The organism is Sulfurovum lithotrophicum, from assembly GCF_000987835.1.
GTDB classification, from domain to species: Bacteria; Campylobacterota; Campylobacteria; order Campylobacterales; family Sulfurovaceae; genus Sulfurovum; species Sulfurovum lithotrophicum.
This window is the reverse complement of record NZ_CP011308.1, coordinates 1,903,162-1,960,832: the sequence shown is the minus strand read 5'-3', so window position 1 is coordinate 1,960,832 and position 57,671 is coordinate 1,903,162. Positions and strand designations below refer to the sequence as shown.

Genomic DNA, 57,671 nt, shown 5'->3' with positions numbered 1-57,671 from the left:
CGGGAGCGGAAGCGAGCACGGTTGAGTCGCAGGTAACGGACAAGATCGAAGAGGCCATCTCTCGCATCGGAGGCGTGGATGCCATCACTTCCACCTCTTCGGAGGGTGCTTCAGTCGTTATGGTCAAGTTCTTTTTGGAGCGTGACATCAATGAAGCGACCAATGACGTGCGTGACAAAGTCTCTGCTGTCGTGCTTCCCAAAGATGCCAAAACACCGCTGGTGAGTAAACTTGATATCGGCGGAGCACCGGTGATCAATGTCTTTTTGACCGCCAAAAAAGACACTATCAAGAATCTGATGCTCTTTGCAGATGAGAAGGTCAAGCCCTCCCTGCAGAAGATCAACGGTGTGGGAGCTATCAACATCATCGGGTACCGCGACAGAGAGATCAAGATCCTGCCGAATATCAGGATGCTGAACAAGTTCGGTATCACGATAAAAGAGCTCAACAGTATTGTCGAACATGAAAATGTTAAGATCGGTGGCGGAAAACTGATCACCAAAACCAAAGAGTTTATCCTCAAGACCAAGGCGGACGCCCTGAGCGTTGAGGAGCTCAGAAATATCATTATTAAAAATGACATTCGTCTCAAAGATGTCGCAAAGGTGGAAGATACGCTCAGTGACCCGGACAGTTACGCTTCGTACAACGGGGTCCCCGGTGTGATGCTCGAGGTGCAGAAAATTTCCGGGACCAATACGCTCGAGATCGTAAAGCGTGTCAAAGAGGCGCTCCCGGGGCTTCAGAAAATGGCAGGGGACAAGTATGGTGTAGAGATACTACAGGATACGACGCCGTTCATTATCCACTCCCTCAAAGATGTGGAGTTTGACCTGGTGTACGGTGCATTCCTTGCGGTTATCATCATCTTCGGCTTTTTGCGGAACTTCACTATTACGGTCGTTTCGGCCCTCTCCATTCCCATTTCGATCATGGGTACGATCGCGCTGATGAACTTCATGGGCTTCGACCTGAACAAAATGACGCTGATCGGGCTGACGCTTTCCATCGGTATCATCATCGATGACGCCATTGTCGTATTGGAGAATATTTACAAGAAAATGGAAGCGGGTATGGGCAAGTTCGAAGCAGCGGTCGAAGGGGTCAAGGAGATGGCCTTTGCCATTCTGGCGATCTCGGCAATGCTGCTTGCGGTGTTCATCCCTGTAGCGAACATGAGCGGTATTGTCGGGAAGTTCTTTGAGAGCTTTGCGATGACGGTCGGATTCGCCGTAATTATTTCCTATACCGTTGCTATGACTTTCATGCCGAGCCTGAGTGCCAGGGTGCTGCATAAGGGAGAGAGCCGGTTCTATAATATTACGGAGCCGTTCTTCAAAGCGATGGAAAAGATATATGATGCTACGCTGAGGTTTGTTTTGCGCTTCAAGGTGAGTACCCTGATAGTTATCATTGCGATTTTTGTGGGTTCTCTGAGCCTCTTTCCCAAGATCGGAATGGATTTCATCCCCAAAGAGGACAAGGCGGAATTCGAGATCAAACTGCGTGCGCAGCCGGGAATTTCTCTCGAAGAGATGATCAGAGAGTCCAAAGCCATAGAGAATCTGGTCAGAAAAGACAAAAATGTCCTTTTTACCACGTTGAGCGTCGGGTATAACTCGGTCAAAGAGAAGAACAAGGCACTCATCTATGTCAAACTGGTACCCAAAAGCAAGAGGAGCATCGGCCAGGAGCAGATCATCCAGAATTTCAGGGAGCAGTTCAAACCCTACCAGAAAAAGATGTACATCACTGCGGCGGCCATTCCCAATATCAAAGGGGCGGGGGTATCGGTACCCTACCAGATCGTCCTGACATCCGATTCGTTCAAAGCGCTCGGTGTGGCTAAAAACAAACTGATCGCCTATCTTGAAAAGAAAAAGGGATTTGTCGATGTCGATACGAACATGGATGAGGGGAAACCGCAGATCGATATCAATATTTTAAGAGAGAATGCCAACCGTCTGGGTATCTCCGCATCGCAGATTGCCCAGGCGATCTCCATTGCTTTCTCAAGTGACCTGGAAATTTCCTACTTTGAGGAAAAGGGAAAACAGTACAATATCACACTGCGTTTCCCGGACTCGGAAAGGGTCAGCCTTGAAGACCTCAAGAAGATACAGCTGAGAGCGGCCAACGGAGACCTGGTTTATCTTGATGGGCTGGTCAATTTCGTCAATACCAAGTCGATCGCGGCGATCTACCACTACGACAGGCAGCGGCAGGTAACGGTTTATTCCGATCTGTTCGGGCTTGATCTTGGAGGAGCGGTCAACTATACCAAAGAGGGTATCGACAAACTGCTGCCGCTGGGTGTAAGCTATAAATTCACCGGATTTGCCGAAGAGATGGTCAAGACCAACAAGGCATTCGGCGCGGCGTTGGGACTCTCCGTGATCCTGATGTTCATCATCCTGGCGATCCTGTACGAGTCGCTCATACAGCCGGTCATCATCATGGTGGCGCTGCCGCTGAGTATCATCGGGGTGATGATCGCACTCTTTTTGAGCGGACAGCACTTCTCTTTGTTCGTCATGATCGGTTTCATGCTGCTCATGGGAATGGTCGGCAAGAATGCCGTCCTGCTGGTGGACTTTGCCAACGAGGCTGTGGCCAGAGGAAAAGATGCCAATGCTGCATTGCTGGAAGCGGGTGAAAAGAGACTCCGACCCATCCTGATGACGACGATCGCGATGATCTTCGCCATGCTTCCTCTGGCATTGAGCCACTCTCTGGGAAGTGAAACGAAAGCACCTATGGCGATCGCGGTCATCGGAGGACTTTTGAGTTCGATGGTGCTGACACTTCTGGTCGTGCCGGTAATTTACAGAATGATAAATCCTGTGGATCAGTGGTTGAGGAAATGGTATGAAGGGAAGATAGAAGAGTGGAAAATATAGTATTTTCACCTGAACAAAAAGCACATCTTGTCCATAAGGTCAAAGCCTACTTCAATCGTGAGTTCGGAGAGGAGATAGGGCAGTTCGATGCGGAATTCCTTCTGGAATTCTTTGGTAGGGAGATCGGCCCCTATTATTACAACCAGGGCTTGCAGGATGCAGCTGGAGTCATCGAGGTACAGACCGATGCCATGAAAGAAACGCTCTATACGATGGAAGAGCCGACACACTAAAAAGGAAAAAAATGCAAATCATCAAAAAATACTGGATAGGTATCGTTGCAGCTATACTCATAGTGATTGCGGGGGTGATGATTTATGCAAAACTGCACCCTAAAGTGCTTCCGGAAAATCTTGTAGAGGGTACAGGTCGGATCGACGGTGATCTGACCAACCTCAACACCAAATATCCGGGACGTGTTGAAAAAATAACGGTGGATGACGGTACGGTCGTTAAAAAAGGAATGATCGTCGCCATTCTTGGAAGCAAAGAGTATGAATCGCAGAAAGCACAGATAGAGGCGCAGATCAGCGCGCAGAAAAAAACGCTCGAAGCCAAACAGATCGAACTGGAGATCTCCAGAACGACCATTCCTGCCGGACTGAAAAAGGCGCAGGAGCAGTTGAAGTCGACACAGACGAAGCTGAAAGTCCTTGAAGAGAATATCAAAGCCCAGCAAAAAGTATTGGAACAGGCAAAAAGGGACCATAAGCGCTCCGTGTTTCTCTATAAAAGCAAAGCGATCGATTCCCATGCATTTGAACTTTCAAAACTGAAAGTCGATACGGAACAGGACAAGTATGACGCACTGCTGCTGCAGCGTGATGAGATCGAAGCCGCTATCTCTGTGGCCCAAAGCGCGGTCAAGGAAGCGCAAGCTTCCCAAAAGCAGATACTTTCCATCGAATCTTCCATTGAAGCGTTCAAGGAAAATATCAAAGCATTGGACGCATCGAAGGCTCAGGTAGAATCGATCATTGCTGAATTAACGCTGAGATCCCCTATAGACGGCTATACGGTGGAAAAGATCGCCAATGTCGGTGAAGTGGTGGGTGCAGGAATGCCTGTAGCAACCCTGATAGATCCCCGTTCCCTGTATCTGAAGATCTTTGTGGACACCCTGCAGAACGGCAGGATCAAAATAGGGGACAAAGCGGTGATCTTTCTCGATGCCTACCCGAACAGGCCCATAGAAGCCAAAGTGGTCAATGTCGCACAGCAGGCAGAGTTCACACCCAAAGAAGTGAGCGTACGAAGCGACAGGATACAGCGTGTGTTTGCCGTTCATTTGAAACCATTGAAGGTCGACCCGCTTTTGAAACTGGGTATTCCCGCCATCGGAGTCATCTCCATAGACGGCAAAGGATTACCCAGATCACTCGATGAGATACCGGTGTTATGAAAAATATCGACAAAAATGTGGTAATGCTGGGGTGGGTAAGTTTCTTTACCGATATGGCGTCTGCGATGATCAATCCCATCCTGCCTATTTTTGTCGTGGTTGTACTGCATCAAGGAATGGACAAACTGGGGATCATCGTTGCCATCGCCACTTTTGTCTCCTATGCGCTTCGTCTGCTCTCGGGATACATTTCCGACTGGTACGGCATTGTCAAGCCTCTAGTCGTCGGAGGGTATGCACTTTCGGCACTGAGCAAGCCGCTGATAGGCTTCAGTCATGGCTATAAAAGCGTGGCGGCGCTCAAAGCGTTCGAGCGTTTGGGTAAAGGAATGCGTTCTGCCCCCAAGGATCTTATGATCTCAAGCTACAGCAAAGCCAATGCTTCGGGAAAAACATTTGGATTTCATAAAACAATGGACATTGCCGGAGAACTCAGCGGTACACTGATCCTTTTTGGGCTGCTATGGTATTTCGGCCAAAGTGAAACAGTGATACGGACTGTTTTTTATGCAACACTGATACCCGGAATCATAGGGTTGATCATCGTTGCCTTCTTTGTACGGGATATTCCCAAGTCGGTGATACCTTCGAAGCAGACATTTATGTTGACGAAGAGAGACAAGCAGACCATTGTCTCTCTGCTCTTCTATTTTCTTTTTCTCTTATTTGTTTTCAGCGATGCCTTTTTTACGATGCAGGCAAAAGAGGTGGGTATCGCCACTGCCCTTATTCCTCTCCTTTTTGTCGTTTCCACCGCCACCCAGACATTGACAAGCTATACGTTCGGTATATTCATCGACAGGATAGGCGCCAAACATGTTTTACTGTTCGCCTATGTCTGCGGTGTAGCTGCACAGGGCCTTTTGTACCTTCATGATCCGATCTTCACTTGGGTCGCTTATGCCTTTCTCGGCCTTTTTACAGTTGCTTCACTCAATGCCAACCGGGCTTTCATTTCAGAACATGCGGATAACAGAGGTTCAGTCTACGGTGTCTTTTATGCCGGGGTGGCACTGTTCGGTGCGGTCGGGGCCTATATCAGCGGTATGATATGGGAACATTTCGGTATGCAGAGTTCTTTGCTCTTTTCTCTGGCAGGAACGTCACTGCTTATGTTACTGTTTACGGTGAGATATTATGGCCGATCTTGAAGTCAGAAATGTAGAGGTCTCCTACAAAAAACAGGTCGGGATCAAATCAGCATCTCTTCAGGCCAATGCCGGAGAGATTATCGGATTTATCGGTGCGGACGGTGCAGGGAAGAGTTCATTGATGCATGCTGTTGCCGGTGTGCTCCGCTTTGAAGGGGAGATCAGCTATTTTGAACAGGTGTACCATTCACCCAAAGAGGCGGAGAAGATCAAACCGTATATAGGACTGATGCCGCAGGGGATTGGTCTGGTACTTTACGAGACACTTACGGTAGGAGAACATTTATCGTTCTTTGCGAATATTCGCAATCTCAGACAGGATGCTTCGTACAAAACCTATCGGCAGAAGCTTCTGCATATGGCGGGTCTTTCGGATTTTACCAATCGTCAGGCAGGCAAGCTCAGCGGCGGAATGATGCAGAAACTCTCGCTTATCTGTACCCTTCTGCACCGACCCAAACTGCTGATACTCGATGAACCCACCACCGGGGTCGATCCGCTCAGCCGTCTGGAACTGTGGGAGATCCTCGATAATATACGCAAAGAAGAAGGGACGATCGTACTGGTCAGTACGGCCTATATGCAGGAAGCAGCCAAAATGGACCGGGTACTGCTTTTTGACGAAGGTGAGATCATTGCCAGGGGAACGGTACCGGAGCTCATAGATTCTGTAAGGGAGTATACCTTTGAAGAGGGAGGCTGTCCTGAAAAAGAAAATGCCCAGAGTGACTGCTTTACCTTTGACAAACGTAGCTACAGTCTCGACGTTCTCTCCTCTTCCCATGCCGAACCGACACTCGAAGCGCTCTTTTTTGTCAATGCACTCAGGAAAAAACGTGCATTACCAAAGATAGAGATAGATGCACGTGAAGGTGAAACGAAGATACCCGAAACTGTGATGGAAGTGAAGGGACTGACAAAGCGTTTCGGTGACTTTACCGCGAACGATCATATCGATATGAGACTGGGAGGCGGAGAGATCGTGGGGCTTCTGGGAGCAAACGGTGCAGGCAAGACCACCTTTATGAAGATGCTGCTGGGGCTTTATCCTATTGATGAAGGTGAACTTACGCTACTGGGAAAAAGTATCCGAAGCAGTGATGACCGCCAGGTGCTCAAGGCGAAGATAGGCTATGTCAGCCAGCATTTTGCCCTCTATAAAGATATGACGGTACGGGAGAATCTGATCTATTTTGCCAATATGCACCGTATCCCTGTCTCTACAGCGATCAAACGTATCAACCGCTATGCGCGGGAGCTTGGTTTCGATGCGTATATGGAGCATTTGCCCGGTGAACTGCCGCTGGGGATCAATCAGAGATTTTCAGTAGCAGCGGCACTGCTTCATGAACCGGTCATTCTCTTTCTCGATGAACCGACCTCGGGAGTCGATACGATCGCCAGAGCGCAGTTTTGGGAGATGCTGCACCGGCTCAAGATATCATGGGGAATCTCCATCCTGATCACGACACACTATATGAGTGAGGCGGAGTATTGCGACCGGGTCGTTCTGATGCGCCAGGGCAGGAAGATCGCAGATGATACGGTCAAAGCACTCTACGCCAAACATCCCGAAGCCCGGAACTTTGAAGATATCTTTCTGAGCTACTACAGGAGCGAATCATGAAATTCTCCGTTGTCAAGGCCTATATGCTCAAAGAATTCACTGAACTGTTCCGATCGAAGCTGATCATCATGGTCTATCTGCTGCCCAGCATGATCATGCTGCTTTTTGGCTACGGGATCCGTATGGACGTGACACATGCAAGAACGCTTATCATCGACAACGACCACAGCCATTTTTCCAGAATGCTGACAGCGAAATTCGAGCATTCCAAATATTTCAACGCCAAGGTCACACAGATGAGCGAAGCCGAGGCCCTGCATCGCATCAAGCAGGCAAAGGCCGACATTATTGTCATTATCCCTGCTTCGTTCGAAAAACGTATTCTGTATGGACAGCACAGTGAGATAGGTGTGTTCGTCGACGGTGCCTTTCCCAACAGGGGTATGACGATGGAGAGTTATGTTCAGGGGGTCATCCTCGATACTGCTCAGAGCGTAGGCGGATCGCTTGGCAGGCAAAGCGGTATGATCAGCATCAACAGCCGGAATCTCTTCAATCAGGCAATGCGTGATGCAGATGCCATCGTCCCCGGACTGATGGGGCTGGTACTGCTTGTGGCTCCAGCCATACTCTCGGCACTGATGATCGTCAAGGAAAAAGAGAGGGGGACGATATTCAACTTTTATGCTTCCCCTTTGGGAAGGGGAGAGTTCCTTGCAGCGAAACTGATACCGGGCTTTCTGCTCCATTCACTCAATATCTTCATTCTCTTTCTCTGGGCGACGGAACTTTTCGATGTGCCGTTTCGGGGGAGTTTTATGCTCTACTGGTTTGCTGCCGAGATCTATATCCTTATCAGTCTCTCCATCGGGATGCTGATATCGGTTATCACCAGGCAGCAGATTGTTGCGGTGGTACTTACGATCATTATCACGATCATTCCGGGGTTTCTCTATTCGGGGATCCTGATGCCGATCTCTTCTATGGCCGGTGAGTCTTACATTGAAGCGCATCTTTTCCCGGTCATGTATTTCAACCATATTATCTATGACTGTTTTCTCTCCGGGACAGGACTCGCCTCCGCCAAGACAGTTGAATATCTCGGGATCCTCATCATCTATGCCACACTCCTGCTTGTTCTGGGTAGTACTCTTTTGAAGAAGGAGCTGAAATGAGCCGTGTATTCTGGGTGGTGTTCGGTAAAGAGATTCTGAGTTTCCTGCGCTCCATTGGGCTGGTTGCGGCGGTGCTCTATTCGTTTACGGCAGACATCTACATTGCCGGCGAGGGGATACAGATCACCCCGCGGAACGTAAAGATTGGGTATGTGGATGATACCGGAAGAGGTATCAGCCAGAAGATCCTCTCCCGCCTGCACAGACCGGAGTTCCTCCCCCCGCGACGCTTCAAATCACAGGAGGCGCTCAGCCGTGCCATTTTTGATAAGGAAATACTGGTAGGCATTCTCTTTGACCAGGATTTCGAAAAGGATTTCCGCCAGGGCAAAAAGGCACAGCTCAATCTTCTTCTTGATGCGACTGCTGCAAGCCAGAGTTTTACGACACTGGGTTATCTTCAGAATATCGTGATGGATTTTTCAAAGCCCAATTTCCCCGTCGTCATCAAGTCGCATAAACTCTTCAACCAGAATGCGGACAACCATTCCTTTATGGCATTGACAGAGATGCTTTCCGTCATCACCTTGCTGATAGTCATCCTCACAGCGGTGGTCTTCGTACGTGAAAAAGAGGAGGGGACCTGGGATATTATGCTGCTGATGCCGGTCGACCCCAAACTGATCATCCTGGCCAAATCACTTTCCCAGGTAATGATCGTGATGGTCGGTGTGCTTCTGGCCCTGGGCTTTGTCATCTTCGGTGCATTCGATACCCCGATGAACGGCTCGTTCTGGACGTTTATGCTGCTGACATTCTTCTACTCTTTTTCCAGCGCGGGTATCGGCCTTTTCGTTGCCGCCGTTTCCAAAAGTACGATGCAGGTAGCACAGCTATCCATCATCATTATGATGCCGCTGATCTTTCTCAGCGGTGCCTGGACCCCGATCTACGCCATGCATCCGGCACTCCAGTTTCTTTCACTTTTTTCGCCGCTGCGTTATTATATCGAGGGGAGTGAGAGCATCTTCTTCCGTGGCACGGAGTTTATCGATCTTTTACCCTATTTTGGAGGTGTTCTGCTTCTGGGAGTGCTGCTATACTGGTACGGGTTCAGGAAGATAGGAAAACTGTTCTGACATTTTGTCCTGCGGGGATGATTTGGATACAATATTCGGATAGGAGATGAACATGGCTGATAAGAAAACGATCTCGCTGGTACTCGGAAGCGGTGGGGCAAGAGGGTATGCGCATATCGGTGTCATAGAAGAACTATTGAAACATGGCTATGATATCAGGTCGGTCTCGGGTTCCTCCATGGGAGCGCTCATCGGCGGCCTGTATGCCTGTGGCAAACTGGATGCCTATAAAGAGTGGGTACTGGGACTGGACCTGATAGATGTGGCAAAGCTGGTCGATTTCTCTTTTACCGGGACAGGCATCATTCAGGGAGAGAAAGTATTTGACGTGATCGAAGAGATGGTAGGAGGTGTGCATATTGAAGAGCTTCCCATAGCATTTACCGCTGTGGCAACGGACCTGATCAGACAAAAAGAGGTCTGGCTGCAGAAAGGCAGGCTCATAGATGCCATCAGAGCTTCCATTGCTATACCGTCTATTTTTACCCCAAAACAGCTTGGGGAGCGTCATCTGGTAGATGGCGGGGTGCTTAATCCTTTGCCTATCGCTCCTACGATCGCGGATGATACACAGCTGACGATCGCTGTGAACCTCTCCGCAAATATCTCCAAAAAATACCAGATAGATGTTCCCAGGAAAGAGCAGGAGAAAGCAAGCGGTATGCAGGAGGTCTTTTTGCAAATGGCAAAAAAGACAGAAGAGCTATTTGCAAGAGAGAAAACCGACAGGTTTGATGAGATGGATATGTTCGACATAATGGGACGTACGATCGACATTATGCAAAATGCCATTATGGAGAGCAAAATGGCAGGGTATGCTCCCGATATGATCATCGGTGTGCCGAACAATGCCTGCGGTTTTTACGAATTCAACAAAGCATACGAGCTGATAGAGCTTGGCAGGCTGATCGCACGGGAACACCTGGAAGAGAATCGGGATGAAACAGTATAGAAGAGATATCTCCGGAGTATTTTCCTTTCTCTGACAGGGCTTGTGGTATTTTTGTTTATGCTCGTAAATGTCCTGACTGATAGACCGATGCTGAGAGTGGATGAATGTACACTGGTTTAGTGATGCGATAGAAGGATTGTTTTTGGGGTTTTTCTGGGTAATGCTGATCTATTTACTGTACCCTCCGTACAGCTGTGTACGGAAGTAGTATGACTATTCTATTTCAAATCTTTTCTTGGTCAGGATGATGAATTCTGTGGCATATGGGTCTTGAATACCCAGCTTTTTGGCCGCTTTTGGATTGGCAATGTAGTATCCGAACTTCACAACGACACTGTCACCTTTTTGCAAGGCAGTATCAAATGTCACCTTGCGTGTTTCATGCGCCTTGATGGTCGTGTCTTTCAGCACTTCCGTCGCAAGCCACGGCATGGAAGGTTTACCGTTTGTGCCTATGACCCTCATAAAGTTTACCGGTTTGAGCTCGATGGTCTTTCCGTCCCTTTCTATGTTGATTCTCAACTGATTCAGCCTGAGCGGCTGAGGGAAGAGGGTATGTGTAGCTTCATTCTTTACAGTGACACTGAATCCATTTGCTTCTTTGTTCAGAGAAAGTTTTATGTATTTTGAAAGCAGTTCCGGTGTAATTTTGTGGATGTTCACGCCATGGAATGCATGGGTCTTACTGTCTTTCAGATTGACAAAGGTCCCTTTGACCTTGGGCATATGGCAGGTGATGCAGGTCTCTTTGGAATCGTTCTGTTTCACTTCAAGGTCACAGACAGTAAAGCCTTTGCCGTTCTGTTTGTGCGAGTGACACCCCATGCAGACATTGCCGTTATAGAAATTCTCATTGCCGTAGTCTATTTTGTGGTAAGGGGAACCGACAGTTTTTGTCATCAGGCCGAAGAGAGAGCTTTCCTCTTTGAATTCTATCTCTTTGCCTTTTCTTTTTGGATCGGCTGAGAAGAAGTATTTTTCTTTTTTGCTCATGACATTTTTGTTCGCTTTGGCATGTTTTTCTATGCTTTGTATCCTGTGGCACTGTTGACAGGAGATCGGTTCGTTCTCCTGTACGGCATTGTCGGTCAGTTTGGTTTTGCCTGCCATCAGTGCATGATCGGAAGGAGTATGGCACTTGGCACATTTATAATGCCCTTTTGCTTTATCCGGATGTTTGTCCCATACAGCCTTGTGTACAGGGTCCTTGAAGATGGATGCCCTGCTGTGCATGGAGCTTTGGTACTCCTCGGTAATGATGGGATGGCATTTTTTGCAGGTGGTGTTCTCAAGTGAAGCCTGGGAGAAGAGTGTCAAAAAGAGCATTAAAAAAAGTATTTCTTTCGTTTTCATGAATAGCCTTGTATATATTGAGAAAAATAGTTTTGGATTATAGTTAAATAGGATAAAATTACTCTTGATTTATATCAATCTCTTTCTTTAGGGTACCACCAGCTTTCACCCATGCTGCGTTTCACTTTTTTGACATAGCTATGTGGCTATGCCTTTAAAAGCGTGCCCTGCCTGGACAAAAGCTGGAGATGTTATGGGTATGACCAATTACTGGAAGTTCCCTTTACAAAAAATATGTAGGAATAGCCACTCTCTTGTCCAAAATCAAGTCTCTTACATCAAAAAATTGTTATCATCCTCTATTACATTAAGGACAGACCATATGAAGAAGATTGTAGTAGCTTTTTTTATTATCTTGACATGTTGGATACCGTTATCGGCAGAGAGCGGGAAAAAGGTATTTGAAACCTATTGTTGGGGATGTCATCATCAGACAGCCGTAGCATTCGGACCGCCTTTTGCCGAGATCGCATCCAAAAGAACGGCAGAAGAGATACAGGGGATGATTGCCGATCCTGCTTCTGTTTCAAAACTTTTTGGTTATAAAAGAAATGCTATGCCTGCATTTACTCTGAAACCGGAAGAACTCAAAGCGATCACTTCGTATATATTGTCATTCAAACCCAAAAGCAAAGAGAGCAAATAAATGTTTAGACTATCGAACCTGCTAAAATCAGTTACGGCAGGCAAACCTGCAAGGGTACTGGACGGAAGCATTGCCATCTGGAACTTTACCAACCGATGCAACCTTTCCTGTTTGCACTGTTACTCCAAAGCGGACCTCGATGCCGTAGATACACTTACGACCGAGAACATTATGGAAACACTGCCCAAACTCAAAGCCAACGGGGTGAAGTTCCTCATTTTTTCGGGGGGTGAACCTCTGACGAGGAAAGACCTCTTCGACATTGCGGCGCGCTGCAAGGAACTCGGTATCGTGACCTACCTCTCTACGAACGGTCTGTATGTCAAACAGAGCAATGCCGAGAAGATCCTTGATACCTTTGACTATATCGGTATCAGCATTGACGGCAGTCCCGAAGTGCATGATGCTTTCAGGGGGCTCAAGGGCTCCTTCGTCGAGTCGATGAAAGCGGTCGACCTGCTCAACTCTTTCGGAAATACCAAAGTGGGTATCCGTTTTACGATCACCAAAGATACCTATGATGACCTGCAGTTCATTTTCGAACTGGCTGAAGAGCATAATATCCCCAAAGTCTACATCTCGCACCTGGTCTACAGCGGACGCGGGCTGGAGAACCTGGAGATGGACCTGAGCAAAGAGCAGCGTATCACAGCGGTCAACTACATTCTGGACAAAGCGTTCGAATATTATGAGAGCGGCAGAGATATAGAGATCGTTACGGGTAACATGGAAATGGATGCGATCCTCTTCTATGACAGATTTGAAAAAAAGTATCCTGAATATGCCGAAGAGATGAAGAGAAGGCTCATTGAATGGGGTGGAAACTCTGCGGGAAGAAAACTGCTTAACATTGATTCCGAAGGTTTTGTAAAGCCTGACCCATTCTTCCCTGTGAAGATAGGCAATATCCTGACACAGGATTTTTCGGATATCTGGACGAACGAGCCGACCGAACTGCTGCAGAAGTTGCGTGTGCACCCGAGAGAGCTTGGCGGAAAATGTGTAGAATGTCAATACCTGAATATCTGTAACGGCGGTTCAAGAAGCCGTGCCTATGCGATCTACGGTGATATGTGGGCGGAAGATCCATCATGCTATTTAACGGAAGAACAAATTAAAGGAAATAATTAATGGGTAAAGTTTATTTGACAGGGGCAGGGCCGGGAGATATCGATCTTTTGACGGTCAAAGCACTGCGTGCGGTAGAACAGGCTGATGTAATTATCTATGACAGACTGGCCAATCCCGATATTCTCTTGCAGACAAAAGAGGGGTGTGAGTTCATTTATGTAGGAAAAGAGGATTCGCATCATACGCTGCCGCAGGAAGAGATCAATGAAGTGATCTACCAGTCTGCACTGAAATACAAGAAGGTGGTCCGTCTCAAAGGGGGTGACCCCCTGGTCTTCGGACGCGGTGGTGAAGAGGCGATCTACCTGAGAGAACGCGGTATAGAGTTCGAGTTCATCCCCGGGATCACCTCGGCGATCGCGGTACCGGAATATGCCGGCATCCCTGTGACACATCGCGGTATCACGGTCTCTTTCAGGGTAGTAACAGGCCATGAGTCGAAGAACAAAGACCAGTCTCAGATCCCCTGGGAGAATTACAAGAGTGATGATACGATCATTTTTCTAATGGGGCTGCACCGTCTCAAATATATTTGCAAAAAACTCATTGAGATCGGAAAACCAGAAGACTATCCTGTAGCGGTCATCAGTAAGGGGACCACACCTGATGAGAAGACGGTGGTAGGAACCCTGGAAACGATCTATGCTAAAGCGAAGGATCTGCCGACGCCTGGTTTGATCGTCGTCGGTGAAGTGGTGAAGCTTAGAGAGCAGCTTTCCTGGTTCGAACAGGAGTAAAACACGAATTCCTCTGCTTATCCGCAGTTATATAGGAGAATATTTATCTTTTTTACAGTATAGTACCCTCTTTAGAGACATGAAAGAGGTATTAAGATGTATAAACTTGAAGAGATTCCTATGTTTTCGGCTCTGACAGGGACATATCTCAAAGAGCTTTACGATCAGACCCATATCAAACAGTATGCCAAAGACAGTATTGTTTTTTATGAGGGAGATGAAAGTAAATACCTGCATATTCTGCTTGATGGCAACATAAAACTCTACAAAACCACTCCCAAAGGTACGCAGATTCAGATCAATCGTCTTGCTGCACCGGCAATGATAGGCGAGTATGCCTGTTTTGAGAATCAGCCTTTCCCTGCTACATGCGAATTCCTTACAGATGGTGTGATGGGACTTCTGCCTTTTGATTTCGTCTACAAACATCTTGACAATCCAGGTTTTTCTCTGGAGATCATCAAGTCTCTTACCGGAAAAGTCGCGTTGCTTTCCGCTCTGGTACACAAAGAGACCGTCCTCTCTTCCGAAGCGAAAGTAGCTGACCTTATGACACAGAAACTTCCTCTTTTTCAGCGTCTCAAGAACAACGAGATCGCCTCGATGCTCAATCTGACGCCGGAGACATTTTCGCGTATTCTGACCAAGTTCAAGAAGGAGGGGATCATCACGGTGAAGAACCAGAAGATCACCATTTTGAATGAAGAGGCGCTCTACAACATCGTCGAGACCAATACGATCAAGGACTGTACAAATTGTATCGCGCATTTTAAAGAGCAGATAGGGTATAAGGATTAAATGTACGTCATTCCGGGCTTGATCCGGAATCTATCTTTATAGATCTATTTCGTTTGTCCAATTTCCCTGTTATGGTAATTGAGGTGTTGTTCTTCTCTTCATTTTTTTTAGAAAAAAACGAAGCAAAAAAATCGTCGTATCTCTCGAATCGCTTCGCTTTTCTGGCACTAAATGCCGATACCCCTGTCGCTAAAGTGTAAGTGGGGTGCAAGGTCGTTCGATGCGACAGGCACACTTCGTGTGATTGATGGGGGATTTTTTTCAAAAATATTGACAAGTATAGGACAAATGTGTCAAAATTTTGTGTATAAACGCTAAACGCTTTCCTCCCATTCTTTGAAGGCATCATCAAAATAGACCAGACGCTGTTTTTTGAACTCTACGGTTGAGTAGAGTTTTCCGTATTCAGATAAACCGCTTTCTTTGGCCATCTCTTCTATAAGCGTGTCGCATTCTTCCTGGGTTTTGGCGTGGACCATGGCAAAGAGGTTGTAGGGCCAGTTGGGGTAGGAGGGGCGCAGGTAACAGTGGCTGACGGCTGAGAATTCTGCCATCTGTCGTCCTATCTCTTCGCCTTTTTCTTCCGGTACGGACCACACGGACATAGCATTGGCACCGAAACCGGCTTTTCTGTGGTTGAGGATAGTGGCGAAACGGCGCATGACACCGCTCTCTTTAAGTTCATTGGCGATCGTAAAGAATGCATCATAATCCATACCAAGTTTTTCAGTCGCTTCTTTATAGGGTTCCGATGTAACAGTAATGTCTTTTTGCAGCTCTTTGATGACGGCGATGTGCTGAGGTGTCAGTTCTATCTCTTTATGGGCTGCTTTTTTGACCTTCTCTTTCTTGGCGCGTTTTCCTGTGGTGTCCATTTTGACAGAGATCTTGAACATCTTCAGTGTCGGCAGAATGATGGCATCGTCTGCGCCTGTCTGTTCTTTGAGTATCTCGATGGTCTTCTCAAGCCCCAGTTTACTGTCGGGTGCAACAGCCATTGTGAACCAGATGTTGTAGTCATGGTTTCTGAGGTAATTGTGGCTGACACCCGGATGGGCATTGATGGTCTGTGCGGCTTCGTCTATGTTGTCTTCAGTTACCTTGAAAGCGACCAGTGATGACTTGTAGCCCAGACGTTTGGTATCGAAAATGGCGGAAGTCTGTCGGATGATCTTCTCATCTTTAAGTTTCTGTACCGTAGAGAGTACTTCCTCTTCGGTCGTACTCAAAGCATCTGCGATCTCTTTGAAAGGCCGCTGTGTCATGGGAAAAGCGTTTTGCATCTGGTATAATAGTTCGTCTTGCATAGAATTAAATCTCTCCAGGTATTAAAATTAACAGAACCGATGGCTTTACTTTTGTCATAGCCACTTCGGGATTATCTGCAGGGTATATGCCGATAAAGTCTCCGATTCCAATGGTGTTCACAGGAAGGTTATTATAGTTTGTGTTAGTGTAGCAAAGATTGATATATATTAACGAAATATTCGATTGTTTTTGTGTTTTTTGACACTTTTTTGACACATTTATAGCTATAATAACAAAATATGTATACAAAAAGGAGAAAAGATGTACATCAAAAAATTCAAAACAGTCACATTGGTATCGGTAGTTGCAGCTATGCTTGGAGGGTGCGCTTCCACAGGAACGAGCAATACCACAGACGGACTGATAGGCGGAGCAGCACTTGGTGCGCTGGCAGGACAGGCGATAGGTCACGATACAAAATCTACCATGATCGGTGCGGCAATTGGTACCGCAGCCGGTGGATTGATCGGTTACAGCCTCGATCAGCAGGCCAATGACATTGCAAGGTCACTCGGTACAGGGGTCAATAATGATCCGCTCGCCTATCTTGACCCCAATCAGGACCTTATTGTTTCCAATAACGGCAGATATGTGAAAATCATGTTCCGTGACCGTATGATGTTCCCCACAGGGTCATCGAGGCTGACCTCAAGTGCATCCTATAAAGTAGGGAAGGTGGGCAGGATTCTTCGTGAGTACCCACAGACGATCGTACAGGTGGCAGGTTTTACGGATGACAGGGGAGGATACGACTACAACTACAGACTTTCCCGAAGCAGAGCCAAGACTGTGTCGGACAGACTCTATCGAGAGGGGATCAATAATCCAAGTTATGTGACAGGATGTTCTTACAATAAGCCGCTGGTACCGAACAATTCGGAACGCAATATGGCACTCAACAGAAGGGTTGAGATCTATCTCTATCCAAACAACAATGTGCGGGTAGATCCTTGTCGTTAAGGTAAGCCTGTGACCTCCTCTCCGTATGGTGGAGAGAGGAAAGAGTTTCTGCCTTCTCTTGTTTTCATACGATAGGCACTATGGCATATATTTGTAAAAATGGAAAAAATACGGGAATGTCAGATATAGTATTATTGCAGATATGCTAATAAGTGCAGAAATATATTGATACATATCAAAGTAAATGTAATTAACTTCTGTTAAATTATGATACACAATTGACATAAAGGAACACAATGTCGTATTTCCCCATGTTCATGGATATGCAGAACCTCAAAGTGCTGGTGGTCGGCGGTGGTGCCATTGCTACTGAAAAACTTGAAAAACTGGTGGATTTCACCAAAGAGATCACAGTGATCGCCTCCGAGGTCAGTGTAGAGGCGGACAGCCTGATCAAAAACCACTGTCTGACACTTTATCAGCGGGCATACAGAAAGGGGGATATTCAGGGTTTCGACATTGTCATTGTGGCAACCGATACAGTGGATCTGCATAAAGCGATCCATGAAGAGTCAAGGGGCAGCAGGATACTGGTGAATTCCGTGGACAATACGGACTATTGTGATTTCATCTTTCCCTCCTATGTCAAAAAGGATGATCTGACCATCGCTTTTTCGACAGGAGGAGCTTCTCCGGCTTTCGCCAAACATATCCGCCGCCATTTCGAGAAGATCATTCCCAACTCGGTTGGGGATTTTCTTAAAAAAATGAAAGCCTTGCGCTCGACAATGCCCAAGGGCAAAGAACGAATGAAATATTTTGACGAACTGGTGGAAGAATATTTCAGGAAGAATTTCAAATGATTTTGACATTATTTGACATAATCTTGATATAAATCAAGCTTATTTTAAATATAAGTCATTAAAATGATAAAAACTAAATAGGAGTAATTATGTCTGAATTAAACAAACAAGCTATAGAAGTACCTGGAGCAACCGTGCCTTTCTTTACCTATACGATGGGCGAAACACAGTATTTTGAATTCGATACATCCAAATGCGGACCGCCTGAACCGATGGTCAATGCAATGGCGGGACTCAAAATGATAGACGGACCCAATAAGAAAGTGGTTATGATCAACCACAAGAAACCAATGGGACTGCTTGACAAGATCGGTGAGAATTACGATATTGAAACAGAAAAAATGGATGACGGCCGTGTCAAACTGATCTTCTCCTATAAATCGGGAGAGAGTGAAAATGCAAACCTCAATGATGCCGCTTGTCACGGATAGGTTAGATGAAAGCTATCTCCAGTGATTTTGCGCCGCCGCTGAAACTGATCTCGCCCTTTTTCAGTTATGGCGTGGTCTTTTATCTGCTCTCCATGCTGGCACTGCTCTTTTTTGAGCCGATATTCAGTTATGCGCAGATGAATGTGGCCGGGTGGATACATCTTTTTCTGCTTGGCTTTGTGATGATGATCATCTTCGGTGCCATGGCACAGCTTATACCGGTGGTCCTTGAAGCAGGGCATGCAGTGGTAGATGTCTATTATGTCATTTTTCCTCTGCTTTTGGTCGGTGCTTCCCTGATGGTGTTCGGTTTCTGGCTTATGCCGGCGATGCTCCCCTATGGAGGGCTCCTGGTACTCGTTGCCATGATCATCTTCGCTGTAGAGAACATTGCCACGCTCAAAAAGACAACCATACGGACTTTGACGGTTGAAACGGTCGCATGGAGCAACGGCTATCTGCTGCTGGGAATTTTGACAGGTTTTGCCATCGCACTGGGACTGAGCGGAGATCTTGGCATTGATGTGACACTGATGCTCAAAGCCCATGTCTATGCCGTACTGGGCGGGTATGTTGTGTTGACCATCATTGGTCTCTCTTTGATCCTCATACCGATGTTCTCACTGGCGCACGGTTTTGAAGAGACAGCGATCAACAGAGCGTTCAAACTGGTCATTACCGGTGTAGCCATTGTTTTTGCCGGGGCACTTTTTGCCCAGGAGTGGCTGATGTACATAGGCTATGCCGTCAATACAATAGGAATATTTTTCTATATCTGGCAGATCTATATCATTGCGAAACTGACGGTACGTAAAGAGATGGATATCTGGGCAAAGTCCATGATATTTGCTTTTGGTGCACTCATACTTTCTATTGTACTGGGCCTGGTCTATTTTATGAGCGGCAGGGAAAGCATCTTGCATGCATCGGTCTGGTTTCTGCTGCTGGGGTTCATCTCCTCTATGATCACAGGCCATCTTTACAAGATCGTTCCATTTCTGGTCTGGTTCGAACGTTTTGCACCTTTGGTAGGTAAAGAGAAAGTACCGATGCTCCATGAAATGTACTCCAAAGAGGGAGCATCGATGATGTTCTGGTTCACGGCGTCCGGCGTTGTGCTTGGAGGCCTTGGACTGCTCTTTGAGAATGATATTCTCTTTAAAGGTGGTGCCAGTTTCCTCTTTGCAGGGGCGATCTTTCTCTTCGTTACGATGCGGAAGATGCTGGCGTACGGGAAATAATAGGGGTAATCTCTGTGATAACCCAAAACAGACACGACTAGTCGTGTGGGCAATCTGCCTAAGACAACGTGTGAAGCAGAGCTTTGCTCTGTAAACAATACAATAAAAAAGGAAAAAGATATGTGCAGTATTACAAAAGAAGCGGTCTTCGATGCCATCTCTACGGTTATTGATCCGGAAGTAGGGTTCAACCTGGTTGAAATGGGTCTGATCTACGATGCGATCATCGATGAGAATTGCAATGTTCATGTCGTCATGACACTCTCTACACAGGGATGCCCTTTGCATCAGATGATCACCACCTGGGTCAAAGAGGCGGTAGAACGCATCGAAGATGTGGGTGAAGTAGAAGTGGAAGTTGTTTGGGAGCCGGCATGGAATATCTCTATGGCAGACGATAATGTCAAACAGGCATTGGGTGGTATGTAGACCGTAAGCATGCTTTCAGGCACTTGCCTGAGCAAATAGGAGTCCTTTACTCTTTATTTCATCAATATATTTTAATCTTAATTCGAATATCATTTTTATAATTTATCTAAGATAATTTTACTCTAAATTAAAGCGTTACCTATTTGTCACATTTATGACATTATTTACTTCTCTTGATATAAATCATCTTTTTTTTTGACACTGCTGTGATAAACTATATACGTAGTTGTACGTGGAGGCTCTCTTAATAATTCTGAATAGCAGGAATATTGAGAGGGTTTTTGACGTATAACCAAAAATCAATTTACGGAGGAAGTAATATGGCTTTAAATAGAAGAGAATTTCTAAAAAGTGCAGCGGCAGCATCTGCGGCCAGCGCTGTGGGAATTGCTGTTCCATCCAGTCTGAACGCGGCAGCGAATGACGCACAGAAAGATTGGAGATGGGATAAAGCAGCATGTCGTTTCTGTGGTACGGGTTGTGGTATCATGCTTGCGACCAAAGGTGGTAGGATCGTAGCGGTTAAGGGTGACCCTGCGGCACCGGTGAACAGAGGTCTTAACTGTATTAAGGGTTACTTTAATGCAAAGATCATGTATGGTGCGGACAGACTGAAAACACCGCTTCTCAGAATGAACGACAAGGGTGAATTTGACAAACATGGTAAATTCAGACCTGTCTCTTGGAAAAGAGCATTCGATGAGATGGAAAAGTATGCGAAAAAAGCATTGAAGGAAAAAGGGCCTGAAGGTTTAGCGGTATTTGCATCCGGTCAGTATACTATTATGGAGGGGTATGCGGCACAGAAAATGATGAAAGCCGGTTTCAGATCGAATGCGATCGACCCGAATGCACGTCACTGTATGGCATCTGCGGTTGTCGGTTTCTATCAGACATTCGGTATCGATGAGCCGTCAGGTTGTTATGACGATATCGAAATTACAGATACCATCGTTACCTGGGGATCCAACATGGCAGAGATGCACCCGATCCTCTGGTCAAGAGTTACGGACAGAAAACTTTCCAATCCTGACAAAGTAAAAGTCGTTAACATCCAGACTTATACACACAGAACCTGTGACCTTGGTGACTTTAACATTATCTTCTCACCAAACACAGACCTTGCGTTGTGGAACTATATTGCGCATGAGATCGTTTATAACCATCCTGAAGCAATCGACTGGGATTTTGTCAAGCAGAATATCGTCTTTACAGCCGGACCACTCAACATCGGTTACGGTATGAGAAGAGCAGGCGAAAAATCCATTACACCAGTCAGGAAAGATGGTAGTGCAGGAAAATACACTGCTCTTGAGATGCAGACCATCAACAAAGAGATGGAGAAAAAGATCTCAGCCAAAGAGGCACCGGCATTGGCACCATATGGTATCAAAGAAGGTGATACAATGAAGAACACAGCCGGTACACTCAAGCACTGGAAGATCTCATTTGAAGAGTACAAGAAGTCACTTGAACCGTTCACGCTCGACTATGTAGCGAAGATCGCAAAAGGTGATCCGAACGAATCTCTTGAATCATTCAAGAAAAAACTTAAAGATCTTGCAGCACTCTATATTGAAAAAGACAGAAAAGTCGTTTCATTCTGGACAATGGGTATGAACCAGCACACCAGAGGTACCTGGGTCAATACACTTTCCTACAATGTTCACTTCCTGCTGAACAAGCAGGCATTGCCGGGTAACGGTGCATTCTCGTTGACAGGTCAGCCTTCAGCATGTGGTACGGCAAGAGAGGTTGGTACATTCTGTCACAGACTTCCTGCCGATATGATGGTGAAAAACCCTAAACACAGAGCACATGCTGAAAAAACATGGGGAATCCCTGCGGGTACATTGAACCCTGTAGGTAACCAGCACATCATGAAGATCCACAGAGATATCGAAGATGGTGTTGTAAAATTTGCATGGGTCAATGTATGTAACGCATACCAGGATTCAGCTTCTGCAAAACACTGGATCAAAGCGGCAAGAGAGATGGATAACTTCATCGTAACTTCCGATGGATACCCAGGTATCTCAGCAATGGTTTCCGACCTTGTACTCCCGTCAGCAATGATCTATGAAAAATGGGGAGCTTACGGAAATGCGGAAAGAAGATCACAGCACTGGAGACAGCAGGTACTTCCTGTAGGTGACGCGATGTCAGATACATGGCAGTGGGTTGAATTCTCCAAGAGATTCACCGTGAAAGACCTTTGGGGCGGTTATACACTTAGAAATAAGAAAAAACTTCCAAACGTCATCGCTGATGCTAAGAAAATGGGATACAGTGAAGATACAACGATGTATGAGATCCTTTATGCGAACAAAAAAGCAAAATCGTACAAAATCGATACTTCCAAGTTCCCTCAGAAAGGATATGACAACTCTGAAGCACTTGGTGACAGCCGAAATGTAATAGGTTCTGATGGCAAGGTATTCAAAGGTTACGGATTCATGATCCAGGAATATCTCTGGGAAGAGTATGCAAGCTTTGGTAGAGGACACGGACATGACCTTGCTCCATTTGTTGTTTACCATAAAGTAAGAGGACTTAAGTGGCCGGTTGTCGACGGTAAAGAGACACAGTGGAGATTTAACGTCAAGTACGATCCGTATGCGGCAAAAGCGGTTAAAAAATCAGGCAGCAAGTCAACACACGCATTCTATGGTCCATTGGCGAAAAAGATCCTTCAGGGTGACTTGAAAGGGCCAAACAAAAAACTTGGCAAATATGCACTTCCTAACAAAGCGAAGATATTTGCAAGACCATATATGGATCCACCGGAAATGCCGGATGAAACTTACGATACATGGTTATGTACAGGTCGTGTTCTCGAGCACTGGCACTCAGGTACGATGACCATGAGAGTCCCTGAACTCTTCCGTGCGGTTCCTGAAGCACTCTGCTATATGCATCCTGGTGATGCCAAAGCAAAAGGTCTCAAGAGAGGCGAACTTGCATGGGTTGAAAGTAGACGTGGTAAAGTAAAAGCAAGAATTGAGACGAGAGGCCGTAACAGACCACCTCAGGGCTTGGTATTCGTTCCTTGGTTCGATGAGAAAGTCTTCATCAACAAAGTATGTCTTGATGCGACATGTCCAATGTCCAAGCAGACAGACTACAAAAAATGTGCAGTTAAGATCACAAAGGCATAAGTAAATGGCAAACTCCGACAACAACAGACGAAAGTTCATGGCAACGACCCTTCAAAGCGTTGGCTTAACGGCTCTTGGTGGATTGTTGTGGAGTGGCTATTGTGATGAAGCAAAAGCATCACCGCTGGTACTCAGACCGCCGGGGGCATTGAAAGAAGAAGCGTTTCTTGATGCGTGCATTAAGTGTGGAATGTGTGCGGAAGCGTGCTATAATCGTGACAGTAATATAGACAAAGAGACAGGAAAGCAAAGACCTGGAACCCTGCAAATGGCAAAAGGGGGCGACCACCGGCTGGTAGGTACGCCGTTCTTTACACCAAGGGATGTTCCCTGTTATATGTGTGATGATATTCCCTGTGTTCCGGTCTGTCCCTCAGGTGCTTTGGATATGCCAAGCCTTCTTGACAAAAAAGGAGAACTGGATATCAATAAAGCCCAAATGGGATTGGCCATTGTACATAAAGAGAGCTGTATTGCCTTTTGGGGCTTGCAGTGCGATGCCTGTTACCGGGCATGTCCTTTGCTGGATGAAGCGATATCGCTGGAGTATATGAAGAATGAACGAACGGGAAAACATGCATTTTTGCTGCCTGTCGTCCATTCGGATGTCTGTACAGGATGCGGCTTGTGTGAAAAAGCCTGTGTGACTGAAAAACCGGCTATCTTTGTACTGCCGCGTGAACACGCAACAGGAAAAGCAGGAGCTCATTATGTAAAAGGTTGGGACAAAAAAGACCAGGAAAGAGTAGGAAACAGAAAAGCAGAAGAGATAGAAACGCATACAAAACGAAGCGAAAAAGCGCCGGTGGATTATTTGAATAAGGAGATAGAGTATTAATGAAAAATTTAAAATATCTACTTCTTAGAAGGGTAACACAGATCGGGCTTTTGGTACTGTACTTTGGTGCCAATGCTTATGGTTGGACTATTTTGAAAGGTACATTTGGATCCTCACTGCTTTTCGGTGTGATCCCGTTGGCTGATCCCTACACGACACTGCAGGTTTTAGCTACAGGTTTTGTGTTGGGAGCAGATGTACTTTTGGGAGCGTTGATCATCACACTTTTCTATATGATCGTAGGCGGCAGGGCTTTTTGCAGCTGGGTATGTCCCATCAATATGGTGACGGACCTGGCCAACTGGCTCAGACGCAAACTTAATTTAGACAAAGAAGAAGTGAATTATCGTTTTCTTAAAAGACGTGCACGTTACTGGATCATGGTACTTGGCTTGATCGTCTCAGCTATTGTCGGTATTGCCGCATTTGAAGCGCTGAGCCCCATTACCATCATGCAAAGAGGTATTATCTTTGGATTTGGTGCAGGGATCTCGGTGGTCATAGCAATATTCCTTTTTGATCTCTTCGGGGTCAAAAACGGCTGGTGCGGACATCTGTGTCCCCTGGGGGCAACCTATTCACTTATAGGCAAAGCAAGCCTTGTCAGGGTCAAGCATGACCATGGAGCCTGTACAGCCTGTATGAAGTGCAAGGTGGTATGTCCTGAAAACCAGGTCTTGCATATGATAAACAAAGAGAGTATTTCAGTTACAGACGGTGAGTGCACCAATTGTGGTCGATGTATCGACGTCTGTGATGATGATGCTTTGGGATTTGGAATTAGAAGTTTTACAAATAAAGTAAATGATTAAAGGAGAAGAAATGACAAAAGTAATCAAGGTAATGGCATTGGGTTCACTGCTTGCTGCTTCAGCACTGTATGGTGCAAGTACGGCAGCATGTGCAGGATGTCACGGACAGCATTTTGAGAAAAAAGCAATGGGTAAGTCCAAGATCGTAAAAGATATGAGTGAAGCAGATATTCTTGTCGCGCTCAAGGGCTATAAGAACGGTACCTACGGCGGAGCGATGAAAGGTCTTATGAAAGGCCAGGTCGCTTCACTCTCGGATGCTGACATGAAAGCGATCGCTGCTTCCATCAAGGGTGGTGCAGGTGTGCCAACAGACAAAGCGACGGAACATGCAGCAGCTGCAGCTGTGGCAGAGGCTAAGGTGATCGATATCAACAAAGATGTATGTGATCCCAAGAGAATTGACAAAGAAGATCTCGGAAACAAAAAAGTAGTTGATGAGACAGTATTGGGTCTGAGAAAAACATCACTTTTCGATGAAAAGGTTGCACCGGTAAAAGGAAAAGATGACAGACCTGCTCCTGGAACTGCTCCAAAGTTTGAAAGAGCGTATGTCAATGCACCACCAATGATCCCTCACTCAGTGGAAGGATTGCTGCCGATCACCAAAGACAACAACCAATGTCTTGGATGTCATATGCCTGATGTGGCAAAAGGCGTAGGTGCTACACCTATTCCGCCATCTCACTTTACCAACTACAGACCGACAACAGTCTATAAAAACGGTGAATTGGTCAAAGAAGGTAAAAAAGTCGGTATCCAAAAGGGTGACATGGGTAACGTAGGCGATATCAAGCTTGCCAAAGTTAAAAAACTCAATCACCTCTATCAGGGTAGATTCAACTGTTCTCAGTGTCATGCACCGCAGGCAAACGTGAAAACAGCTGTAGCCAATACATTTAAACCGGATGGATTGACAGATGAGTTTAAAACCAAGTCAAATCTTGTCAATATGATGGATGATGGTGTCAAATAGTGGCGAATCGAAGAGATTTTTTTAGATCCTTCACCAAACCACTGCGTCAAACCAAAGAGGAGTCTCCTCTTTTGGTGAGACCGCCTTACGGTAAAGACGAATCTCTTTTTCAGAGTGAGTGCCCCTCTTGCGAAAGCAAAAGTTGTGTCGCTTCCTGTGATGAGAAGATCATTTTTATAGCGGATGATGGTACGCCGACACTCACATTCAAAGAGAACGGCTGCACTTTTTGCGATGCCTGTGCCGAAGTCTGTGAAACAGGTGTGCTTTCGCTGGAGAATGAAGGTACAGCCGACTGGCTCAACGCTGTGTTCAAAATATCGCTTGAAGCTTGTGTGGCACATCAGGGCGTTATCTGCCATGCCTGTAAAGAACCTTGTATCGATGATGCCATTTTGTTCAACGGAATGTTCAATCCAGTCATCGATGATGAAAAGTGTACGGCATGCGGTTTTTGCATGTCGAGGTGCCCGACACAGGCAATCTCTTATGAGGTGTTTGAGTTGAAACAGGAAGTAGATCAGACAGAGGTATAGTTGAAATTGATTTGGCTCAATAGATTTGAGGTAAATCCTGCTACTATGTCATGAATGATCTAACTATTGATTGACTGGAGAAATGAATGATGAATTTGGAAGTGAAATATCCGAAACTTTTTGATAAACTTGAAGACAAAGAAGTAGAGTTACGCCACCTGCTCAATGTGGACGAGAACTACGAAGATTATGATTCCGAAGAGTATGAGTTTGATTTTGAAGAGTACAACTTTGTAATTTATATTGCAGAACCTGTTCAGAAAATTCTGGGAGAAGAGAAGATGTCAGCATTGGCAGACACACTTGGCGATCACAGTGCTTTTGAAAATTTTGTTATTTCTGAAGAAGATCTCTATGGTGTAAAATCGGCCTTGAGTGAGGAAGAGATTGTTACATTGGTACTGGAGCACATCGAGGAGATGGTATGAGAAGACTCCTGCTGCTTTGCCTCTTGAGCATGGCTGCCTGGGCAACACCGGTATTCTCACCCGTTGAGACAATAGAGGTCAACGGGACAGCAAAAGATATGGTCCTCTCAAACGGCCATTTGGTCATTGCAACCGATATGGGGCATATTGAAGTGTATGATACGGCCAATAGTAAAAAGATCAAAGAGGTCTCTATTCCGGATGTGAAAGATTTTATGGGTGACATTATGCCGACCAGGGTCATGAGTACGGATGTGACAGGAGAGAAATATCTTCTGCTGAGTGACAGCGGAAAAGGCGGCTACTCCAATCTTTACCTCTATGATAAAACATTGAAACAACTCTTGTCCGCTGATGATAAGGAGGCAATCATCAAAGCACGATTTGTGGATGATTCGCATATTTTGCTTGGTTATCTCAGTAACGAGGTGGCACTGCTTGATATCAACAGCGGAAAAGAGCGCTACCGGGTTCAGTTGAGTGAATCAAAATTTTCCGATTTTGCACTCAATGAAGACAAAAGCCAGGCGGTTTTCGCCTGTGAGAGCGGTGTACTGAATGTTGTGGATGTGAAAAGCGGGAAAGTGATCAGACAGTTGCAGGGACAAAATGTGGACAATGTCTACAAGGTCGACTATAAGCAGAAGACCGTCTCGGCAGCAGGACAGGACAGAAGAGGGGCTTTCTACGATGTAACGACCGGTACAGGAACGTACATTCAGGGTGATTTTCTCATTTATGCGACAGCACTGAGCCCCTCTGCAGAGAAAGTAGCGTTTACAATGGACGAACAGAACAATATTTCCATCTATCGTACTTCTGACAAGGCTAAAATAGCCTTGCTTAAGGGGCAAAAGAGTACACTAAATGTTATTATTTTCAAAGATGAGAACAGACTCTATTCATCCAGTGATGACAGCACTGTAATGGTGTGGGATTTAAAAAAATAAAGGAGAAACGATGAATGTATCAAGTATTGTAGTGCAGGCTTTGCCGAAAAATATCGATGAGCTGGTGGCGTTCTTTAAAGAAGCCGATTATGTAGATTATCATCTGCATGACAAGGAAAAAGGAAAGATCATTGTAACTGTCGAAGGAAAAGGTGTGGAAGAGGAGATCGAAAAACTCGTCAAGATACAGCGGCTTCCCAATGTGATCGCGGCAGATATGATGATGACGTATCAGGAAGATGAACTCGATGCGGAAGTCAAAAGACTTGAAGAAGAGAACCCGGTACCCGACGTACTTAACGAGGAAGACATCGATGTTAAGGATGTGGTATACCACGGTGACCTCAGACATAAAAAGTTAGGATTTTAATTATGGCAGGCGTAATTGAATCGGTGATCAAAACCTCTCCTCTGGGCCGTTGGTATATCGAACTGACAGATACGATGAAAGAGGATGCCGAACCGGTATTCTGTCTGGATGTCTATGAGTATGCAGAGAAGGTCGAAGAGATGGGCAAAGAATATGGCGATGAGATCGAAGTGATCTGGTCAAGTGATGACGGCGTGACCCCCGAGCAGATCAATGAAGTACGTATGCAGATGAATGCCTATGAAGCCGAACAGGAAGCGAAGCGTGAGAATATGGAGCATATGCCTGACGGAACTCCCAATTTCTCATCATAGGACGTCTTTTGAATAAAGTCCAAAAGACTACGCTGACGCTGTGTCACACCTGAAGGTATACACTACGATAACTTCAGCAGTTGGCTCATGCAACTAGTTGCATTTTAGGAAGACAATGATTCAAGTTCTTAAAGAAGTATACGGTGTAGGGATACTTTTCTTCTACTACATGAAGTATCTTATCCTCTTTGGATGGCCGCTGCTGCGTTACGGCCTGGACTATAAAGACAATATTATTATCGATGTGCTTTGGGTCTATTGTCTTATTTTGATGATCAAAGATCTCGTGTATAAATTCGTTCTTAAAAAAAGCTATTGCGACAGTACCTCCTGCAGTCATACGACAAAAAAGAAATAATCTTGCAAAAGGGTCAGTTTACTGACCGAAACTTTCCCCATATGTTTCTACTTAAATCATAACCGATAAATCGACCCTACATTTTTTTTTGCTATAATCATTACAATTCCCTACAAGAGGTACGAATATGTTTGATGAAGAAGATGTAGAAGCGAAGATTCTTTTTGGTTCCACTGAAGCAACCAAAGAAGAGAAGACAGAACGCTGCAGCCCTTATGACGGTATTGTTGTCAGCATAGCGCAGGCTTGTGATTCCGACGATACGGTACATGCACTGAAGATCGCCAAAGAGGCGGCCAAAGAGGCGGCAAAAACACCTCTTTCCCAGCGTATACTCTGGCTGGAAGATGTGGCAAAAAGACTTGAAGAAGAGAAAGAAGTTTTTGCTCTTATGCTGACAAAAGAGGTGGCAAAACCCATCGCATTCTCGCGTATTGAAGTGGATAGATGTATCGAGACGATCAAACTGACCGTTCTTGAACTTGCCAACCTTGCGGGAGAGACCATTCCGACGGACATCATGCCCAGCGGCAGGAAGACTATGGCGTACTACAGACGTGAACCTGCAGGAGTAATTGCCTGTATCACGCCTTTCAATTTCCCGTTGAACCTTGTAGCGCATAAGATCGCACCTGCACTGGGTGCAGGGAATGCCGTAGTACTCAAGCCCACACCAGAGGCACCCATGACAGCCTATATGCTGGCCAAGCTTTTTATCTCTTCCGAGTATGCCGTTAAAGATGCACTTTCGGTAGTCTATGGTGATGCAGAGGTAGGTTCCACTCTGGTCAAAAGTGACATTCCGAGGGTCATCAGTTTCACCGGTTCTGTTCCGGTAGGCAATATCATTATGTCTCAGGCGGGCATTAAAAAGGTGAGCCTTGAACTGGGCGGGAATGCCGCCACCTACATCGATGAAAGTGCCGACCTTGAACTTGCGGCTGCACGCTGTGCTTTCGGTGCTTTCTACAACTCCGGACAGGTCTGTATCTCGCTGCAGAGGATTTATGTCAATGCGGAAGTCTATGGAGAGTTCGCAACACTCATTGCCATGGAGACGGCCAAACTCAAAGTAGGGTCACCCTATGAGGACGATACCTTCATGGGGCCGCTTATCGACAGTGAGTCCAAAGAGAGAGCAAAGAACTGGATAGCGTCAGCCAAGGCTGAAGGTGCCAGAGTGATCGTAGGTGGAGAGGAGACCGTGGAAGGACTCTTCCCCCCAACCGTCATGGCGGATGTGACCGATGAGATGAAGATCATCTGTGAAGAGGTCTTCGCGCCTATCGTTTCACTGGTCTCAGTTTCAAATTATGATACAGCCGTGAAGAAGATGAACGATTCTCCCTACGGGTTGCAATTTTCCATCTTCACCAATGATCTGAAAATGACACAGAACTTTATAGACGATGCCGAGTGCGGCGGTGTGGTGATCAATGATATCCCGACACTGCGTTTCGACGTGCAGCCTTACGGGGGTGCCAAACTTTCAGGTGTGGGACGGGAAGGCCCGAAATGGGCGCTTGAAGAGTTCACAGAGATCAAATCTATCGTGATCTGTTAAAGGAAAAATATGGAATATATGTTTCAGCCCGGTTTTCTGGGAACCAGAGCACCTTTTTTTATGGATTTTGTTACGTTGATAGTCGCTTTCCTGCCACTGCTGGTAGGCATAGCGATCTCTTTTGCGCGTCATCAGAAATATACCTTGCACAGTACAGTTCAGATCACAATCTTTATCATTTCTGTCATTGTAGTGGGCTATTTTGAGTATGGTGTACGTTTGGGTGGAGGGTATGAAGCGTTTGTGAAGGGGACACATGTTTCCCATAATTATCTTTTGTTCGTTCTTGTTTTGCATATTGTTATTTCTGTTATTACGCTGGGCGTGTGGGCAGGTACGCTTGTACATGCCAGAAAAAGTTATGCAAGAGGTGGTCTGCTTCCCGGGCCGGATTCAACATCACATAAAAAAGCGGGTATCCGTTCCTTTATCGGTATCGGCCTAACGGCACTGACTGGGATATGGCTCTATCTGCTCCTGTTCGTGTTTTGATGTAAAAGGGGAATTCTTATGAAGAAAATTGCTATTTCCGCCTGCCTTCTGGGGGAGGCCTGCCGTTATGACGGTACGGACAACAGAGATGATCTGCTCTTGGAAAAACTGGAAGGATGTGAACTGATTCCTTTCTGTCCGGAGGACGATGCTTTCGGAACACCGCGCCCTACGATGGATCTGATAGAGATGCAAGAGGGGGTCAGGGCGATCTCCAATGAAACAGGTGAAGATCTCTCTGCGCCGGTCGAAGCCTATGCCAAAGATTTTTTCGAAAAATATAGTGATATCGATCTTTTTATCGGGAAAGACAGAAGTCCAAGCTGCGGGGTATGTTCCGCAAAGCTTTATGATGAACACAAAGTTCTGATCAGTGCCGGGGCGGCAGGCCTCATGGCAAAAGAGGCGATGCACAGAGGTATTGAAGCGATTGATGCCGAAGCATATATTGAAAAGATCGGTGATCCGACAGAGAAGGATAAACATTGAAACTATTGATCACACTATTATTGGGTACACTTTTTTTAACGGCCGGAACGACAGAAGAGGAGATCGCCAAGCAGGCGATTGTTAAAATATACACGACTTTCAAAGCGCCCAACTACCAGGAACCGTGGAACTCCTCCATGGCGAGTGCAACAGGTTCCGGGGCTATCATCGAAGGAAAGCGTATATTGACAAATGCCCACGTGGTGGCTAACCATACTTTTATCGAAGTCGAGCGCTACGGGGAGAGAAAACGTTACATTGCCAAGGTGAAATTTGTTTCTCACCAGGCTGACCTTGCACTGCTGGAAGTGGAAGATGAGACATTCTTCAACGGCGTGACTCCGCTTCAGTTTGACGGTTTGCCACAGATCGAGCAGAAAGTGGTCGTCTACGGCTATCCGATGGGCGGAAGCACGCTGTCGGCTACGATTGGTGTTGTATCGCGCATAGAGCATCACCGCTATTCACACAGCGGCGAGAAATTCCTTGCCATCCAGGTGGATGCCGCAGTCAATCCCGGCAACAGCGGAGGCCCCGCTCTCTCAAACGGAAAGATCGTCGGCGTGGTCATGCAGGTGATCAAAAGATCCCAGAATATCGGGTACCTTGTACCGGTGATGATGGTGAAACATTTCCTCAAAGATATCGAGGATGGGAAATGTGACGGATTTGCTGACCTTGGTCTGACAACACAGAAAATGGAAAATCCGGCGATCAGGCACTATTACCATATGGACGAGAACGAGACGGGGAAGCTTGTGGCGGAGATTGTTTACAACTCGTCACTCAAAGGGATTCTGAAAAAAGGGGATATCCTCACGGCAATAGACGGGCACAAGATAGAAAATGACGGAACGATTGCTTTTCGGCCGCATGAATTCACGGATTTCAACTATTATGTGGACCGCTACCAGATGCATCAGAGTGTCGAGCTGGAAGTGCTGCGCAATGGAGAAAAAATGAAGGTGGATGCCAATCTGACCAATACGGCAGACGATATTCTTCTGGTGAAAACGACCCGTTACGACAGGATGCCGACCTATTACATCTATGGCGGATATGTCTTTTCTCCTTTGACAAGGAACTTGCTACTCTCTACCAACCGGAACAGGTTGGCACTGAGCTATTTTGCTACACAATGGCCCACAAAAGAGAAAAAAGAGGTGGTCGTACTGCTCAAAGTGCTGGCATCGGATATCAGCCGGGGCAATAATGGTTTTGCCATGTGGCCCATAGAGAAGATAAACGGTGAAACTTTCGACAGCTTCAAGACCTTTTTCGAGAAGTTCAACAATGCTGAAGGGCAATATGTCGTCCTTGAAGACAAGGACGGTGTGCGTGTGGTCATTGATAGAAAAGAGGCAGAAACCAAACAGAAAAAAATACTTGACAAGTATAATATCGAGTATGACAGATCCATTGATCTAAGAAAGAAGCGGCCGGGAAGCAATGAAGCCCAATAAGATCGAACGCCTCAAATCAGAATACCACCCTTATGATTTCAGAGAGAAGATCTTCTACCTTGACCTTGAAGATCTTTCTGAAGAGGACCGTTTTTACCTGAAGAACTGGGGTATCTACAATATCAAGCTGATGCCCGAAAAATTTATGCTGCGTATCCGTATAGCAGGCGGACGTGCAGAGGCAGATATGCTTTCTTTTCTTTTTGGGATCGCCAGGGAATACCATCTTGAATTGCTTGTAACAGCGCGTGCGCAGATTGAGCTGCATGGCCTGAATGCCTACAATGTACTGGAAGTCTGGCAAAAGCTTCAAAATGCCGATATCACTACTCTTCAGACTCTTACGGATAATTTCCGGAATATCGTGACTGATCCGTATGATGGTGTGACAAAAGAGAACAGAGTAGAGGTCTATTCTCTTATTATGCAGATGCAGACGCTTTTTTTAAACAAAGAAGCATGGATGGGGATGCTGCCCAGAAAGTTCAATGTCGCTATTAGCGGAACACAAAAAAGTCATCTCCATTTCTTCGGGAACGACCTCTACTTCGCACTTGCCAAAAAGAAGGGAGAGTGGGGATTTAACCTTTATCTGGGGGGTAAGAATTCCGAAGTGGCGCGGAAGGCAGACATTTTCGTATTGCCACACAATGTACCGCCCATGTTTGAAGCGCTCTCTAAAGTTTACAATGCTTACGGACTTCGCGGAAGCCGGGCTAAGACCAGACTGTTCCACCTGCTCTCGGAGATCGGTATGACAGCTTTTGTAGAGAAAATAGCGGAGTTCTACCCGTATGCTATGGAAAAGGCAGGTGCCCTGCAGCATGAAAAATGCACTTTTACTTCGTTTGTTGAACTCAAGGACGGCACGTTTGGTTATTGTTACCAAACACATTTTGGCAAGATCGGCCTGAAAGAGCTGGAAATATTATTGAACTATGCAAGAAAGGAATCTTTGCAGATACGCCTGGGTGTGGACCAGAACATCTATCTTCTTGGACTGAAAGAGAAAAGTGTGCCCTTTGAAACAGATACGGGTTCCTCCCATATCGTTGCCTGTGCAGGGAGTGCCTATTGTGGGCTCTCACTGTGGGATGTCAAAGCGGAGACAACCTATCTGCCTCTGAAGAAGATAGAACAGCATAACATACAGGTCGGTTTCAGCGGCTGCCTCAAAGGATGCGGCAGACACCATCATGCGGACATCGGTCTTGTCGGGTTGCGTACCAATGTATTTGGAGATACCCAAAAAGCGGCGAGGGTCTTTCTTGGAGGAGAGTACAGTAGCGGAAAAGCTGCAGCAAGACTCATTTTCCATGCTGTACCACTGCAGCATCTCTCCAGCCTATTGGAAGTGATCATTGAAGAATTTGAGACGAGCGGTGTATCGGATTTTGAAAGATTCTGCGGGGTCTATATGAATCCTCACAGCAGCAATTTTGTTGCGTTGTGGTTCCTCGCAAAACTTTACCTGAAAGTGCCGATTCGGCTGGAGGTCCTGCCTGAAGCAAAACTCTATGAGAAACTGTTAGAGCACAGTGGTTTTCCGAAACCTGAAGAGGATGAGAATTATATTGAAAGTATCAAAATAATGATGCATGCCTTATGGGATGATGCACTTACTCGTACTTCTTGAACTGCTCCAGCCAGGCTTTGTCTTCTTCTGAGAGTGTTCCCACGCGTTCCAGAAGCTTCTTTTTGATGGAGATGAGGTCCTCGGTGGAGAGATAGGCGAGAAGATCGGGGTTGATGGTCGGGTCCTCTTTGCCGTAAGCGATCAGTTCTTCTATCTCCTGAAGCAGTTTTTCTTTGTCTGGTATATTTTTTTCATTCATTTTGCTATACTACCAAAAAAATGTATAAAGGATACAATATGCTGAATGTTGGAGATAAAGTACCGGATTTTTGCCTGCCGAACCAGGACGAAGAGGAGATCTGTTTTCGTGATATCAAGGGAAGATGGATCGTACTTTACTTTTACCCAAAAGACAATACACCGGGCTGTACGACCGAAGCATGTGATTTCACTGCGGCTCTGCCTGATTTTGAAGGTTTGAACGCCATCGTGCTGGGTGTCAGTCCTGACTCCCCGAAAAAACACAGGAATTTCATAGAAAAAAAAGATCTGGGTATCACGCTTCTGGCTGATGAAGAAAAAGAACTCTGTCAAATATTCGGTGTCTGGCAGCTTAAAAAGAACTATGGACGTGAATACATGGGTGTAGTACGTTCAACTTTTATCATAGACCCGGATGGTAAAGTAGCTGCCAAATGGGAGAAGGTGAGGGTCAAGGGACATGTGGATGCGGTAAAAGCCAAGCTTGAGGAGCTTCAGACCACGTAGGGTGCAATGTATTGTGCCTTGATGTATTTGACCTTTTGACATTGACTTGCCCTTTATCTTGTGGTGCGTGAGTACGCACCCTACAGCCATTCTCCCGCTTTTCAAACAATCTTAAAACTTTTTTGGGTATAATCGCGTTCCTTATTCTCTATGAGGGTAAGTAAAACACATGTAGTTATTCCTTGCACGGTTGTGTGATTCCAATACTATTTGGAATGAACATTGAGGACTACAGCGGATTAAACCTAGTGATGAAGCGATGCTTTTAACTGAGTATTTACAGTGTAAATATTCTATTAACGATATACCAAGGAGAAACTTATGGTAACAATGAAAGACCTATTGGAGTGTGGAGTACACTTCGGACACCAGACAAGAAGATGGAATCCAAAAATGAAGAAATTCATTTTCGGTGCAAGAAAGAACATTTACATTATTGACCTTCAAAAAACACTCAGATATTTCAAATATACATACAATGTTGTTAGAGATGCGGCTGCTGAAGGGCAGACTGTACTTTTCGTAGGTACAAAAAAGCAGGCCAGACAGGCAGTAAAAGAGCATGCCGAGAGAGCGGGTATGCCTTATGTTGCAACAAGATGGCTCGGTGGTATGCTGACAAACTATCCGACAATGAAAAAATCTATCAGAAAACTCGAGATCATCGAGCAAATGGAAGAGAATGGGCAGATCGACCTGTTAACCAAAAAAGAGAAATTGATGCTTTTGAGAAAGAAAGAGAAGCTGAACTCTTACCTCGAAGGTTTCAGATATATGAAAAAACTTCCTGATCTCATGTTCGTTATCGATGCGGTTAAAGAGAATATCGCAGTAAAAGAAGCAAGAAGACTTGGTATGAAAGTGATCGCACCGCTCGATACGAACTGTGATCCTGATGTGATCGACTATCCGATCCCGGGGAACGACGATGCTATCAGATCTATCAACCTTTTCTGTAAAGAAATGGCAGATGCTATCATTGAAGGTAAAGCAGCCTATGCTGAAGCGAACGGTGGAGAAGCTGAAGAAGTACCTGCCGGTGAGATGGAAGCGGTTATGGCTGAAGCAGCGGCAGAGGAAACTGCAGCACCTGCAACTGAAGCTGAAGTTGAAAAGCTTGTTGAAGAAAAAACAGCACCAAAAGCGGCAGCAGCTGAAAAGAAAGGTGATGACCTTACAAAGATTGCAGGTGTCGGTAAAGTCTATGCAGGCAAACTCAATGACGAAGGTTTCTACACATTCAGCGATGTAGCGAATATGACTGATGAGCAGATCGCAGTAATGGAAGAGAAGTACAGTTTCAAAGGAAACTTCAGAGATGCGGTAGCATCTGCAAAAGAATTGGCGGAGGCGTAATATGGCAAACTTTGGACCAAAAGATATCAAAAAACTCAGAGAGATGACCGATGCAGGGATGATGGACTGTAAAAAGGCATTGACCGAAGCTGACGGCGATATGGACAAAGCGGTTGAATGGCTCAGAGACCAGGGAATGGGTGCTGCAGCTAAAAAAGCCGGAAAAGTAGCAGCTGAAGGTGCTATCGGCATTAAAGTTGAAGGTCATAAAGCTGTGATCGTCGAGATCAACTCTCAGACTGACTTCGTTGCACAGAACGACAAGTTCAAAGCACTGATGGACACGGTAGTAAATCACGCATTCGAGAACAATCTTGCTGACGCGGAAGCGATCAACAACTCTACTATCAATGGTGAGCCGTTCGCTGACTTCCTTTCTCAGCAGATCGCCATTATCGGTGAAAAACTTGTTGTAAGAAGAGCAGCACTGATCGTTGGAGATGAAACGACTGCGGTAAACGGTTATGTTCACTCAAATGCACAGAATGGTGTTATTATCGAAGCGAAATGTGATTCAGCGAAAACAGCGGAAGCAATGACGCCGGTTCTTAAAGAAGTAGCAATGCATGCGGCTGCGATGGCACCATCTACACTCTCTTACAAAGATTTTGACCCTAAGTTCGTTGAAGACGAGACCAAAGGTAGAATCGTAGCGATCGAAACAGAGAATGAAGAGCTTAGACGTTTGGGGAAAACTGAAAAGAATGTTCCTCAGTACATCTCTATGAGCCAGTTGACGGATGAAGTAATGGCTGCTGCAGAAGAGGCTCTTAAAGCAGAACTTGCTGCAGAAGGCAAACCTGAAAAGATCTGGGACAAGATCCTTCCTGGAAAACTGGCAAGATTTATCTCTGACAACACAACACTTGATCAGGAACAGTGTCTTCTTGATCAAAAATTCGTTATGGATGACAGCAAGACGGTATTTGAATACGTACAGGAAAAAGCGAAAGCAGCCGGTGGTTCAGCTGAGATCGTACACTTTGTAAGACTTGAAGTAGGTGAGGGTATCGAAGTTGAGGAAGAAGACTTCGCCGCAGAAGTAGCCAAGCAAATGGCATAATAGTTCTTCTGCTTCATCGCATCTTTGAAGGAGTTTGTTTGGTCACATACTTATTGTATGTTCCCAAACAACAACCCTCAAATCTACAATAAATCAGAAGACTATCATATTTTCCAAAAATAGATATTTGTCATAATTCTATCTTTCTACTAACCAATCATCCATTTCCTCTTTTTATGTTAAAATACCCAAAATTATCCAAAGGTATGTAATGTCCCGACCATTATTGGAAGCTACCGGTATTTCCCACAGTTTTGACTATCCGCTTTTTTCAGACATTCATTTCAGTATCGCAGCAAAACAGAGTGCGGCGATTGTCGGGCGCAGCGGCAGCGGAAAGTCGACACTTCTGCATATTTTCTCGACTTTTTTAAAACCCAATACAGGGAGTGTCACCCTTTTTGAACATGAACTCTACACCTTGAAAGAGAGAGATATAGAAGCGTTCAGACGCTATGATATAGGGATCATTTTTCAGTTCCATTATCTTTTCAAGGGGATGAGTGCCATGGAGAACATCTCTGTAGCGACGATGCTTTCAGGCGAAAGTATAGACAGGAAAATACTGAAAAAGCTGGAGATAGACCATCTGATGGCGCATAAGACTTCCGAACTTTCAGGAGGAGAACAGCAGCGGGTTTCCATTGCCAGGGTTTTAAATAAAAAACCACGTATCATCTTTGCGGATGAGCCTACGGGAAATCTGGACAAAGAGACTGCCGAGTTGGTCATGGATGTACTTACAGCATATATCAAAGAGCATGATGCAGCATTGGTACTGGTCACCCATGACGAGAGTATGGCGGAACGCTGTGACGCTGTCTATAAACTTGAAGAGAGAAAACTGGAGAAACGTGTATGAAAGTGGATATTACAAATGTGATCTATACCGTTTCAATGATCGTTTTGGCATTCATATCAGCCATAGTGGTAACGAAAACACTCTCCAAATATATTGAAAAGAAGAAAGACAAAGAAGAACTGTAGGGTGCGCAACTGCGCACCGGAAAGGGAGAGTACAAAATCTATTTTGCCTGTGAGATCAGTACGCCTTCCAAAAGTTTGTCTATATCTCCGTCCAGAATAGAATCAACATTGGTGAATGCCTGTCCGCTTCTGGTATCTTTGACCTGCTGATAAGGCTGCATGACGTAGGAGCGTATCTGGTGTCCCCAGCCGATGTCCGATTTTTCCACTCCGTCTATCTCCGCCTGTTTTTTTGCCATTTCGTATTCGTAGAGGCGCGATTTGAGCATTTTCATTGCCGCTGACTTGTTTTTGTGCTGGCTTCGGTCGTTCTGGCACTGTACCACGATGCCTGTAGGCTCATGGGTGATACGGATGGCTGATTCGGTTTTGTTGACATGCTGTCCTCCTGCACCTGAGGCACGGTAGGTGTCTATGCGAAGGTCTTTATCCTCTATTTCTATATCGATGTCGTCGTCGATCTCGGGAGAGACCATGACAGAAGTGAAAGAAGTGTGGCGCTTGGCGTTGGAGTCAAAGGGGCTGATACGTACCAGTCTGTGAATGCCGTTCTCCACTTTGAGGTATCCGTAGGCATTCTCTCCCTTGATAATAAAGGAGACATCTTTAATGCCCGCTTCTTCTCCCGGCTGGTAGTCAAGCACTTCGACCTTGAAGCCGTGACGCTCCGCCCAGCGTAAATACATACGGTAGAGCATGCTCGCCCAGTCCTGACTCTCGGTACCGCCTGCACCGGGGTGGATGGAGACAATGGCATTGTTGCTGTCATGCTCACCGCTAAGCATCATCTGTACCTCAAGGGCATTGGTGCGCTCTTTGAGAGATTCAGCATCTTCATAGAGCATCTCAAGTGTCTCTTCATCCTTCTCGGCTTTGGCCATCTCGAAATACTCAATGGCATCATAGACCGCATCATTGGCATTATGATAGGTTTCCAGAATACGCTCAGTTCTTGTTTTCTCCTGGGAGATCTTTCCTGCATTTGCAGCATCATTCCAGAAGTTGGGGTCCTGCTGCATCTCTTCTATTTCACCGAGACGTTTTTTCAGCTCGTCAGGCTTGACTATATTGCTAATATTCTCCATTTTTTTGGAGAGGGTTTTCAAAAGTTCGCCGTATTCATATGCATCCACGTGAAAAAGTTCCTTTATTTTGTAGGGTGCTGTGCCCTCACAGCACCAATGAATGTTAGGGTTCCAATGTAAAAATGGTTTTTAGTGTTGTCAGGAGACAATACCCCACAGTAATATTTTGATATGATTTTACCAAAATATAACAAAATAGAGGGTTAGAGATGATCATTGCACGTACCATAGAAGAGTTACAGGAGGCCAGAAAGAGACTAAACGGAAGCATCGGATTCGTGCCGACGATGGGTGCGCTTCACCAGGGCCATCTCTCTCTCATTCAACAGGCGAAAAGAGAGAATGATTATCTCATTGTTTCGATCTTTGTCAATCCGACACAGTTCCTTGAAGGGGAAGACCTCGATGCCTATCCCAGAAAGGAAGAAGCTGACAGGAAGATCTGTGAAGTGGCAGGGGTGGATATTGTCTTTATGCCGACGATCGGACAGATGTACGAGAGGGATGAACTCTGCATAGGTGCACCGGCGGTACGTGGGTACATTCTGGAAGGGGAGAAGCGGCCGGGGCATTTTGACGGGATGCTTCAGGTGGTCATGAAACTGCTCAATCTTAGTGGTGCTACCCGAGCCTACTTCGGAAAAAAAGATGCACAGCAGCTTGTGCTCATTTCACAGATGGTCAGAAACTATTTTATGGATATACAGATTGTCCCCTGTGAGATCGTAAGGGATGAGAACGGCCTGGCATTGAGCAGCCGCAATGTCTACCTGAATAAAAAGGAGAAACAGCGAGCTTTGTCTCTCTCTCATTCTCTCAAACGTGCCACAAAGATGGTGATGCAGGGTGAAGTGAATGTGAATATCATTAAAAAAGAGATGTTGCAGGTACTTTCTGAAACGGACCGTGTGGAATACGTGGCTATTGTGGACCGTCAGCTCAGATCGCTTGAAAAGGTGGAGATAGGCAACACCATTATTCTGGTAGCCGCTTGGGTGGGGAAAACCAGACTCATCGACAATATCTGGATTTAATTCTAAAAGAGGTCTTCTGCAGAAAGCTCTTCTATCTTCTCTTTTGTGAGTGGTTTTCTGACCGGTGGTTTCGGTTTGGGTTTTGGTTTTGCCGCTGGTCTCTTTTTCCTTTTCGGCTTTGGTTTGGGCTTGGACTTCATTTCGAAGAGTTCATTGATCGAAGGATTTTTAACATTCGTACGCTCTGGCATGGTGCCGTTGTCCTCTTTGGGTTTGTCCAGTTTGATGGGAGAGAGTGTATCTATCTTGCCGCCCTCAGGTTTGAGGTAGTCAAGCTCTACAAGGATGTCAACGATGCGTCTGAATGTCGGGACCGCAGATTGTGAAGCGAAATATTTATGGTATTTTTTGGCACGTATCACCAAAACCCCAATGGTATATTTATGTCCCTCTTTGTCATTGGCAAAACCGTAGAAAGAGCTGTGGTACTCTCTAACGTAACGCCCGCCTTTGGCGATATGTGCCGTACCGGTCTTGCCTCCGATCTCCAGCCCAGGGTATTGCGCTTTGACTCCCGTCCCGCGTTTGACGACTTCAAGCAGAATGTCATGTATTTGTCCGGCTGCCTTCTTTTCTACTGCTTTGAGGTCACCCTCTTTTGGCTCCAGGGTGTAGCGGTTCCCCTTGTCATCTGAAAGATAATCCACCAGGCGGGGCGTAACTGCGACACCGTTATTGTTGAAGGCAGAATAGGCTTTGAAGAGCTGGGCAAAGGTGACAAGCATACCGTAACCGTAGGAGGAGTTGGCTCTATGCATGTTGTTATTCAGAAGATGAAGAGACTTGATCCTCCCGGGAACATCACGTGAAAGATCCAGGCCCGAAGGTTTTGAGAGGCCGAATTTAATGAGCCCGTCTCTGAATTGCTGTCCCGTCAGTCTCCATGATATTTGGGAGATCCCGACATTGGAGGAGTGCACGATGATATCGGTGGCGGTGAGAGCATCGAATTTTTCATCATCGGAGATAGTACGGCGTTTGCCGATCTTCAGTTTCCCGTTATAGGTATTGAACCAGGTATCGGGCGTGACTACTTTGTGGTTCAGGGCAATGGCGAGCGTAAGGGGTTTGATGACAGAACCGGCTTCATAGGCGTATTCGGAAAATTTTGGGTCGAGTGCAGAAATATCTTTGTTGTGAATATGACGCGGGTCATAGCGTTCTGTACTGGCAAGAGCAAGTACTTTCCCTGTACTGCTCTCCATGACCCCGGCAAGAATCTCGTCCGCATCGATACTGGCTTTCATCCGGTCGATCATCAGTTCGATCCTTCTCTGGAAAGCAAGAGGCACATTGAGGTGGAGGTCCATCCCGTCGACGCGGGGCATCTCTATGCTGTTCTTATTGTGGATGACCGAAGCAACAACATCTCTTTCTCCCTTGAAGTAGCCGTTCTTCTTGGAAGTGATGTGTTTTTCATACTTGCGCTCCAATCCTTTGATACCGTGTGGTCTACTGTAGCGCTCTTCATTTCTGTTCCTGACATAACCAAGGACTGGGCTAAGCACATCTTTGAGAGGGAATTCCCTTGTCTCTCCGTTTTCTACAATATCGAGTCCGTAGAGTACTTCGATACCGCTGCTGGTCTTGGTGGTCTTGAATGCTCCCAGTTTTCTTAGTTTGTAGGCCAACTCTTTGAGCTGCATGGCGGATTTGAAGTTGATATCTTTTGCAAGTACGATATTTCCACGGAAATCTTTGCCGTTTTTGTCTTTGAACTTTTTGAGTACATCCTCTTCGGGGATCCCACTGTAGATACTGAAAAGCCTGACGAATGCCTTGCGTTTTGCAGGGTCGATACTTGCACCATGAATAACTGCCTGGTAAGTCTTCTGGGATCGGCTGAGGGTATAGTTGTCCGCAGAGATGATATCGCCGCGCAGAGAACGGTCATGGACGATGGTATATTGACTGGGAATATCTCTTGGGGAGAGAATGGTTTTGAGTACGGAAAAGAGAAAAATAGCCATGGTAGCGACCAGCAGGATAAAAAGAAAGCTGATCTTGTTCTTTCTTTGGTGCAGTACCATATTTTTTATATTTTTGTTCATGAATTTCCCTGTTTAATATGCAATTTTAACAAAGTTATCTATTAAATGCGTTAAAATACTAATTAATATGGATTTAAAGAAGACAGCATGATAGACAAACCTCTTTTGGCAGCAGTCATAGCACTCCTGACACTTTCAATGGTTATGAGTTATTCGCTCTCTACCTATACGGTACTGCACTTTCATTATGATAATTTTCATTTTTTTCTCAGGCAGAGTATTTCGATCTTCATCGCCTTTACCTCCATGGTCATCTTGAGCAGATTGGACCCGGAAAAATGGTTCGTACCGGTGGGGTTGAGCCTCTTTTTGATATTTTTTATACTGATGGTCGCTATGCAGTTCATGCCCTCATCTTTGGTGAAGGCGGTCGGGGGTGCCAAACGGTGGATACACTTGGGACCCATTTCCCTGGCACCGGTAGAATTCTTCAAAGTTGGATTTGTCTTTTTTCTGGCCTGGAGCTTTTCACGTAAATTTGGGCAGCGCGGCCATACGGGTTTTATAGATGAAGTTAGGTCCTTCATGCCCTATATCATTGTATTCATGGCCGCGGTTGTGCTCATTGCTGTTTTTCAGAAAGACTTGGGGCAGGTCGTGGTTCTTGGAGGAACCCTGATGGTGATGTTCCTCTTTGTCGGCAGTTCATGGAAATTTTTTCTGACGGTGCTCTCGGGTATTTTTGTCGCATTCATCGGCTTGATCTTCTTTGCACCGCACCGCATGGCAAGAATAAAGAGTTGGTGGAGTACGGTACAGGACAGCATCCTTTCTGTCCTGCCTTTTGAACGGCTTGAGACGTTGCGGGTAACGACAACAGCCAAGGAGCCCTATCAGATATCCAACTCGCTCAACGCTATACACAACGGCAGCCTCTTTGGGAAGGGCCTGGGGAACGGACAGTTCAAGCTGGGCTATCTTTCGGAGGTGCATACGGACTTTATCCTGGCGGGAATCACTGAAGAGCTGGGGTATGCGGGGCTTGTCCTGGTGACACTGACCGTCCTTTTCATCGTGTTCCGCATCTTCAAAATCGCATCGAAAGTAAAGAACCCGATGTACTACCTTTTCAGTATCGGTGTGGGTCTGCTGATATCTTTTGCTTTTATACTCAACGCTTACGGTATCGCCGGTATTACGCCGATCAAGGGGATCGCCGTACCGTTCCTGAGTTACGGCGGATCACACATCATAGCCGCCTGTGTAGCCATAGGTATGGTGCTGATGGTTTCCAAAAAAGTCCCCCGGGACCGTAACGGGAAAATGCTGTAAGGGGTAGCGAGGAGCGTGTAGGGTGGGCAATAGCCCACCAGATGGAGAAATATCGCATACAGTCACACACAATGCCGAAAGGCTTAAAGGAGAAAAAATGAGCATTATCATGACAGGAGGCGGTACAGGCGGACATCTTGCCATCATCAAAGCAGTAAAAGAGCAGTTGAAAGGTGAAGAACTCATCTATATCGGCTCCACAATGGGGCAGGACAGACAGTGGTTTGAAAGTGATGGAGATTTTACAGAGACCTACTTCCTGGAGACACGCGGTGTGGTCAATCAAAGAGGTTTGGCCAAACTCAAGTCACTTTGGATGATGCTGCAGGCAATAATGAAAGCCCGTAAACTCCTAAAAAAATATGATGCCAAAGTGGTCTTCTCCGTAGGCGGATTCTCTTCTGGTGCTACAGCTTTTGCCGCCAAATCAGCCGGTGTGCCTCTGATCATACATGAGCAGAATGCCGCGCTGGGTTCTTTAAACAAACTTCTCAGACCCTATGCGGCAGCGTTTATCAGCTCCTATCTTGAAGAGAGTCCGATTAAAGCCTACCCGATCAAAGAGATTTTTTTTGAGAACGCACGTGTAAGAAAAAAGGTTGAGACTATCATCTTTCTCGGTGGTTCACAGGGAGCCAAAGCTATTAACAAACTGGCCCTTGAGATCGCACCGAAACTCAGGAGGAAAGGTATCAGGATTATCCATCAGGCTGGAGAGAAGAATATTGACGAAGTGCAAAAAGCCTATGATGATCTTGGGATTGAAGTGGATGTCTTCGGATTTACCACAAAATTGGCAGAGTACATGAAAGAAGCGGATTTTGCTATTGCAAGAGCCGGGGCTTCGACACTTTGGGAGCTTTCGGCAACTGCTATGCCAACACTTTTCATACCATATCCCTATGCGGCCAGTGACCACCAGTACTACAATGCACAGTTCCTGGTAGAAAAGGATCTGGCATGGATCATGAGAGAAGAGGAGATCGATACACAAAAGGTATTAGCATTGCTGAACGAAGATCTTGAGGCTAAAAGTAGAGGATTAATGGAGATAGTAGAAAAAGATGGAAGCAAACAGATCGCAAATCTTTTAAAAAACTATGAAAAAATCTGATATAATGATTTAAATAAATTGAATAAAAGGGAAAGACCATGAAAAAAACATTTGTAATATTTATGGTGTTAGGCATATTGGTGTCAGGTTTGTATGCTTACAGTCAGGACGACAGGATCAAAGATATGCGTACGATGGCAGATGCTCTCTCGGAAGTACAGAGAGGTATTTTATATAACAACAAGAAGCTGGTACATGATGGTGTGGAAAGCCTTAAAGCAGCATCCAAAAATATCGAGATTGCACCAAAAACAGATATGGATTATAGTACATCATTTGCCAGAGACCAGGCAAAAAATATTACAAGATATGCAAACAAACTCAATATAAATATGGATGAAGGCAAGAAGCACTCTGCGTTGACGAACTATACCAAGGTGCTGAATCAGTGTGTCTCCTGCCACAACAAGATCAGAAAGTGGAATCAGTAGCAAATAAGACACTCCTCACAAAAATGACACAATTTGCCGGTATGGTATTAAAAAGATATATGAGGAATTATGTATGAAAAAGAGAATAACAGGCTTGATACTTACTGGTGCTGCCGTGTTTGTGTTGAGCGGATGCGATACAGATGTGGTTCTAGTGGATCCTGGTCCTGAACTTGTTACATTGTTTTTAATGGATGATCTCACAGGCTCGGGTGCAGCATATGTTCCCTATACCTGCTATGCACCTGATGGTGCGATCTCTGCAGAGGATGTCACGACAAGAAGGGGTGCATTTACTTTTGTTCCCGGAGAACGCTGTGAGTTCGACCTTTATGGTTTCAACGGCACGGTAGCGGTGGATGAAGAACCTCTCTATATCGCAGATGATCTTGGAGAGGGGAAAGATGACATACCCTACAGTTGCAACAATGGTTCTGAAGCGACAGAGGGAACAACAGATATCTTCGGATATTTTGAATATCCCGCAGATGCTTTCTGCAAATTCTATCTTTAGGCAAACATGAACTAAAAAGAGGAAGGTGGGCATAAATGCGCCACCCTGCATTCAAACAGACCTATCCAAAACAGATATATAACCTCCCAATAACCACAAATTGGCTAAAATATCCCAATTTATAACGCAGGATATTTCTTCATGGATATTAGAAAATCATTTTTAGACTATTTTCAGAGCAAAGGCCATAAACTTATACCGAGTTCACCTCTGGTACCGGATGATCCGACGCTGATGTTCACCAATGCCGGGATGGTACAGTTCAAGAACATCTTTACAGGCGAAGCGCCTATTCCGAACCCGCCGAGAGCTACCTCTTCGCAGACCTGCCTGAGAGCGGGAGGAAAACACAACGACCTCGACAATGTAGGCTACACAGCGCGCCACCATACGCTTTTTGAAATGCTGGGTAATTTCTCTTTTGCAGATTATTTCAAAGAAGAAGCCATAGCCTATGCCTGGGAGTTCGTGACCGATGAAAAATATCTGGACCTGCCTGTGGAGAAGATCTGGGTGACCGTACATGACAGTGACGATGAAGCGTACGATATCTGGAAGAAATACATCTCCGAAGATCGCATCATGCGTTTTGGTGACAAAGACAACTTCTGGCAGATGGGTGATACCGGTCCGTGCGGTCCATGTTCGGAGATATTCTATGACCAGGGGGAAGAGCACTTTCATTCTGAAGAGGATATTATGGGCGGAGAGGGTGACCGTTTCCTTGAGATCTGGAACCTTGTTTTCATGCAGTACGAAAGAGACGAAAAGGGTACGCTCAATCCGCTGCCGAAACCAAGTATCGATACAGGTATGGGGCTTGAAAGGGTCGTTGCCATCAAAGAGGGCGTATTCAACAACTACCACTCCTCACTCTTCATGCCTTTCCTGGAGAAGATAGGCGAACTGGTAGGAAAGCCGTACGATTTTGATGCACCGAATTCCGCTTCCTACAGGGTCATTGCCGATCATCTCCGTTCTGTCTCTTTCCTTTTGGCACAGGGTGTTAACTTCGACAAAGAGGGACGAGGGTATGTACTTAGACGCATCATGCGTAGAGCCATCCGTCACGGATATCTTCTGGGACTGCGTGAACCGTTCATGTACAAACTCGTCGATACGCTGGTAGACCTTATGGGAAAACAGTACGACTATCTTGTCAGTAGAGCCGAAGCGATCAAAACATCGATGAAGATGGAAGAGGAGCGTTTCTTCGAGACCATTGAAGCGGGGATCAAACTCTTTAACGAAGAGCTTAAAAATACGCAGGATGTCTTTAACGGGGAAGTGGCGTTCAAACTTTATGATACTTTCGGTTTCCCTCTGGATCTGACCGAAGATATGCTTAGAGAGAAGAATATCAGACTGGACATCGATGCTTTCAACAAAAAGATGGAAGCACAGAAAGCCCAGTCCAAAGCGAACTGGAAAGGTACGGGTGATGCAGCGACGACAGGTGACTTCAAGCTGCTTAAAGAAGCGTTCAACACAAATGAATTTGTCGGTTATGAAACACAGGAAGTAACAACAAAAGTACTGGCACTGCTCGATGAGAATTTCAAAAAGACAGATGCCATAAATGGCAAAGGCTGGGTACTGCTTGAAAAGACACCGTTCTATGCCGAGTCCGGAGGACAGGTGGGCGATCGCGGAACGATCGAGGTAGCAGGTAGCAGTGAGCAGGTAACAGTGAAAGATACGAAAAAATTCCTTGACCTGAACCTTTCCGAAGTGGAGGGAAAACTCTCTGTGGGTGATGAGGTGAAAGCTGTGGTCGATCCAAGCCGTGCAGAGATCGAAAAGCACCATTCTGCGACACACCTGCTGCATGCAGGTTTGCGTGCGATCCTCGGGGACCACATTGCCCAGGCGGGTTCACTCAATGATGACAAAAGACTTCGTTTTGACTTCTCCCATCCTAAAGCGATGACAGCCGAAGAGATAGAAAAGGTGGAAGCATGGGTGAATGATAAGATCAGCCGTGCCATTCCGAGAAAGACGGAGATTATGAGTGTGGATGAGGCGAAGAAAGCAGGTGCCATGGCACTGTTTGGAGAAAAGTACGGCAATGAAGTACGTGTTGTCAGTATGGGTGACGCTTCCATCGAACTCTGCGGGGGTACCCATGTGGATAATACGGCACAGATAGGCCTCTTTATGATCACTAAAGAGAGCGGTGTGAGTGCAGGGGTGAGACGTATAGAGGCTATCTGCGGCAGGGCAGCCGTTGAAAAGGTTAAAGCGATCAGAGAGGAACTCTCGCAGATCAAGGAAGAGGTCAAGAACCAAAACCCGATTGCAGGGATCGCCAAACTCAAAGAGCAGATAAAAACACTTAAAAGTGAAGTAGCCTCAGCCATGAGCGCATCTCAAAAAGAGTTGAGCACAGTTGATGTCAATGGTGTCAATGTCATCGTCGAAGAGGTAGAAAACGGCGACATCAAATCGATGATCGATGATGTCAAGAACAAATATGATAATGTTGCCGTCATGCTTTTCCAGAAAAAGGGTGACAAGGTACTCTTGGCGGCCGGTTCGAAGAATACTCCGATCAAAGCAGGTGACTGGATCAAAGCGATCGCGCCTATCGTCGGTGGTGGCGGTGGCGGCCGTCCGGACTTCGCACAGGCCGGAGGAAAAGATGCTTCCAAGATCACGACGGCACTTGAAGAAGCGAAAGTCTACCTGAGCGAGATACTTGAGGGCGGAAATTAATATGAAGTCCGGAATGGTTGATCTTTTCGGCACTTATGCGCATGAGATCGTGTTTTTGCATGTATTTTCGGCCTTTGTCTGGGTAGGGGGAATGATCGCCATACGACTGGCAGTCCATCCGAACCTGCAGCTCATAGAAGACCCGAAAGTAAGACTGGGAAGAACGCTGGCGATCACCGGAAGATTCTTCAATATCGTTAAGCCTTTTATTTTGCTCATCATTCTGACGGCTGTCATTATGGCGGTCGGTCTTGGTTTCCGTGCGGCAGCAGTCAGTGCTTCCGGAAATATTCTCAGTGAAACAGCCTATGCGACCTATCAGATCGTTCATGTCAAAGAGGTGATATGGGTGGTCATGACACTGAACTTTACATGGATGTATGTCAAACGCAGAAAGGCACAGAAACTTTTTGATGCGGGTGAACTTCCTGCAGCCAAAGAGACGGTAGCCATCATCCCGAAACTTTTACTCCCGATCAATATCGTGCTTGGTATCGCTGCAATCTGGCTGGGTATTACGCTGAGAGGCTTGTAGAGTGCTGTGCACCACGGGCACTTCCTTTGGGCCCTCACAGCACCTTTGATATATATTAAATTATCGGTGTTGTCAGGAGACAGCACCCTACGGAGGTATCTATGATTTGTTTATGTTCGGCTTCTGAGTCAAGAGCGTATCTGTTAGAGAAGTTCGGTATTGAATTTGAGCAAAAATCTGTTGATTTCAATGAAGATCAGATCGTGACCGATGTTGCAAAAGATTTTGTCTATCTGGCAAGCAAAGGCAAACTGCAGGCTGCTGAAAAACGCTATGGATCGGATATCCCGTTACTGACTGCAGACAGCGTAATTGCTACGGCGGAGGGGGAGATACTCAGAAAGCCTAAAAACAGGGAGGATGCCAGACGTATCCTCTCTTTGCAGAGCGGTTCATGTATTTCCATCATCTCCTCTGTGCATTTTAAAACCAAAGCATTTCTTTTTACCAATACCTCTGCAACCCATTACCATTTTGCAAAGTTTGATGTAGATGACCTCGAGGCTTATCTTGAAAGTGAACTCTGGCAGGGGAAGGCAGGCGGATGCATGGTCGAAGGGTTTTGCAAAAAATACATCAAATCAGTGGATGGATATGAAAGTACCGCTATGGGACTGCAAGTGGAGGCACTGCTTCCCTGGATAGAGTGGGTGAAGCAATAGATGTATGAGAACGAACTCAAAGCCCTGAAAAAAGCAGGGCGTTTCAGAGAGCGAAAACTTTTCAATGAAGATCTGACCGATCTAGCTTCGAATGACTATCTCGGACTGGCGGAGGACAAAGGCCAGCTGAAAAAGCTCTGTACACTGATGGATGAGTATGATATCTTTGCCCCCAGGGCCAGTATGCTTGTTAACGGATACCATCCTGTACATCGGTATTTCGAAGAGACACTCAGTACATTGAACGGGTTTGAATCGGGACTGGTCGTGGGCTCCGGTTTTCTGGCGAATATGTCACTGGTGGAAGCACTGGTGCGCAAGCACGATATGCTTTTTATGGATGAAGAGTATCATGCTTCTGGGATGATGGCGACCGGACTGCTAAAGGATCGGGTCGTTTTTTTCAGGCATAACGATGCGGGGGACCTTAGAGAGAAAATGTCACACTATCCTGCCAAACGTCAGATCATTGCCGTTGAGGGTGTCTACTCCATGAGCGGTGAGGTATGTAGCAGGGAGGTATTTGATATAGCCGGGGAGAACAGTGCACTGCTTATCATCGATGAAGCACACAGTTCGGGAGTACTGGGTAAAAACCTATTGGGTGTATTTGAACATTACGGGATAGAGATATCACCGAACCATATCAAGATGGGGACACTGGGTAAAGCATACGGCAGTTACGGTGCCTATATACTTGCAGGCAGGGAGATCATCTCTTTTCTGGAGAACAGGGCCAAGCCGGTCATCTACTCCACGGCTCCATCGGTCCTTGATACGGCATTGGCGCTGATCAACATCAAAACGGTAAGCAAAAAGGCGGCCAGATACCGGGTGAAGATCGATGCAAGGCTCAGGATCGTAGAAGAGGTATTGGGGATAAAAAGCGAAAGCCTGATCATTCCCATCCCCGTGAAGAACAACAAAGAAGCACTTCGGCTGCAAAAAACACTGATGGATAAAGGCTTCCTCGTCGGTGCAATAAGACAGCCCACGGTAGCGTCTCCCATACTGCGTGTCATTCCCAGGCTTGGTGTCTCAAAAAAATGTTTGAAAAAGGCATTGCAGCTCATTAGCGATACTTCGCTACAATCATTTAATAATTAAAAAAAAGGTTTTATGTGTTCAGCAGTTTGATCAAAGGCTCCATCATTTTGATGATCATCTTCATTGTTGCGTTGACGGCGGCATTCATCTATGCCTATGAAGAGATCTCTCTGGATGCGGACAAACTGATCAATTATCAGCCCGAGATCTCTTCGGTCATCCTGGACAGGAACGGGAAGAAACTCGCGTATGTGTTCAACAAGCAACACCGTCTCTATGCAAGGTATGATGAGCTTCCAAGCCATCTGGTCGAAGGGCTTATCGCGATGGAAGATACGAAGTTCTTTGAACACAGCGGGGTGAATCCGGATGCGATTATCCGTGCCATTGTCAAAGATATCAAAGCCGGGAAGTTCGTGGAAGGTGGAAGTACCCTGACACAGCAGCTGATCAAGAACAAGATCCTTACCAACGAGAAAAAACTGGCGAGAAAGATCAAAGAGGCGATACTGGCACTCAAGATCGAGCATGAATTGACCAAAGAACAGATCATCGAGCGTTATCTCAACGAAATCTCCTACGGGAACAACTATTTTGGTATCAAAACGGCAGCCAACGGCTATTTTCACAAGGAACTTGATGAACTGACACTCAAAGAGATGGCGCTTCTAGTCGGTCTGCCCAATGCACCGAGTTACTATAACCCTATAAGACATTACAAGCGTGCACTCAACCGTGCCAACAATGTTCTCTACCGTATGAAAAGTCTGGGATGGCTGACGGAGAGTGAGTACCTCAAAGCGGTCAAAGAGTCTCCAAAAGTCTATAAAACCTCGCTGACACAGAACATCGCCCCCTATATCGTGGATGAGGTGATCAGGCGTTTCAAAGGGCGTGGGGATGATATCAAAACCGCCGGATACCAGATTTATACGACCATCGATATGAAACAGCAGAAGATCGCAAGAGAAGCAGTAAAATATGCCTATAAAAAAGTATTGGAAAAATACAGGGAAAAGCCGGAGACCTCAACCATCAATACAGCTTTTGTGGCTGTGGAAAGTAAAACAGGCGATATACTGGCTATGATAGGAGGAGTGAATTATAGGAAGTCGGCATTCAACCGTGCCACACAGACGCTCAGGCAGCCCGGTTCAGCCTTCAAGCCTTTCATTTACCAGACAGCACTCGATATGGGCTACAACCCTGCCAGTCCGCTGACGGACCTTGCCCGAACGTTCCAGTACTATGAGAACGGCAAACCCAAAGTATGGGCACCCAAGAACTACGAGAGGGATTTTAAAGGGTTCATCCCGCTCAGGGAAGCACTGGTGCATTCCAGAAACCTTGCAACGATCAACCTTGTCTCGGAGATCGGGGTGAGTACCATCCGAAAGCGTCTGGCGTTTCTCGATGTGCCCCATATCCCCAGAGATATGTCCATTGCACTGGGGAATCTCGGCCTCTCTCCTATGAAAATGGCACAGATCTTCTCGGTCTTTGCCAACGGCGGGCATATGATAGAGCCCAGACTGATCTCCAAGGTGGTCTCCAAAGAGGGAGCGGTCATTTACGAAACACGGCCCAAAGAGATCGCCAATTTCACCACACCCGAACAGGCATACCTGATGACGGACATACTGATGGATGTCGTCAAGCGGGGGACAGGTAAAAATGCACGTGTCCAGGGGATAGAGCTTGCCGGAAAGACTGGTACGACGAATAATGGCGTTGATGCCTGGTTCTGCGGATACTCTCCAACGATCGAAGTGATCTCCTGGTTCGGGCGCGACAACAACAGGCCCATTGGCAAGAAAGCGACAGGAGGTGCGCTGGCGGCACCGGCATTTGCCTACTACTTCAAAGAACTGATCAAGGCATATCCTGAGACAAAACGAACGTTCGATATTCCCGAAGGTGTCTACAGAGGAGAATACAAAGGCAAAAGCGAGCTCTATACCAAGACCTCCCCTCTGCCTGAAGAGAAGCATGAAACAGAAGAGACGACAGCTCCATCAGAGGATATCATGGATATCTGGGATTCAGATACCCCGGTACAGCATCCGGATGATGATACTGATATCAGCCCCGAGGAAGAGAGCCCTTTTGCAGAAACGATCAACATTGACGATGAGGTCATCAAGGAAGGACCCGTCAATAATGACGATCCTCTGCATCCGACAAGGAATGAACCTGTCGTACCCGCCTCCAGGGACAGTGGTACAATGTTTTAACTTGGATTATGCAAGAGGTTACTGATCGCTGTTGCAAATTCCGGGTTTAATATTTTAAAGGAGAATTATGCACAGTTTTGCCCCTGAAATAATGCTGATCACCATACTGAGTCTGGTGATCTTCTCAGATGCCCTGGCCAACAAGATAAAGATACCTTCCGTGTTTTTGCTTCTCATCGGCTCCTACCTTATCTATACCTATTTCAAAGCAGCAGTTCCCATAGACATGGCAGCACACTTCGATACGATCATCATTTTCTGTATTCCCCTTATTTTTATGGGTGATGCGCTGCATCTTGGATTTTCCGATATCAAAAAACATGGCTGGAGCATCTTCTATCTGGCTGTGATCGCGGTGGCACTCTCCATTACTGTGGGTGCCAGTCTCTATTATCTTGATGTCTTCGAAGGGTTGACGCTTGGTGCCTATGTTTCTCTCTTTGCGATCAATATGGCGACCGATGCAGTCTCTGTACAGTCCGTTCTTTCCCATTTCAAAGGGATAAGCCATGACATCAAAGTACTTATTGAGGGTGAATCACTGGGTAACGATGCTACAGCGGTCATAGCGTTCTTTTTCATAGGACTCCCCTGGATGATGAGCGGTCAGATCGATGCGTTGCATGCAACTACTGAAGCTCTGCGTGTGTTTGCCGTAAGTATCGGTATGGGGTTGGTGATCGGATACGTTTTCTATATGCTGATGAAGCTTTTCTCGGACAGGCGGGGTGAACTGTTTGCCTTTGTTATAGAAGGGTATGCGGCCTATGTTCTGGGTGAAGAGATGCATGTGAGCGGTATTTTGACGCTGATTACTGCGATCATCGCTACCAAAGCCTGGATCGATATGGACATTATGGTACTCGAAGAGACGGAAGAAAAAAAACGCAAGAGTTTTATGCGTACTTTGCGTATGAGTTCCGTTGTTGCAACGACCAGGGAGCGCCTGGAGTATATTTATGAAATGGCGAAAGAATTCGGTTATATCGCAGCGGTCATGATCTTCTTTGTGTTGGCGGAGATGGTGGACTTTAAGACATTGTGGCACTACAGAATGGAAATTTTGATTATGTTCGCTGTCACGACACTGATCCGTGCACTCTCTATGGCAAAGTTCGCTTTCTTTGGCAAGACGATCGATTCTATCAAGCCGGTAGGGTTTGAGGGATGGTTCATCCTTACTTTCTCTGGGATGAAAGGGGCACTCTCCATTATCCTGGTCCATATGATACCGGCAGATTACGAATACAAAGTACTCTTTGAAGCGGTGACGACCGGTGTGGTGATACTTTCTATCTTTGTGTACGGCACCACACTATGGGCATATTTTACCTTCTTCAAAAAAGAGGAGGAGACAAAGTTATTCGTCCATTGAAATATTAGATTTAGTATGGGAAAATGTAGGATATTGTCTTCTGACAGTACCGGGGGAAATTTCCCGGGAAAGATATCCCCGGGAAGAGGTGCTAGCAAGAGTAAGTTGTCTTGAACTCAAATGCTGTCGGGCGAGATTCGTCTGGCCATACTTGTCTCTCGAACATATAGTGCTGATATGCATCGAGGAACTCTGGTGTGAAGACAGGCTTAAGGAAATCGTTATCTTTGATAAGACCTTCAAGTGCTTCACGTAGTGTATGAGGCATTTGAGGGATACCTTTTTCACGGATCTCATCAAGAGAAAGTTCAAAGAGATCTTCATCCATCGGACCGACCGGTATAGTTTTGTTCTTGATACCGTCAAGACCTGCCATCATCATAACTGCAAATGCAAGATATGGACATGCTGTTGAGTCAGGGAAACGCATCTCTATACGTGTTGCTTTCTCACCTGCACCGTAAGGGATACGACAAGAAGCTGATCTGTTCTGGCTTGAGTAAGTCAGGATAGATGGTGCTTCAAATCCAGGGACAAGCCTCTTGTAAGAGTTAGTACTCGGGTTTGTAAATGCCGCAACAGCTGCTGCATGTTTAAAGATACCGCCTGTATAATTGATTGCCATTTCCGAAAGGTTACCGTAGTTACCTTCTTCGTAGAAAAGGTTGCTGCCGTCTTTCCAGAGAGACTGGTGTACGTGCATACCGTTACCATTGTCACCGAAGAGTGGTTTTGGCATGAATGTTGCAGATTTACCGTTGAGGTGTGCTACCATCTTGACGACATACTTGTACTTCTGGACGTTATCTGCTGCACCGATGATGTCAGAGAATACGATACCGATCTCACCTTGTGCCTGTGCCACTTCATGGTGACCAAGAACCACTTCAAGACCTACTTCTTCCAAAAGGAGCATCATTTCAGCTCTAAGATCCACCATGGAATCCGTCGGCTGAACCGGGAAGTAACCGCCTTTGGTTCTTGGTCTGTGACCCATGTTCCCTATATCATCGAATCTTGAAGGATCGTTCCATTCACCCTCTTCAGAGTCAACTCTGTATCCCGCTTCATTGATACTGTCCGTGAATTCTACATGGTCAAAAATGAAGAACTCGTTTTCCGGTCCAAAGTATGCTGCATCGGCAATACCGATCTCTTCAGCATGCTGCAATGCTTTCTTGGCGATAGACCTTGGACATCTTTCATAAAGCTGTCCTTTGTAGATATCATACACATCACAGAATACGATGATCGTGGAATCAGCTGTAAAAGGATCGAGGAATGCTGTCGGTACATCCGCTTTCAAGATCATATCTGATTCATTGATCGGCTGCCATGCTTCGATGGAAGAACCGTCAAACGGGAAACCGTTCTCAAGGTTTTCAGCGTTTACCGCACTCATTCTGTATGTCAAGTGATGCCATGCACCTTTGATGTCTGTGAAACGAAGATCAACAAACTCTACTTCATTCTCCTCACAGTATTTAAAAAACTCGTCTATGTTGTTAACGAACTTACCCATTAATTTCTCCTATAAATTTTAGTATCTACTATTATAGCCACTAATCATTAAGTTTTTTCAGATTTTTTGCCTAAAAAATAACCAATTCCCTATCACGGCCTTCAAAAGTAACAGCTTTGGTGTATCCGATCTCTTTTGCAAGTGCTACAGCCTTCTCATAAGCAAATCCCACCTGCTCCACACTGTGTGCATCCGAAGAAAAAGTAATGGGGATATCTAATGCATAGGCTTCCTGAAGCAGTGCTTTTGAGGGGTATATCTCGCCAATGGGTTTACGCAGTCCGGCGGTATTAAGCTCTATGACCATCTTGGACTTTTTAATGCTCTGAAGTGCCTCTTTTGCAAGAATTCGGGTATCGGTCTTTGGGAGATACTTGAAGACCTTAATGAGATCCAGGTGCCCGACAATGTCAAATTTTCCCGAATCGGCCATCGCCTTGGTCGCTTCGAAATAGGCTTGCCATATTTCGTCGATATCCCTGTTCTTCCAGCCGCCTATGAATTCCGGGTTGTCAAAACTCCACTTATCGATGAAGTGTACCGAACCGATGAGGTAATCCACATCGGCATTAAGTACATTCTTCTCCATATGTCCGGGAAGCCAGTCCACTTCATATCCGAGCAGTATCTTGATCTGGTCTTTGTACCTCTCTTTGGCAGAGAGTACATCATTGACATAGGCATCCATATCACACAAAGGCAGGCGGTATTTTTCATCAAAATCCATCGGGGCATGCTCAGAGAAACCGTAGATATCAATGCCGAGATCGATGGCTTTTTGGATGTATTCATCAATAGTGCCTTCAGCGTGGTTGCAGCGTGCTGTATGGTTGTGCAAATCTATTCGTGTTCTTTTATTCATGTGATGATTTTAGCATAAAAACTGTTCTTTACTACTAATAGGGTAAAATAAGAGCCATTTATCAGTGGGCAAACCCAGCCTGCGCACGATTGAACAGTTAGGATAGGAATGACAGCACATAACAAAGTAGAACTTTTAGCACCCGCAGGAAACCTTGAAAAGATGAAGATCGCACTCAACTACGGGGCAGATGCCGTCTATGGCGGTACCAGCACTTTCTCTCTGCGTATCCGTTCGGGAAAAGAGTTTGACATGGATTCTTTTGCCCAAGGGATAGCCTATGCCCATGAGAGAGGCAAGAAGGTCTACTGTACGGTCAACTCCTTTCCGTTCAATTCGCAGATAAGGCTTTATGAGAACCACATCGCCAAAATGGCAGAGCTGAAGCCTGATGCGCTTATCGTCTCAAGTCCCGGGGTAGTCAAGATCGCCAAAAGGATCGCACCGGATATTCCCATTCACCTCTCTACACAGGCCAACGTTATGAATGCAATGGATGCGGAGGTTTATTATGATCTGGGTGTGAAGCGTATCATCGTGGCACGTGAGATCAGCCTTAAAGACTGTGAAGCGATCAAATCGGTGATCCCCGATCTGGAACTCGAAGTCTTTGTGCACGGTTCGATGTGCTTCGCCTACTCGGGACGCTGTCTT

At 46.0% G+C, this 57,671-nt stretch carries 55 protein-coding genes and 1 pseudogene (2 of these 56 only partly in view); 49 read left to right on the top strand and 7 right to left on the bottom strand.

The features are described 5' to 3' along the window. The 8 genes in view from YH65_RS09660 to YH65_RS09625 are tightly spaced (at most 52 nt apart) and all read left to right on the top strand, a layout consistent with a single transcriptional unit that may run on beyond the window. Positions 1–2,903, top strand: partial view of an efflux RND transporter permease subunit gene (locus YH65_RS09660; RefSeq protein ID WP_046551683.1) — the 3' portion only. 148 nt of this gene lie to the left of the window's left edge; the window shows 2,903 of its 3,051 coding nt (coding positions 149–3,051); its start codon lies beyond the left edge, outside the window; it ends in the stop codon at positions 2,901–2,903. Further along, positions 2,891–3,136 (top strand): DUF2164 domain-containing protein, encoded by a 246-nt coding sequence (locus tag YH65_RS09655; protein ID WP_046551682.1) that lies wholly within the window; start codon positions 2,891–2,893, stop codon positions 3,134–3,136. Before YH65_RS09660 ends, YH65_RS09655 begins: the two co-directional genes overlap by 13 nt. A gap of 11 nt (positions 3,137–3,147) precedes the next feature. After that, on the top strand, positions 3,148–4,305 hold the full coding sequence (locus YH65_RS09650; protein ID WP_046551681.1) for an HlyD family secretion protein: 1,158 nt from the start codon (positions 3,148–3,150) through the stop codon (positions 4,303–4,305). Next, positions 4,302–5,456 carry an MFS transporter gene (locus YH65_RS09645; RefSeq protein ID WP_046551680.1) on the top strand — a complete coding sequence of 385 codons (1,155 nt, stop codon included), beginning with the start codon at positions 4,302–4,304 and terminating at the stop codon, positions 5,454–5,456. Before YH65_RS09650 ends, YH65_RS09645 begins: the two co-directional genes overlap by 4 nt. Then, positions 5,443–7,083 carry an ATP-binding cassette domain-containing protein gene (locus YH65_RS09640; protein WP_046551679.1) on the top strand — a complete coding sequence of 547 codons (1,641 nt, stop codon included), beginning with the start codon at positions 5,443–5,445 and terminating at the stop codon, positions 7,081–7,083. Before YH65_RS09645 ends, YH65_RS09640 begins: the two co-directional genes overlap by 14 nt. Next, positions 7,080–8,198 (top strand): ABC transporter permease, encoded by a 1,119-nt coding sequence (locus tag YH65_RS09635; protein WP_046551678.1) that lies wholly within the window; start codon positions 7,080–7,082, stop codon positions 8,196–8,198. Before YH65_RS09640 ends, YH65_RS09635 begins: the two co-directional genes overlap by 4 nt. Further along, entirely contained in the window at positions 8,195–9,277 is a 1,083-nt protein-coding gene (locus YH65_RS09630; protein WP_046551677.1) for an ABC transporter permease, read from the top strand. The genes YH65_RS09635 and YH65_RS09630 overlap by 4 nt, the downstream gene beginning before the upstream one ends. A 52-nt stretch (positions 9,278–9,329) precedes the next feature. Then, the gene (locus YH65_RS09625) at positions 9,330–10,229 is read left to right on the top strand and encodes a patatin-like phospholipase family protein (RefSeq protein ID WP_046551676.1); all 900 of its coding nucleotides are present in this window, start codon (positions 9,330–9,332) and stop codon (positions 10,227–10,229) included. A gap of 213 nt (positions 10,230–10,442) precedes the next feature. Here the strand turns inward: YH65_RS09625 and YH65_RS09620 are convergent, their stop codons facing one another. Further along, positions 10,443–11,582 carry a multiheme c-type cytochrome gene (locus YH65_RS09620; RefSeq protein ID WP_046551675.1) on the bottom strand — a complete coding sequence of 380 codons (1,140 nt, stop codon included), beginning with the start codon at positions 11,580–11,582 and terminating at the stop codon, positions 10,443–10,445. Positions 11,583–11,904: 322 nt separating this feature from the next. On the opposite strand from YH65_RS09620, the gene YH65_RS09615 reads away from it, so the two are divergent. The 4 genes from YH65_RS09615 to YH65_RS09600 all read left to right on the top strand — a co-directional run bounded on the left by YH65_RS09615 (position 11,905) and on the right by YH65_RS09600 (position 14,894). Continuing rightward, positions 11,905–12,228: a c-type cytochrome gene (locus tag YH65_RS09615; protein WP_011979983.1), complete on the top strand. Its 324-nt coding sequence runs from the start codon at positions 11,905–11,907 to the stop codon at positions 12,226–12,228. After that, positions 12,229–13,359 (top strand): radical SAM/SPASM domain-containing protein, encoded by a 1,131-nt coding sequence (locus YH65_RS09610; RefSeq protein WP_046551674.1) that lies wholly within the window; start codon positions 12,229–12,231, stop codon positions 13,357–13,359. Further along, positions 13,359–14,096 carry a uroporphyrinogen-III C-methyltransferase gene (gene cobA, locus YH65_RS09605; protein ID WP_011979985.1) on the top strand — a complete coding sequence of 246 codons (738 nt, stop codon included), beginning with the start codon at positions 13,359–13,361 and terminating at the stop codon, positions 14,094–14,096. Before YH65_RS09610 ends, cobA begins: the two co-directional genes overlap by 1 nt. A 96-nt stretch (positions 14,097–14,192) precedes the next feature. After that, positions 14,193–14,894, top strand: a complete 702-nt coding sequence (locus tag YH65_RS09600) for a Crp/Fnr family transcriptional regulator (protein WP_046551673.1) — start codon at positions 14,193–14,195, stop codon at positions 14,892–14,894. 314 nt (positions 14,895–15,208) lie between these two features. Here YH65_RS09600 and ahbA read toward each other — a convergent pair whose 3' ends face one another. After that, positions 15,209–16,201, bottom strand: coding sequence for a siroheme decarboxylase subunit alpha (gene ahbA / locus YH65_RS09595; RefSeq protein WP_046551672.1), 993 nt, complete (start codon positions 16,199–16,201; stop codon positions 15,209–15,211). 262 nt (positions 16,202–16,463) lie between these two features. Between ahbA and YH65_RS09590 the strand changes: the two genes are divergently transcribed. The 20 genes from YH65_RS09590 (at position 16,464) to YH65_RS09495 (ending at position 34,450) form a co-directional block, all read left to right on the top strand. Continuing rightward, positions 16,464–17,162, top strand: a complete 699-nt coding sequence (locus YH65_RS09590) for an OmpA family protein (protein ID WP_046551671.1) — start codon at positions 16,464–16,466, stop codon at positions 17,160–17,162. A gap of 236 nt (positions 17,163–17,398) precedes the next feature. Beyond that, a complete protein-coding gene (locus YH65_RS09585; protein ID WP_046551670.1) occupies positions 17,399–17,965 on the top strand; it encodes a precorrin-2 dehydrogenase/sirohydrochlorin ferrochelatase family protein in 567 nt (188 codons plus the stop codon). 89 nt (positions 17,966–18,054) lie between these two features. Continuing rightward, positions 18,055–18,396, top strand: a complete 342-nt coding sequence (locus tag YH65_RS09580) for a hypothetical protein (RefSeq protein WP_011979989.1) — start codon at positions 18,055–18,057, stop codon at positions 18,394–18,396. Positions 18,397–18,401: 5 nt separating this feature from the next. Further along, positions 18,402–19,637, top strand: a complete 1,236-nt coding sequence (locus YH65_RS09575) for a hypothetical protein (RefSeq protein WP_046551669.1) — start codon at positions 18,402–18,404, stop codon at positions 19,635–19,637. Positions 19,638–19,757: 120 nt separating this feature from the next. Beyond that, positions 19,758–20,066 carry a metal-sulfur cluster assembly factor gene (locus YH65_RS09570; RefSeq protein WP_046551668.1) on the top strand — a complete coding sequence of 103 codons (309 nt, stop codon included), beginning with the start codon at positions 19,758–19,760 and terminating at the stop codon, positions 20,064–20,066. A gap of 320 nt (positions 20,067–20,386) precedes the next feature. Beyond that, the gene (napA, locus tag YH65_RS09565; protein ID WP_046551667.1) at positions 20,387–23,224 is read left to right on the top strand and encodes a nitrate reductase catalytic subunit NapA; all 2,838 of its coding nucleotides are present in this window, start codon (positions 20,387–20,389) and stop codon (positions 23,222–23,224) included. A 4-nt stretch (positions 23,225–23,228) separates the two neighbouring features. Further along, a complete protein-coding gene (gene napG / locus YH65_RS09560) occupies positions 23,229–24,062 on the top strand; it encodes a ferredoxin-type protein NapG (RefSeq protein ID WP_046551666.1) in 834 nt (277 codons plus the stop codon). Further along, positions 24,062–24,874 carry a quinol dehydrogenase ferredoxin subunit NapH gene (gene napH / locus YH65_RS09555; protein ID WP_046551665.1) on the top strand — a complete coding sequence of 271 codons (813 nt, stop codon included), beginning with the start codon at positions 24,062–24,064 and terminating at the stop codon, positions 24,872–24,874. The genes napG and napH overlap by 1 nt, the downstream gene beginning before the upstream one ends. A gap of 10 nt (positions 24,875–24,884) precedes the next feature. After that, complete coding sequence (locus tag YH65_RS11345; protein WP_052746177.1) at positions 24,885–25,850, top strand: nitrate reductase cytochrome c-type subunit; 966 nt, start codon at positions 24,885–24,887, stop codon at positions 25,848–25,850. 74 nt (positions 25,851–25,924) lie between these two features. Continuing rightward, the gene (locus YH65_RS09545) at positions 25,925–26,386 is read left to right on the top strand and encodes a ferredoxin-type protein NapF (protein WP_245609193.1); all 462 of its coding nucleotides are present in this window, start codon (positions 25,925–25,927) and stop codon (positions 26,384–26,386) included. 86 nt (positions 26,387–26,472) lie between these two features. Next, entirely contained in the window at positions 26,473–26,814 is a 342-nt protein-coding gene (locus tag YH65_RS09540) for a hypothetical protein (RefSeq protein ID WP_046551663.1), read from the top strand. Then, a complete protein-coding gene (locus YH65_RS09535) occupies positions 26,811–27,764 on the top strand; it encodes a WD40 repeat domain-containing protein (RefSeq protein WP_046551662.1) in 954 nt (317 codons plus the stop codon). Before YH65_RS09540 ends, YH65_RS09535 begins: the two co-directional genes overlap by 4 nt. A 10-nt stretch (positions 27,765–27,774) precedes the next feature. Beyond that, complete coding sequence (locus YH65_RS09530; RefSeq protein WP_046551661.1) at positions 27,775–28,134, top strand: chaperone NapD; 360 nt, start codon at positions 27,775–27,777, stop codon at positions 28,132–28,134. Between the two features lie 2 nt (positions 28,135–28,136). Then, positions 28,137–28,448, top strand: a complete 312-nt coding sequence (locus YH65_RS09525; RefSeq protein WP_046551660.1) for a hypothetical protein — start codon at positions 28,137–28,139, stop codon at positions 28,446–28,448. A gap of 115 nt (positions 28,449–28,563) precedes the next feature. Next, a complete protein-coding gene (locus YH65_RS09520) occupies positions 28,564–28,806 on the top strand; it encodes a hypothetical protein (protein WP_046551659.1) in 243 nt (80 codons plus the stop codon). Positions 28,807–28,933: 127 nt separating this feature from the next. Continuing rightward, a complete protein-coding gene (locus YH65_RS09515; RefSeq protein WP_046551658.1) occupies positions 28,934–30,370 on the top strand; it encodes an aldehyde dehydrogenase family protein in 1,437 nt (478 codons plus the stop codon). A 9-nt stretch (positions 30,371–30,379) separates the two neighbouring features. Continuing rightward, entirely contained in the window at positions 30,380–30,862 is a 483-nt protein-coding gene (locus tag YH65_RS09510) for a DUF420 domain-containing protein (protein ID WP_046551657.1), read from the top strand. 18 nt (positions 30,863–30,880) lie between these two features. Next, positions 30,881–31,351: a 2-thiouracil desulfurase family protein gene (locus tag YH65_RS09505; protein ID WP_046551656.1), complete on the top strand. Its 471-nt coding sequence runs from the start codon at positions 30,881–30,883 to the stop codon at positions 31,349–31,351. After that, entirely contained in the window at positions 31,348–32,814 is a 1,467-nt protein-coding gene (locus YH65_RS09500) for a S1C family serine protease (protein WP_046551655.1), read from the top strand. Before YH65_RS09505 ends, YH65_RS09500 begins: the two co-directional genes overlap by 4 nt. Beyond that, on the top strand, positions 32,801–34,450 hold the full coding sequence (locus tag YH65_RS09495) for a nitrite/sulfite reductase (protein WP_046551654.1): 1,650 nt from the start codon (positions 32,801–32,803) through the stop codon (positions 34,448–34,450). Before YH65_RS09500 ends, YH65_RS09495 begins: the two co-directional genes overlap by 14 nt. Here the strand turns inward: YH65_RS09495 and YH65_RS09490 are convergent. Beyond that, positions 34,434–34,649 carry a hypothetical protein gene (locus YH65_RS09490; RefSeq protein WP_041672652.1) on the bottom strand — a complete coding sequence of 72 codons (216 nt, stop codon included), beginning with the start codon at positions 34,647–34,649 and terminating at the stop codon, positions 34,434–34,436. The two genes, YH65_RS09495 and YH65_RS09490, sit on opposite strands and share 17 nt — an antisense overlap. 38 nt (positions 34,650–34,687) lie before the next feature. Between YH65_RS09490 and bcp the strand changes: the two genes are divergently transcribed. The 5 genes and pseudogenes from bcp to YH65_RS11740 all read left to right on the top strand — a co-directional run bounded on the left by bcp (position 34,688) and on the right by YH65_RS11740 (position 38,564). Beyond that, entirely contained in the window at positions 34,688–35,158 is a 471-nt protein-coding gene (bcp, locus tag YH65_RS09485) for a thioredoxin-dependent thiol peroxidase (protein WP_046551653.1), read from the top strand. Between the two features lie 321 nt (positions 35,159–35,479). Further along, positions 35,480–36,235: pseudogene (rpsB, locus tag YH65_RS09480) on the top strand (30S ribosomal protein S2); the annotation flags it as partial. 280 nt (positions 36,236–36,515) lie between these two features. Continuing rightward, entirely contained in the window at positions 36,516–37,577 is a 1,062-nt protein-coding gene (gene tsf, locus YH65_RS09475; protein ID WP_046551651.1) for a translation elongation factor Ts, read from the top strand. A gap of 211 nt (positions 37,578–37,788) precedes the next feature. After that, positions 37,789–38,439 (top strand): ABC transporter ATP-binding protein, encoded by a 651-nt coding sequence (locus YH65_RS09470; RefSeq protein ID WP_084722066.1) that lies wholly within the window; start codon positions 37,789–37,791, stop codon positions 38,437–38,439. Continuing rightward, positions 38,436–38,564: a hypothetical protein gene (locus tag YH65_RS11740; RefSeq protein WP_281175037.1), complete on the top strand. Its 129-nt coding sequence runs from the start codon at positions 38,436–38,438 to the stop codon at positions 38,562–38,564. The genes YH65_RS09470 and YH65_RS11740 overlap by 4 nt, the downstream gene beginning before the upstream one ends. A 38-nt stretch (positions 38,565–38,602) precedes the next feature. Here the strand turns inward: YH65_RS11740 and prfB are convergent, their stop codons facing one another. Continuing rightward, positions 38,603–39,697: a peptide chain release factor 2 gene (prfB, locus tag YH65_RS09465; RefSeq protein WP_046551649.1), complete on the bottom strand. Its 1,095-nt coding sequence runs from the start codon at positions 39,695–39,697 to the stop codon at positions 38,603–38,605. 161 nt (positions 39,698–39,858) lie between these two features. On the opposite strand from prfB, the gene panC reads away from it, so the two are divergent. Then, complete coding sequence (panC, locus tag YH65_RS09460; protein ID WP_046551648.1) at positions 39,859–40,683, top strand: pantoate--beta-alanine ligase; 825 nt, start codon at positions 39,859–39,861, stop codon at positions 40,681–40,683. Positions 40,684–40,685: 2 nt separating this feature from the next. Here the strand turns inward: panC and YH65_RS09455 are convergent, their stop codons facing one another. After that, positions 40,686–42,734 carry a peptidoglycan D,D-transpeptidase FtsI family protein gene (locus YH65_RS09455; protein ID WP_052746176.1) on the bottom strand — a complete coding sequence of 683 codons (2,049 nt, stop codon included), beginning with the start codon at positions 42,732–42,734 and terminating at the stop codon, positions 40,686–40,688. Between the two features lie 87 nt (positions 42,735–42,821). On the opposite strand from YH65_RS09455, the gene YH65_RS09450 reads away from it, so the two are divergent. The 10 genes from YH65_RS09450 (at position 42,822) to YH65_RS09405 (ending at position 54,633) form a co-directional block, all read left to right on the top strand. After that, entirely contained in the window at positions 42,822–44,006 is a 1,185-nt protein-coding gene (locus tag YH65_RS09450; RefSeq protein ID WP_046551647.1) for an FtsW/RodA/SpoVE family cell cycle protein, read from the top strand. A gap of 97 nt (positions 44,007–44,103) precedes the next feature. Continuing rightward, positions 44,104–45,120 carry an undecaprenyldiphospho-muramoylpentapeptide beta-N-acetylglucosaminyltransferase gene (gene murG, locus YH65_RS09445; RefSeq protein ID WP_046551646.1) on the top strand — a complete coding sequence of 339 codons (1,017 nt, stop codon included), beginning with the start codon at positions 44,104–44,106 and terminating at the stop codon, positions 45,118–45,120. 38 nt (positions 45,121–45,158) lie between these two features. Continuing rightward, on the top strand, positions 45,159–45,551 hold the full coding sequence (locus YH65_RS09440) for a hypothetical protein (protein ID WP_046551645.1): 393 nt from the start codon (positions 45,159–45,161) through the stop codon (positions 45,549–45,551). 73 nt (positions 45,552–45,624) lie between these two features. Continuing rightward, positions 45,625–46,065 carry a hypothetical protein gene (locus YH65_RS09435; protein WP_046551644.1) on the top strand — a complete coding sequence of 147 codons (441 nt, stop codon included), beginning with the start codon at positions 45,625–45,627 and terminating at the stop codon, positions 46,063–46,065. A 141-nt stretch (positions 46,066–46,206) separates the two neighbouring features. Further along, complete coding sequence (gene alaS / locus YH65_RS09430; RefSeq protein WP_046551643.1) at positions 46,207–48,780, top strand: alanine--tRNA ligase; 2,574 nt, start codon at positions 46,207–46,209, stop codon at positions 48,778–48,780. 1 nt (position 48,781) lies between these two features. Next, complete coding sequence (locus tag YH65_RS09425) at positions 48,782–49,315, top strand: hypothetical protein (protein ID WP_052746175.1); 534 nt, start codon at positions 48,782–48,784, stop codon at positions 49,313–49,315. A gap of 101 nt (positions 49,316–49,416) precedes the next feature. Next, the gene (gene maf / locus YH65_RS09420) at positions 49,417–49,977 is read left to right on the top strand and encodes a septum formation inhibitor Maf (RefSeq protein WP_046551642.1); all 561 of its coding nucleotides are present in this window, start codon (positions 49,417–49,419) and stop codon (positions 49,975–49,977) included. Further along, complete coding sequence (locus YH65_RS09415) at positions 49,978–51,084, top strand: aminotransferase class I/II-fold pyridoxal phosphate-dependent enzyme (protein ID WP_046551641.1); 1,107 nt, start codon at positions 49,978–49,980, stop codon at positions 51,082–51,084. It begins immediately after the preceding gene. A gap of 50 nt (positions 51,085–51,134) precedes the next feature. Then, positions 51,135–53,258, top strand: coding sequence for a penicillin-binding protein 1A (locus YH65_RS09410; protein WP_425427570.1), 2,124 nt, complete (start codon positions 51,135–51,137; stop codon positions 53,256–53,258). A gap of 67 nt (positions 53,259–53,325) precedes the next feature. Further along, complete coding sequence (locus YH65_RS09405; RefSeq protein WP_046551639.1) at positions 53,326–54,633, top strand: cation:proton antiporter; 1,308 nt, start codon at positions 53,326–53,328, stop codon at positions 54,631–54,633. Positions 54,634–54,724: 91 nt separating this feature from the next. Here YH65_RS09405 and glnA read toward each other — a convergent pair whose 3' ends face one another. Then, entirely contained in the window at positions 54,725–56,155 is a 1,431-nt protein-coding gene (gene glnA / locus YH65_RS09400) for a type I glutamate--ammonia ligase (protein WP_046551638.1), read from the bottom strand. Positions 56,156–56,225: 70 nt separating this feature from the next. Continuing rightward, positions 56,226–57,017 (bottom strand): histidinol-phosphatase, encoded by a 792-nt coding sequence (locus YH65_RS09395; protein ID WP_046551637.1) that lies wholly within the window; start codon positions 57,015–57,017, stop codon positions 56,226–56,228. Positions 57,018–57,125: 108 nt separating this feature from the next. Between YH65_RS09395 and YH65_RS09390 the strand changes: the two genes are divergently transcribed. After that, positions 57,126–57,671: the beginning of a peptidase U32 family protein gene (locus YH65_RS09390; RefSeq protein WP_046551636.1), read on the top strand. The gene runs 795 nt beyond the window's last position; only the first 546 of its 1,341 coding nucleotides appear in the window; its start codon is at positions 57,126–57,128; its stop codon lies off the right edge, out of view.

What these genes read in the sequence shown, in the direction of transcription:
- YH65_RS09520 (WP_046551659.1), top strand. Translation starts at nt 28,564, where the DNA reads ATGATTCAAGTTCTTAAAGAAGTATACGGTGTAGGGATACTTTTCTTC.
- YH65_RS09510 (WP_046551657.1), top strand. Translation starts at nt 30,380, where the DNA reads ATGGAATATATGTTTCAGCCCGGTTTTCTGGGAACCAGAGCACCTTTT.
- YH65_RS09640 (WP_046551679.1), top strand. Translation starts at nt 5,443, where the DNA reads ATGGCCGATCTTGAAGTCAGAAATGTAGAGGTCTCCTACAAAAAACAG.
- YH65_RS09425 (WP_052746175.1), top strand. Translation starts at nt 48,782, where the DNA reads ATGAAGTCCGGAATGGTTGATCTTTTCGGCACTTATGCGCATGAGATC.
- napH (WP_046551665.1), top strand. Translation starts at nt 24,062, where the DNA reads ATGAAAAATTTAAAATATCTACTTCTTAGAAGGGTAACACAGATCGGG.
- YH65_RS09495 (WP_046551654.1), top strand. Translation starts at nt 32,801, where the DNA reads ATGAAGCCCAATAAGATCGAACGCCTCAAATCAGAATACCACCCTTAT.
- cobA (WP_011979985.1), top strand. Translation starts at nt 13,359, where the DNA reads ATGGGTAAAGTTTATTTGACAGGGGCAGGGCCGGGAGATATCGATCTT.
- YH65_RS11345 (WP_052746177.1), top strand. Translation starts at nt 24,885, where the DNA reads ATGACAAAAGTAATCAAGGTAATGGCATTGGGTTCACTGCTTGCTGCT.
- panC (WP_046551648.1), top strand. Translation starts at nt 39,859, where the DNA reads ATGATCATTGCACGTACCATAGAAGAGTTACAGGAGGCCAGAAAGAGA.
- YH65_RS09615 (WP_011979983.1), top strand. Translation starts at nt 11,905, where the DNA reads ATGAAGAAGATTGTAGTAGCTTTTTTTATTATCTTGACATGTTGGATA.
- murG (WP_046551646.1), top strand. Translation starts at nt 44,104, where the DNA reads ATGAGCATTATCATGACAGGAGGCGGTACAGGCGGACATCTTGCCATC.
- maf (WP_046551642.1), top strand. Translation starts at nt 49,417, where the DNA reads ATGATTTGTTTATGTTCGGCTTCTGAGTCAAGAGCGTATCTGTTAGAG.
- napG (WP_046551666.1), top strand. Translation starts at nt 23,229, where the DNA reads ATGGCAAACTCCGACAACAACAGACGAAAGTTCATGGCAACGACCCTT.
- YH65_RS09570 (WP_046551668.1), top strand. Translation starts at nt 19,758, where the DNA reads ATGTGCAGTATTACAAAAGAAGCGGTCTTCGATGCCATCTCTACGGTT.
- YH65_RS09635 (WP_046551678.1), top strand. Translation starts at nt 7,080, where the DNA reads ATGAAATTCTCCGTTGTCAAGGCCTATATGCTCAAAGAATTCACTGAA.
- YH65_RS09580 (WP_011979989.1), top strand. Translation starts at nt 18,055, where the DNA reads ATGTCTGAATTAAACAAACAAGCTATAGAAGTACCTGGAGCAACCGTG.
- YH65_RS09630 (WP_046551677.1), top strand. Translation starts at nt 8,195, where the DNA reads ATGAGCCGTGTATTCTGGGTGGTGTTCGGTAAAGAGATTCTGAGTTTC.
- YH65_RS09525 (WP_046551660.1), top strand. Translation starts at nt 28,137, where the DNA reads ATGGCAGGCGTAATTGAATCGGTGATCAAAACCTCTCCTCTGGGCCGT.
- YH65_RS09625 (WP_046551676.1), top strand. Translation starts at nt 9,330, where the DNA reads ATGGCTGATAAGAAAACGATCTCGCTGGTACTCGGAAGCGGTGGGGCA.
- YH65_RS09470 (WP_084722066.1), top strand. Translation starts at nt 37,789, where the DNA reads ATGTCCCGACCATTATTGGAAGCTACCGGTATTTCCCACAGTTTTGAC.
- YH65_RS09490 (WP_041672652.1), bottom strand. Translation starts at nt 34,649, where the DNA reads ATGAATGAAAAAAATATACCAGACAAAGAAAAACTGCTTCAGGAGATA.
- YH65_RS09435 (WP_046551644.1), top strand. Translation starts at nt 45,625, where the DNA reads ATGAAAAAGAGAATAACAGGCTTGATACTTACTGGTGCTGCCGTGTTT.
- YH65_RS09535 (WP_046551662.1), top strand. Translation starts at nt 26,811, where the DNA reads ATGAGAAGACTCCTGCTGCTTTGCCTCTTGAGCATGGCTGCCTGGGCA.
- YH65_RS09440 (WP_046551645.1), top strand. Translation starts at nt 45,159, where the DNA reads ATGAAAAAAACATTTGTAATATTTATGGTGTTAGGCATATTGGTGTCA.
- YH65_RS11740 (WP_281175037.1), top strand. Translation starts at nt 38,436, where the DNA reads ATGAAAGTGGATATTACAAATGTGATCTATACCGTTTCAATGATCGTT.
- alaS (WP_046551643.1), top strand. Translation starts at nt 46,207, where the DNA reads ATGGATATTAGAAAATCATTTTTAGACTATTTTCAGAGCAAAGGCCAT.
- YH65_RS09540 (WP_046551663.1), top strand. Translation starts at nt 26,473, where the DNA reads ATGATGAATTTGGAAGTGAAATATCCGAAACTTTTTGATAAACTTGAA.
- napA (WP_046551667.1), top strand. Translation starts at nt 20,387, where the DNA reads ATGGCTTTAAATAGAAGAGAATTTCTAAAAAGTGCAGCGGCAGCATCT.
- YH65_RS09620 (WP_046551675.1), bottom strand. Translation starts at nt 11,582, where the DNA reads ATGAAAACGAAAGAAATACTTTTTTTAATGCTCTTTTTGACACTCTTC.
- YH65_RS09395 (WP_046551637.1), bottom strand. Translation starts at nt 57,017, where the DNA reads ATGAATAAAAGAACACGAATAGATTTGCACAACCATACAGCACGCTGC.
- YH65_RS09410 (WP_425427570.1), top strand. Translation starts at nt 51,135, where the DNA reads ATGATCATCTTCATTGTTGCGTTGACGGCGGCATTCATCTATGCCTAT.
- YH65_RS09530 (WP_046551661.1), top strand. Translation starts at nt 27,775, where the DNA reads ATGAATGTATCAAGTATTGTAGTGCAGGCTTTGCCGAAAAATATCGAT.
- YH65_RS09515 (WP_046551658.1), top strand. Translation starts at nt 28,934, where the DNA reads ATGTTTGATGAAGAAGATGTAGAAGCGAAGATTCTTTTTGGTTCCACT.
- YH65_RS09405 (WP_046551639.1), top strand. Translation starts at nt 53,326, where the DNA reads ATGCACAGTTTTGCCCCTGAAATAATGCTGATCACCATACTGAGTCTG.
- YH65_RS09645 (WP_046551680.1), top strand. Translation starts at nt 4,302, where the DNA reads ATGAAAAATATCGACAAAAATGTGGTAATGCTGGGGTGGGTAAGTTTC.
- YH65_RS09590 (WP_046551671.1), top strand. Translation starts at nt 16,464, where the DNA reads ATGTACATCAAAAAATTCAAAACAGTCACATTGGTATCGGTAGTTGCA.
- YH65_RS09450 (WP_046551647.1), top strand. Translation starts at nt 42,822, where the DNA reads ATGATAGACAAACCTCTTTTGGCAGCAGTCATAGCACTCCTGACACTT.
- bcp (WP_046551653.1), top strand. Translation starts at nt 34,688, where the DNA reads ATGCTGAATGTTGGAGATAAAGTACCGGATTTTTGCCTGCCGAACCAG.
- tsf (WP_046551651.1), top strand. Translation starts at nt 36,516, where the DNA reads ATGGCAAACTTTGGACCAAAAGATATCAAAAAACTCAGAGAGATGACC.
- YH65_RS09575 (WP_046551669.1), top strand. Translation starts at nt 18,402, where the DNA reads ATGAAAGCTATCTCCAGTGATTTTGCGCCGCCGCTGAAACTGATCTCG.
- ahbA (WP_046551672.1), bottom strand. Translation starts at nt 16,201, where the DNA reads ATGCAAGACGAACTATTATACCAGATGCAAAACGCTTTTCCCATGACA.
- glnA (WP_046551638.1), bottom strand. Translation starts at nt 56,155, where the DNA reads ATGGGTAAGTTCGTTAACAACATAGACGAGTTTTTTAAATACTGTGAG.
- YH65_RS09505 (WP_046551656.1), top strand. Translation starts at nt 30,881, where the DNA reads ATGAAGAAAATTGCTATTTCCGCCTGCCTTCTGGGGGAGGCCTGCCGT.
- YH65_RS09415 (WP_046551641.1), top strand. Translation starts at nt 49,978, where the DNA reads ATGTATGAGAACGAACTCAAAGCCCTGAAAAAAGCAGGGCGTTTCAGA.
- YH65_RS09455 (WP_052746176.1), bottom strand. Translation starts at nt 42,734, where the DNA reads ATGAACAAAAATATAAAAAATATGGTACTGCACCAAAGAAAGAACAAG.
- YH65_RS09585 (WP_046551670.1), top strand. Translation starts at nt 17,399, where the DNA reads ATGTCGTATTTCCCCATGTTCATGGATATGCAGAACCTCAAAGTGCTG.
- YH65_RS09650 (WP_046551681.1), top strand. Translation starts at nt 3,148, where the DNA reads ATGCAAATCATCAAAAAATACTGGATAGGTATCGTTGCAGCTATACTC.
- YH65_RS09600 (WP_046551673.1), top strand. Translation starts at nt 14,193, where the DNA reads ATGTATAAACTTGAAGAGATTCCTATGTTTTCGGCTCTGACAGGGACA.
- YH65_RS09610 (WP_046551674.1), top strand. Translation starts at nt 12,229, where the DNA reads ATGTTTAGACTATCGAACCTGCTAAAATCAGTTACGGCAGGCAAACCT.